This window comes from Saccharopolyspora tripterygii (genome assembly GCF_054778355.1).
On sequence record NZ_BAAGZP010000016.1, the window covers coordinates 1 to 57,671 of the forward strand.

Below are 57,671 nucleotides of genomic sequence, written 5' to 3' on the forward strand. Positions count from 1 at the left end.
CGGCGTAGTCGGCCATCGCTGAGTCGAAGCGGTCGGCGTTGGCGGACTCCTGCGCATCGCTTCCGCTGCTCCCGCCTCCGAAGCCGCCGCCGGCGAGGGCGTTCGCGGCCTGAATTGCCGGGTTGCCGGAGCCGTAGGAGGACACCCCGACGCCGGAGAGGGCGTCGCGGAACGTCGAACCGGCGTCGGCGTTCGGGTCGACGAACGCGAACAGCCGGAACAGCACAAACGGGATCAGCAGGGAGATGATCAGGACGCCGACTCCCGCCAGAAGCCCGGACAGGCCCTTCGAGCCGCCGGAGATGGCCACGCCCAGCACCAGCGTCATCGCCAGGACGGGCTTCATGGCGATGCACGCCAAGATCCAGCGGATCGCCTTCCAGAACCACGCCTTGGTGACGTTGGCCAGCAGTCCCGCGGCGGTGATCGGGATCGTGGCCACGAGCACGTAGATCGCGGCCTCGCGGAACAGCATTTCCAGCACGTAGCCGATGCCCGCTGGGATGACCCCGATGAACGCGCAGATCCCGAGCGCGACCGCCTTCACGCCGTCCTGGGCGGCGTCGGCGAACGTGGTGTGCTGGAGCGCGTCCTGGAAGTTGGTCGACTGGAGGCCGTACTGGAGGATGCCGTGGGTGAGTCCGTCGGCCGCGGTGAGGAACCCCGACACCATGCCGACGGTGATCGCCAGGGCGATCCCGTACTGGACCGGTCCGCCGACCAGGCGCATGAACCCGCGCCCGCCTCGGAGCGAGGTCGTGGTCATCTGCCAGAAGAACAGCCCGAGCGCCAGCGCGCCGGAGATCCACAGCATCATGGGCCAGAGCACGGAGATCGGGCCCTCGCGTGTGTCCACTGTGAACACCGAGAACTGGTCGGCGAGCCGGAACGCCTCCCGCAGGATCCACAGGCTGGCGTCCCACAACGCCTGCATCGCCGTCTCGAACGCCGAGCTGACCAGCTCTTTGAGCTTGCCGCCGATCGCGCTACCGATGTCGTCGAAGGGCCACATCTCAGCCACCCCTCTTCAGATCCCGGTAACCGGCATGGACCGCGTCCGCGCTGCCCGGCCACGCGCTCGGGGCGGGTGCGGGTAGCGGGCCGGGCGAGATCCGCCAGCCGCCACCGACGTGGCGCAGGGCTTGGCAGTCCCCGACACCGGCGGTGAGGGTCTGGCCCTGGTAGTCGACCGAGAACTGGCCGAGCACACAGGCCACGACGTAGCGGCCGCCATCGGTGACGCCTTTGATCTGGCCGTGCGTGACCTGGTAGTTCGCGGTCAGGTCCGGTACCGGGCCGGTGGGCGGGAGCCCGGCGCTGCTGCGCATCGAGCGCAGCAGCGAGTACAGCCCCGACGTTTCCGGCTGCGGGGCGCCGGGCAACGCCAGCTCGCGGAACCCGCGTGCGTAGGTGGCCGGATCCCCGCCGCGCATCGCGGCCTCATCCAGGGCCGTGAGGTGCCCCAGCGCACCCTCCGGGGTGGCGGGGAACCCACCGGAGATCCAGCGCCCGGCGGTCTGCGTGGGCGCGGGAACAGTGATGGGCTCGCCAGCCCGCTCGGTGGTCATCGGCTGCGGCTGCGCCGATTGCGCTGGCAGTGCCGCCATCGGAGCGGTCGCCAGCGCGTGCTCGGCCGCCAGGTCCCAGCCGCCCGCATCCGGGTCCGGCCTCGACGGGGGCGGGGCGGGAGCCGGTGCGGGCCGGTCGGTGACGTAGTGCGAGACCACCAGCGCGCCAGCCATCGCAACGACGGCCAGGACCACCACGGCGAGGGCCGCCAGTCCCAGACGGGCTCGGCGCCTGCGCTGCTGCTGGTTCGTGTCGGGAGGGGCCATGACTCAGGCCCCCGCCGCGAAGTGCGAGATCAGCTGGTAGCCGACCCCGTACAAGATGCCGCCGCCGAGGGCGCACAGCATCATGATCACGCCGATCTTGCCCGCGCGGTGGTGGTCGACCCACCGGCCACCGGCCCACACCAGCAGGCCGATGAAGAAGCCGACCATCAACGCCACACCGGCGCCCCACTTGACATTGCCGACGGCCTCGATGACCTTTTCGGAGCCGGGCGGGGCCACTGGTCCTGGGTTGGGGATCTGAGCCAGGACGGGCAGGGCCGTGTCTGCGAGCTGCTGAATCATCATGATGTGGCTCCCTTCGAGCGGCGGGACAGGCCAGGCAGCAGCCCGGCCGACGACGCCGTCTGGGGCAGCAGCTCCCAGCGGCGCAGCAATGGGGTGATGGCGGCGCGCAGCCGCGTCGGGGTGACCTCGGCGCTGATCCCGGAGGTGGCGATGTCCGGGTCGTGCGGCAGGAACAGCGCGTCGTCGAACAGGGCGGACACGCGGCGTCCGGCGCTGCCGCGCACGCCGGTGGGCCAGCGCTTCGCGGCGACGACCACCAGCTGGGTCGGCGGGGTCGTGGCACCGGCGCGGTTCCAGGCATCCAGGCGGGCCAGGACCTGTTCGGCGTGCAGAAGCGAGGGGCGGGTGGCCCGGCAGACCAGCACCGGTTTCGGCATCGGAGTCCCGGCGCGCAGCCAGGCCCCGGCCCCTGCCAGTGGATGCGCGGCCACGCGCCAGGCGTCGTGACCGAGGTCGACTACGGTGGCCTGCACCGACCGGTGCTTCGGTTTGAAGAAGCGTGGGGGCGGCACCATGCCCGGGGTGATCACCGGGAGCTCGGTCTCCACCCGTGCCAGTAGCGCTTGGGCGCGCCAGGAGAACCGGATGCGCACCGAGGGATGCGGGCCGTCCAGGGCCGGGCCTTCCGAGCGGGCCGCGGCGGCCAGGCCGGAGCGCGCGGGATCGGCGGTATCGACCATGAGCACGCGTTGCTCGGCGAGCTGCAACGCGTCGGCGAGCACGGTGGCGACCAGGGACGCTCCGGCGCCGGGTGAGGCGGCCAGCACCGGAATGAGCTCGCCGAATCCGGCCCAGTCCGCGTGGGTGTCGCTGATCGGCGGAAGGCCCTGTCGCTGCACGGCGGCCGCCGCCTGACCGGTCTGTGCGGCCGTGCGCAGGCCCGTCTCGTCGCCAGCACCGGCCGTGGCCCACTGTCCGGCCTCGACCGCGCCGACGATGTCTGCTGTGGGCAGCTCCGGCCACGCCTGGCCCGCGGCTCGGGCGAGGCGGCTGTCGCAGACCTCGAGACCGCCCGGTTCGGCCGGTTTCGGACTGGGCTGGTCAGCGAGGCCGGGCTGGGTCTGCTCGGTATCGGCCGGGGAGGGAGCGCACGGCCACTGGGTGGCGGTGGCCGTGCGCTCCGGCTCCGGCAGCGACGGCGGTGTGGTGCCCGCCGCCGGTGGTTCCGAAGGCTCGCCCTGCTCGGTGCGGGCCAGTGAGGCGGTCGCGGCGTTGCGGAAACCGTTGTGCCCCAGCGAGTTCTGCCCGGAAGCAACCATGATTTCGTCTCCTTTCTCGGCCGGTGTGCGCAGGGCCGGGCGGTGATGAAGGCGCGTTGGTCCACGGCCTCGGGGTGCGTGCACCGGTCCGAGGCGCGATGTGGCGCGCGATCAGCGGCAGGGCAGGCCGGGCGATTCGAGGACGCGTTGTCCCTCACTCAGCACACAAGGGCTGCTGAGCTGCACAAATCACGACAGTGATCACTCCGGCGGGTTCGCCGGAAAAGGGATGCGTCACGGTGTGGCGGAATCACCAAAACCGCTTCCACCGCGGTCTGCCCGTATGGGACTTGTGTGGGTAGCGCTCGTTGAAGAGGGCGGTTCCAGCGCCGCCAGGAGCGCTACGTCAGGCGCAGATGCCCGAGTGGTTATTCATGCGGTACCTCCCGCGAAAGAGCTGGATCGGCTCCCACGCTGTTCGGCCGGCCGCAGCCAGCGCACTCCCCTTTTGGCGAAGGGCGGCCCCCACAGCCGTCCTTCACGCGACGGGCTCGTGTCCCGTCACTGCTCCGTCCGGGGCGATCAACTCTCCCCCGAGTGACCGATGCTCCGGCGGACACTGTCAGGTATCCTGGACAAGGTACTTCGAACGTAAGGTGACCCGGATTAGCTGTCAACTTTTCCGGACAGTTGACTTTGAAGTCCGCGATACAAGACACCATGTGGGTGAGAAGGTGGACACAGTGGCCGAGGCAGAGCGAGGCGAGGACTTCGCGGTCAAGCTCAGCCGGCTGTTTGAGAGCGTGAAACGCGAAGACGGCTCGAATTACAAGAAGCCGGAGGTCGCTGAGGCTGTCGGGGTGTCCCGCGGTTACCTCTACGACCTGATCAACGGCAAGAACAAGCCCAGCCACGAGGTGGTCGTGGCTCTCGCAGAGTTCTTCCAAGTACCGATCGAATACTTCTCCAACACCGAGCGAGGGCGCGAACTCAACCGCCAGTACGAGCTCCTGGCCCGCCTCGGTGAGCAGAACGTCCGGCAGCTGGCCACCCGCGCCAGCGAGCTCTCGCCGGACAAGCTGCGCAGCGTGATGGAGTTCATCGACTTCCAGGCGGGGCGGGACGACAACCCGTCCGAGTGAAGTGCACATCACCACCAGCTGGTTCTGCTCTGCATAAAGCTTTCGCGCCCGCGAGGCGAGGTGCGCAAAAGAGCGACAGAACGTAAACGTGAAGGTGGACCAGACCTGCCGGGGGTGGGATGTGCACGTAGATCAGGGGACGGTGACGACCGAAGGGGCCGAGCTCTACTACGAAACGTGTGGAGAAGGCCCCCCGGTCTTGCTCATCCAAGGTGGACTCAGCGAAGCCGGTGCGACCCAGCAGCTGGCGACAGCACTGGCGCAGCAGCACCAGGTCATCAGCTACGACCGGCGCGGCTTGTCCCGCAGCACGGTCACCCGCGACCCGCAGCCGCTGACGATGGCCACCCATGCCGACGACGCGGCCGCGTTGCTGGCCGCGCTGACCTCCGAACCTGCTCGCGTGGTCGGTCCCAGCATCGGCGCCGTGATCGGCCTGCACCTCACCGCCCGCCATTCCGACCAGGTGGCGCTCCTGGTCGCCCACGAACCGCCGATGGCCTCGCTGGTGCGCGATCCCGACCAGGAAGCCGGGCTCGATGAAGTCGCCGAGCTCGCGCGCGAGGACGTCGGCGCCGCGATTCGCCGCTTCGTCGCTCTCGGCGGCCACCGCGAAGGAACACAGGAACCGGGAGCCGGTCCGGCCCCGCCGGTCGGGAACGGCGAGGCGAACTTGCGGCGCTTTTTCACCTACGACTTTCCCGCCGTGCGCACCGCCGCGCTCGATCTCGACCAGCTCGCGGGGCCAGCGCGGCCGCCGGTGATCGTGACCGGCGGCGAGGAATCGCGCGGCCAGTGGGAATACCGCTGCGCCCAGCAGCTCGCCGCCGAGCTCGACTGCAAGCTCGTCGAGATGCCGGGAGGCCACAACGGACTGGTCAGCCACCCGTGGGCGACAGCGGACGTGCTTCGCCGCCTGTTCACGGAGTCGATCGGATGAAGAACGACTCCCGAGGCTGGCGCAACGACCTGCAACTACGCCGAGGCGTGAAGAGCCTCTTGCGGGAACTCGAGCTCGACGCACCGCTGGATGTGCGCGAGCTGTGCGACCGCTTGGGGCAACGCCGCGGCCGCCCGATCAAGCTCCGCGCCTACCCGCTGCCCGCGCCGGGCGTGTTCGGGCTCTGGATCGGCACAGCGGACGCCGACTACATCCTGTACCAGCGCGACACCACCGTCGCGCACCAAGAACACATCATCCTGCACGAAATCGGCCACATCATCAGCGGCCACGGCAGCGATGAGAACGACGACGACATCTGGCAGCAGATTTTTCCGAACATTCCCCCGGAAATCGTGCTGCGCGCGCTGCGCCGGGATGGCTATGGACCGGCGATCGAGCGCGAGGCCGAGATGGTGGCCACGGTCATCAAGGAGTGGGCGACCCTGCTGGAGCGCTTGCAGTTCCCTCCCGATCGGAAAACCGATGCCGCCCGCCGACTGCGGGGGGCCTTCGACGACCACCAGGGATGGCTGTGATGGCGCTACCCAACCTGTTGATGTGGGCCGCGGCAACCATAGCGGCGATCTGGAAACTCTCCCAGCTGATCCGGGCACCACACGACAGGGGGCTCCGGGTCGTGACCATGTGCACCGTCCTGGTGCTCGTCGCGCTCTCCGCCCAGCTGGCCGTCAGCATTCCGCCGGTGGCCGAGTTCTTCCCGAGCCAGTCACCGAAGCTGATCCAGAACGTCATCCTCACCTTCTTCTTCGCGCTGCTGCTGGTGCTGTTGCACTCCAGCGTCGCCCCCTCAGCGGTCGGCTCGCGCGGCTGGCTTGAAGTCATGTTCGCCCTGGTCGCCAGCGGTGGCCTGGTGGCGGCTTTCGCTGCGGCGGCCCCGGACAACCGGGGCGCCAGCTACGAGCACGCCGGCGACTCACCGGCGGTGCTGGCCTTCTACCTGATCGGCAACCTCTACATGAGCTACGCGACCGCACGCGGCGCGTACCTCGCCTGGACCACGGCCGACCACACCCGGTCGCGCGCCCGCCTGAGCCTGCGTGTGGCGGCCGCCGGCCTGGCCGTAAACTGCCTCGGAACCCACACGCCCCGAGTCCTGTCCACCGCGGGACGGCTGGTCTCCGGCAAAGACCCCATCCCCGGCACCGCAACGTGGACAACACCGATCTTGGCCATCGGGATCGTGGCGTTCTTCCTGGGAATCGGCTATCCCGGAGTCCGCACGGGCCTGGTCAAAGCCCGCATGTGGATCGAAGTGCGCCGCCACTACCGCCAACTGCGTCCGCTATGGGCAGCGCTGTGCGCGCAGTTCGACAACATCGCACTGTTCCCGCAGGTCTCTCCGCTGCGCGAAGCGCTCCAGCTCCGCCAGATGCGGCTGCGGTACTACCGGCGCGTCATCGAATGCCGGGACGGGCTGGTGTGTCTGAGCCCGTTCGTCGCCGAACCCGTTGACTCGAGCAAGACTCCCGAACAACAGGCCGAGATCGTGCGCGACGCGCTCGCGCGCGCCGCCGCCGGTGAGCAAGTGTCGGTGACCTCAGTGCTCGCGGCACCGGAAGCAGCAGGCATGGACGCCGATTCCCAACAGCTGCTCGCCCTGTCCCGCGCGTTCGGCCGCCTGGACAGCACCGATGCGCGACCGGTGTCCGGGACGACCAGCCCCACTAACTGAAACCCCGCCGGGATCAGCGCCCGGGTCAGGCAGCCGGTCACGCACGTCCCACTCCAGCAACTCTGCCGGACTCCCGGTCGAACTCCTGCTTGGCGCTTCTGCTGGCTCCGCGGGCCCCGCCGATCAACGGGCGCAGGGAGAGCACCGTCTGACTGCGACGGAAATCGCACCATCCCGACTACCCTTCCCATATATACCCGAGGTTTGAGCGGGACTTCGGTGGGCTTTCCAAACACACTCAGAGCACGGAACAGGGGGAGGCGACGGAGATGGACTGGATCGACCGCTTTGACCGGGACGAACAAACTGGGCCGACAGGATGGACGGAATCCATCGTCGCTGCCGTGATCCCCGATCGTAAGATTGACGCCGGGCTAGAGGTTCCTCCGCTTCCCGTTCCCGAGCTGGGACCGGTGGCCGACGGCTCGTCAGCATTCAGCATGGGACGCATCGATCGTTCTGGGCGGATCGCCGCACGCAGCGTTCTCGACCGACTCGGCTGGTCACCCCACGATCGGCTCTCGCTCACCACGGTCGCCGGTATCGTCTTGATCCGCCGGGACCCAGCAGACGGCACCGTCACACTGCCAGGGCGCGGCTGCCTCGGGATTCCATCCAGAGTCAGGGGACGTTGTGGCATTGAGCCCGGCCGCAGCGTCCTGCTCACGGCCATGCCCAGCCACGATCTCGTCCTCCTATACCCAGAGGCCATGGTCGAACAGATGCTTCTCCTCTTCCACACCCAGGTCATCGCTCAGGACTGACATGCGCGCTGAAACTGACGAGGGAGACACTGAGGGAATTCGCGAGGAACTTGAGGCACTCCGCGTCCTCCTGACGCGACTCAACCTGGCCCCCACCGGTCTCACCACCACAGATCCGCCGACGCCGACATTCGAGCAGTACGTACCCCAGGTAGCGGCCTCGGTCAGCGTCGGCACCAGACGGACATATGGTCCCTACTGGCGACAACTCGTCGAACACTGGCCGGAACGTCGACTCACCGAGCCCACCAGTACCGAGATCCGGCTCCTCGCCGAACACGTCCAGGCGCAGGCGCTCATCCGGCGCAACAGTCGCGGTGGTCGCAGCGCCGCCGAGCACTTCATCGCAGCGCTCCGCCGGCTCTACGACCAAGCCGAAGCAGACGGCTTGCTCTCGGGAACCGCCAACCCGGCCAGTCGCGTACCGAAACCAACCAGGCTGCCCAGTACCCGGCACGCCCTCTCCAATCGCCACCTCACCGCGATCAACCACATCGCCGCGACCACCGGCAACGACCCCGCTCTCGATTCACTCCTCCTCCGTTTCCACACCGAAACCGCATGCCGCCGCGCCGGCGCACTCACCCTCCGACCACGCGACCTCGACCCCGCACTCTGCGTTGTCCAACTGACCGAAAAGGGCGGCACACGACGAACACAACCCGTCTCCCCCAGCCTCATACACCACCTACAGGCACACATTCACCACCGCCACAGCACGGACCCGAACACGACTATCTTCCGCTACCGCGACGGTCGGCCCATCACCCGCCGCCGCTATGACCACCTCTGGAGCCGCATCGGAGACCATCTCCCCTGGGTAGCCGCACAGCAGATCAGCGCCCACTGGATCCGGCACACCACGCTCACCTGGGTCGAACGCCACTTCGGCTACGCCGTCGCCCGTGCATACGCCGGCCACCAACCCCGCGGCCATGAACCCACCGCCACGGCCACCTACATCCGTGCCGACATCGAAGAAGTCGCCACCGCCCTCGCCGCACTCACCGACGAGGCGCACCCCCTCGCTCCGGAAAAGCAAGGCCCGTCCGTGCGGTAATTCGGTACTGTACATAACGTTTCAATACCCACTGAAACAATCAGGCAAATAAACCGGCGATCCGCCGTCGAAGCCCACGCGAGCAGCGTGCCGCGCTCGTCACGGTGCGGCAGGTCGGCACCCCACGATCCCGGCACCAAGTGGCTCTTGTCGAACACACCCGCCCGGGGACTTCACGCATGTTCAGTCACATCGCGGCGTCCGCCCGCTCGCCCGGTTCCGCGTTGGCCGCAGTACCGATCAGCATCTCCCCCTTCTCCACGAGCATCGCCAACAGTTGGCGGAACTCCGCAAGAGCCAGTTCGCGTTCGGGGCCTGCGCTCGGAATTGGGGTGCCAATCCGCGTCGTCTGGCCGGCCAGGCGGACTCCTTCGCGCCAGCTGAGCAGCTCCGGATCATCCGCCCAGCGGAGTTCGTTGCGGAACCAGATTACCGAAGTCGTGATCAGGTCCCGCTCATCGTAAGGATGCGGAACGGGGGCGGTCAGTCGGTTCTTCATCTCGTCGTCGCCCGGCCTGGCCTCGATGTGCGCGATCAGCGACGCACTGTAAACCTGCTGGCACCCCACCACGGCTTGGAGCCGGATCAGGCCGGGGGCAAAGACCGGGGCGCCTTCGATGCGGCTAAGGCCATCGGCGGTGCAGTTGATGTAAAGAACCTCTCCGTCGTACTCCCGGGATCCGTTCTCGAGAATCAGGCCCGACTGGTTGATCTCGCGAACCCGGCCCAGCCGAACGACGTCGTCGATCCGTCGCAGGTCCTCCACTTCGGACTTCGTTACCGTCGCGCAACGGAAGGCGGTCGGGCGCACGTCGTCGGAGAGCCGGAAGAAGTACTCCGCGTCCACGAGCCGGTCGTACAACTCGTCCAGCGTCTCCGATTCCAGCCAGGCACCGTAGAAGAGTTCGTTGAACGAGTCGCAGACCGGCGCGAACTCGGGGCCAGGCTGGAAAACAGCTCGGTTATAAAGCCATGCTTCTCTCGGGACGACCCAGCTGACGGCCTCGGGCGCGGTCCCGCGTTCGAGAAGCCACAGCACCGTGTCGATCGCCGTCTTCCCCGCCCCGAGGACGACGTACTTGTCGTAGCGGTTCCGGATGCGGACCAAGCCGTTGGGCGGGATCGGCTGCACTCCGTCGCGCACCTGGAATCGGGGCGGCGTAGCGGCCGGGACCTCGACGTTCATGAACGTGCCGTCCACGACTCGGCGGCGGGGTGTAATCTCGAGGAGCTCTCCGGAGAGGATGCGCGAAACCTTGCCATCGCCGAGGTATTCGGAGTTCGGAAGGTAACGCACTCGCCCGCTGGCCAAGAACTTATCGTTCATGACCTTCTCGAAATAGTCGCGGAGTTCATCGGCGGAAGCGAGTTCGAGGAGCCCGGCATTGTGGCCGCGCGTCTCCACGACGCCCGAGCCGAGCGGGCGCGAGTTGACGCCGTAGAAGTCCGACGGCTGATGGAGCCTGACGAAGTCGTAGGCGACCCGCCAGTGGCCGCCCGGTTTGTCGTACCGGTCCACTACGACGACGTCGGCGTCGGTCTCGTCGAGGATCGTGTCGATGAAGGCCAGGGACATGGCTCCGGCGCCCACGACGAGGTAGTCGGTCTCGATCTTCATGGCCATTTTCCCTTACCCCCCGAACACGATCACGCCGCGGATATTCTTCCCGTCGACCAGGTCCTGGTAGCCCTCGTTAACCTGGTCAAGCCTGTACCGGCGGGTGATCAGCTCGTCGAGCTTCAGGCGTCCCTGATCGTAAAGGCCGAGCAGCTTCTTGATGTCGTGCTGCGGATTACACTCGCCGAACAAGGAGCCCTTGATCGTCTTCTGCCAGAAGGTCAGCTCTTCGCCCGGCACATGGACGGTCAGCTCCCCTGAGGGCGATACGCCCGTTACCACGACCGTGCCGCCCTTCCCGACGGCGGCGAACGCCGCTTGCACGACCGTCTCGTCGACCTTTCCCACGGTCACGACCGCCTGGTCGGCGCCCTGACCCCGGGTCAGCTCGACGACCGCCTCGTGCGCCGCGCCGGCGTCGGCGAAGACGTGGGTGGCGCCAAACGTCGGCGCCGCGTCTCGCTTGAACTCCTGGGGTTCCACGACCACGACATTCTTGGCGCCGGCCAGCGCCGCGCCCTGCACAGCGTTCATGCCGATCCCGCCTGCGCCGTAGACCACGGTCGTGTCGCCCGCTCGGACGTTGCCGGTGTAAACCGCGGAGCCCCAGCCCGTCGGCACGCCGCAGCTGACCAACGCCGCTGTCTCGAGCGGCAGCCAATCGTCGATCTTAACGACGGAGTGCTCCGACAGGGTTGAATACTCCGCGAACGTCCCGACGGAGCACATCCCGCCGACATCCTCGCCCTCGTGGTGGAACCGGAACGTCCCGTCGAGTAACTGGCCGTCGAGCAGGTTGGCACCGAGGTCGCACAGATTCTGCCGTCCGGTCGAGCAGTATCGGCATACACCGCAGCTGGGAATGAAGCTGCACACAATGTGGTCGCCCGGCTTCACCTTCGTCACTCCCGGGCCGACCTCCTCGACGATCCCAGCGCCCTCGTGACCGCCGACCATCGGGAGCCGGGAGGGCATGTCGCCGGTCAGCAGGTGAAGATCGGAGTGGCAGAGCCCGGCCGCGACCATGCGGATGAGGACCTCCCCCCGCTTCGGGGCGGCCAGGTGTAGTTCGATCACCTCGAACGGCTTGCCTGCGGCAAGCAGAACAGCGGCGCGTGTCCTCATGCGTGTTCTCCTCACGACGTCGAGCTGAGACGCCGAGGTTAGAGGCCGAGGGCGGGCAATTACCTTTTCGTCCTCCGGTCGCGCCCGGACGGGGGATCTTCCGGCGTCTTGCCGTTGAATCCCCCGGATGGACTGTCGATGGCCCGCCAGCGGACAGTTCACGGGGCGAGGGGTGAACTATGGCAATACCGAGCGATTCCGAATCAAAGGCAGATGCAGACAGGAGAGTTTGGTGAGCAACTCGATTCGCGCTGGTGAAGTGAAGGCAGGCGGCCTGACGTTCTCGATACTTGAAGCAGGCACTGGCCCCCTCGCCCTCTGCCTTCACGGCTTTCCGGACACAGCTCACACCTGGCGGCACCTGCTGCCTGCGTTGGCGGACGCCGGATTCCGCGCGGTCGCCCCTTTCATGCGCGGATACGCGCCGACACAAGTCCCGGAAGACGGCTGCTACAGTCCGGGGGCGCTGGTTTCGGACATCGACGCGCTCCACGAGGCTCTGAACGGTGACGGCACTGCGGTGCTGCTCGGTCACGACTGGGGCGCTGTCGCCGCATATGGCGCCGCGGCATTCGCTCCGGACCGCTGGCGACGCTTGGTCACGCTGTCCATTCCGCCGCCAGCTCTCGACGACGTCGTCCTTCAAGACTTCAACCAGTTGAAACGCTCGTTCTACGCCTATCTATTCCTGGCCCCATACGCCGAAGACCTGGCCTCAGCAGACGACATGGCGCTCGTCGCTCGTCTCTGGAAAGAGTGGTCGCCGGGCTACGATCACGACGTCGACATGGCCTTCGTGCGGAAGTCACTCGGTGCGCGGGACAACCTGTCGGCGGCTCTGGGTTACTACCGCGCTTCCGCCGGATTCGGGCCCGTGTCGGAGAAGCACGACGACCACGCGCTGGCATTCGAACGGCCTGCCCCGCAACCGACGCTGTACCTCCACGGCGCACAGGACGGCTGTGTATCGAGCCGGTGGACCGAAACCTCTCTCGCGCACCTCGCCCCCGGCTCGCGGACGTCCGTCGTCGACGAAGCGGGCCATTTCCTTCACCTTGAGAAACCTGCCAAGGTGAACGGAGCGATCGTTCAATGGCTAGTGCAGAACCGATAGTACCGGGTCGTCGGCGCCCGGGAACTCGCGCGCCGACGACCCGGGCCTTAGCTCATGCCGGAAGGTCGACGAGCGCGGAAAGCCGAGCACGGTGGGCGCCGGATGCACCAAGTGCGATCTGGTCCGCCTTGGCTCGCTTGAGGTAGAGATGCGCGGGATGTTCCCAGGTCATTCCGATGCCGCCGTGCAACTGGATGGCCTCCTCTGCGGCCACCACGGCGATATCGCCGCAATAGGACTGCGCGACAGCGATCGCGACCGGCACGTCCGCATCACCGGTCGCGAGGGCGGCCGCGGCGTACTGCGCTGCCGCGGCCGCGGATTCCACCTGCGTGAACAGGTCAGCCAAGCGGTGTTTGAGGGCTTGGAAGCCGCCCACGATGCGGCCGAACTGCCTGCGCATTTTGAGGTACTCGACAGTAGTCTCCAGACACCAGCGAGACACGCCGACCTGTTCCGCAGCGAGCAAGCCCGCGCCGTACTCCAGTGCGCGCCGCACGGACAGCGAGCAGTCGGCGGCGGCGACGACGCGACCGGGCGCGGCATCGAGGCGCACGTCGGCAAGCTGGCGAGACATGTCGAGGGAGACGACCGGTAGAACCGAAGCATCAGCGACAGCTACCTCGTACAGCGCGGGCTCGCCATCGGCCTCGACGATCGACAGCAGCGTGTCTGCCTCGAGTACCCCGGCAACGCTTGTGACAGTGCCGGAGATCCGGCCCCCATCCAAGCGCAGCACCGGCAGATCCGCGTCGGGCGCGGTCGACCACGGCACCATAAGAGCAGCGGTACGAGTGCCTTCCGCCAGACGGCCGAGCAGCTCTGCGCCGCTGTCGGCGAGCGCGGTGGTGGCGATCACCGAGCTGGTCAGGAACGGGACCGGTGCGGCAAAGCGGCCCAGCTCTTCCAACACCACCGCCGCCTCGCGGGCCGATGCCCCGTGGCCGCCGTGCTTCTCGCTAATCAGCAGTCCAGCCAGGCCGAGGTCTCCAGCCAGTGCCTTCCACAGGCCGGCGACGAGCGAACGGTCGCCGTCGTACAGGGCGGTCACCGCTTCCGGTGAGCACCGGTCCTTCATCAGGTTCCGCACGGTCGCCCGTAAGTCCTGTTCCAGTTCGTTCGGGATCAGGTCCAGTTCGTTCATCGGGAAATATCCTTCCACGGCACGTTTTTGTCGGACCGGGGCTCGGCAGGCAGGCCAAGGACGCGTTCGGCAACGATGTTTCGCAGGATCTCCGAAGTGCCGCCTTCGATCGAGTTCCCCTTGGCGCGCAGGTAGCGGTATCCGGCGTCGCGGCCGATGAAGGACACCGATTCGGGCCGCACCATCGTCCAGTCGGAGTAGCGCAGGCCGTCTTCGCCGAGGATTTCAAGTTCTAGGCCAGACAGCTGCTGGCTCAGTCGCGCGAAGGTCAGCTTCATCGTCGAGCCTTCCGGACCAGGCTGGCCCTGGACGAGTTTCTGCTGCAGCCGAGTACCAGTCAGGCGGGCGACCTCCGCTTCGACCCACAGACGCAGCAAGCGTTCGTGCAGTTCCGGTGTGCGGCGTTCCGGATGATCGCGCCAGGTTCGCGCCACGACGCCGATCACGCCAGTCTCCCGCTCGGCTGACCTACCGATGGAGACCCGTTCGTTATTCAGCGTTCCGTTGGCGACCTTCCAGCCTTCGCCGATCGCGCCCAGCCGCTGGCTGTCCGGGATCCGTACGTCGGTGAGGAACACCTCGTTGAATTCCGCCTCGCCGGTGAGCTGGCGCAGTGGCCGAACTTCCACGCCGGGATCGGTCATGTCGCAGAGGAAGTAGGTGAGGCCAGCGTGCTTGGGCAAGTCTGGATCGGTGCGCGCGACAAGGATCGCGAACTGTGCCCGATGGGCGACCGACGTCCACACTTTCTGGCCGTTGACCACCCAGTCTGTGCCGTCGCGGACGGCGCGGGTAGCCACATTCGCAAGGTCAGAGCCAGCGCCGGGTTCGCTGAACAGCTGGCACCAGATCTCTTCTCCGGTCCACAACGGACGCAGGAACCGGGTTTTCTGTTCGTCGGTGCCGAATGCGGCGATCGTCGGCGCGGCCATTCCGAGGCCGATTCCGTTGGCTTCAGGGCGGTTGTTCGGCGCGCCCGCTTCGGCGAACAGCCGGTCCACCTCCGCCTGCAGCGATTGCGGGAGCCCAAGTCCGCCGCAGCCTTCGGGGTAGGAGACCCAGGCCAGGCCGGCGTCGAAGCGGGCACGGAGGTACTTTAGCCGATCCGTGGAGCCGGGGTCGTGGGACGCCAGGAACTGACCGACCCGTTCGCGAAGTTGGTCGGGGGTCATCGCACTCCTCTCCTTTCAGTTCGCCGGCGGATTTCTGTCGCGACGCGGCTGACTGCGACGGTCTCCGACGCTTCGTCGGTCACGTCAACGGCAACGGCGAGGGCGCGCCCGCCCTCGGCTGTCACCTGTTCGACAACCTTGGCGCACGCGGTTTCATCGCGATCCATTACTGCGACAGCGAAACCGCCGGCTGCGAGCCGTTTCGCTATGCCTCTGCCGATACCACCCGCCGCGCCCGTTACGATGGCGGTGCGCGGTGCCTCGGTTGAAGTCATGGGAGATCACTCCGGTACGTAGGGGTCATTCGACGCTTGACGTGAGGGTCCCGCCGCCGTCGAGGACAACCGTCTGGCCGGTCATCCAGGCCGCGTCGGCGGAGAGCAGGAATGCGACGACACCGCCGACGTCATCCGGCACGCCCAGCCTATTGAGCGGGTACATCTGGCTGGTTTCCTCTTCGCGGCCTTCGTACAAAGCTGCCGCGAAACGCGTCTTGACGACCGCCGGGGCGACACCGTTGACCCGTATGCCGGGGCCGAGCTCGAGGGCGAGCAGATCGGTGATCGAGTTCAGCATCGCTTTGGTGGCACCATAGAAGCCGATATTGCGGGCGGGCCGGATGCTCGAAACCGACGACACGTTGACGATCGCACCTCCGTGCGTGCTCATCCAGGCCGCGCATGCCTTCTGGATCCAGGACACCGCGGCGATGCAGTTCACCTCGACGATCTTGCGCGCGGCGGCGACGTCGAGTTCGAGCATCGGCCCATAGGTAGGGTTGATTCCGGTGTTGTTCACCAAGAAGTCGATGCTGCCGAACGTATCGAGCGCCTGTCGGACAACGTCGTCCTGGTGCTGTGCGTCGTCGGCCCGCCCAGCCACGCCCAGTGCATGCTCCGCGCCGCCCAGCTGCTCGACCGCTGCGTCGAGAGCGTCCTGCTTGCGGGCGGTGATCACAACGCGCGCGCCATCCGCGACAAGCCGTTCGGCGATAGCGAGACCAATCCCCCGGCTGGCCCCAGTGACGATCGCGGTCCGGCCGACAAAACGCCCGGTCACGAGAGCCGCTCCAGCACCATCGCCATGCCCTGGCCTCCGCCGACGCACATGGTTTCCAACCCGAATTGCTTATCGTGCCATTGCAGGGAATTGATGAGCGTGCTGGTGATCCGGGCACCAGTCATGCCGAACGGATGCCCCACCGCGATCGCCCCGCCATTGACGTTGAGCTTGTCCTCGTCGACTCCCAGGTCGCGGGCCGAGGGAATCACCTGTGCCGCGAACGCCTCGTTGATCTCCACCAAGTCGATGTCGCTCATAGACAAACCAGCGAGCGCCAAGGCCTTGCGTGACGCCTCCACCGGGCCGAGTCCCATGATTTCCGGCGACAGTCCGGAAACGCCAGTGCTGACGATCCGCGCCAGCGGCGCCAGTCCGAGCTGCTTCGCCTTCTCATCAGACATGACCACCAAAGCGGCGGCTCCGTCGTTGAGCGGACAGCAGTTGCCCGCGGTGACCGTCCCGCCCGGACGGAACACCGCCTTCAGCCCGGCGACGTCGTCCAGCGTCACCCCGGCGCGCGGTCCGTCGTCCGCGCTCACGACTGTGCCGTCAGCGAGAGTGACCGGGGTGATGTCGCGAGCCCAGAATCCGTTCGCGATCGCCTTCTCGGCGAGGTTCTGACTGCGGACGCCGAATGCGTCTTGATCCGCTCGCGTGACATTCTTCAGCTGAGCCACGTTCTCCGCAGTCTGTCCCATGGCAATGTAGACGTCCGGCAGGCCGCCTTCCTCGCGGGGGTCGGTCCAGGCCTCCCCGCCTTCGGCGAACTTCTTGGTGCGCGCCAGTGCATCCGCGAACAGCGGGTTCTGGCCCTCCGGGGTGTCCGCCACGCCGTGGCTGTAGCGGCTCACGGTCTCGACACCAGCTGAGACGAACACGCCGCCCTCGCCAGCCCGGATCGCGTGCAGCGCCATCCTGGTGGTCTGCAGACTGCTGGAGCAGTACCGGTTCACCGTGACGCCCGGAAGGTGGTCCATTCCGGCCAGCACCGCCACCGCACGGCCCAGGTTGTTGCCCGATTCCCCGGCGGGCTGCCCGCAGCCGAGCATCAGGTCGTCGATGTCCCGCGGGTCAAGTTCGGGGACCTTCGCCAGCGCCGCCCGCACCATCGTCGCGGCCAGGTCGTCGGGGCGCAGGTCTTTGAGCGATCCCTTGCCTGCCCGGCCAATCGGCGAACGGGCCGTGGCGACGATGACGGCTTCACGCATCGAATCTCCAGTTTACTAAGCGCTTGCTTATTACGGACGCCCGTCACGCTTACAGAAGCCTGGAGTTAACGGCCCTGACGACGGCGATAATGTGCCCATCAGGGGGATGTCGCCCCGCCCGGATAGGTTCGGCTCCCGGCCGACGGCTTGCATCCAGTGCAGGAGCGCGCCGCAGGTCTGCGCCGGATCGAGGAAATGGTCCGCCCAGCCGTCGTGGTCGGCGGACTCCCCGATGATCGCCGCACCACCGGAAAAGCCAGCGCCTTACACGGCCGATTGCCGCCGTCTCGAATGAAACGTGGTGCAGCCCACTGCCCGACCGGGACAGATATCGCGTGATAGGGCTCTCGATCCGATGTCGCGGCGCGAACACTTCGAAGCGGAGATCGGAGCCTGCGAGGATCAACGTTCCCTGGATGTCCAGTTCCTCGTCCCCATCCTCTTCCTCGACGACGCCGAGGCAATCGACGATCGTGGCTGCTACGTATGGTGCAGAGAAACGGCTCTGGCCAGAGAACTGCCAGGCCTCTGTCCACGGAAGTCGACATGCGTTCTCCTTCAGGAATGGCCAGGGAGCACCCGATCGCGTCGGACTCGATCCCCAGTTCCTTCCCCCGCAGGAAGTGCGCCCAGCCGGGCGGGTTGCCGCCCCGCTCCCCCGCTCGGGCTGTCCTTTGCCGCGGAACGTGCCCAGGCCGGCCATTCGGCGGCAAAATCAACGAAGCCTCAATGGAGAAGGGTCGCTCGATGACACTGAAAATCGTCGCGGACACCTCCGCGTGCAAGGGAACCGCCTGTTGTCTGATGGAATCGCCAGGCCTCTGCGACGTCGACGAGACGACCGGGAAGGTCGTCGTGCTGGTCAACGAGATCGACGAAGCACGACGCGACGAGGCGGAGACCGCGGTCCGCGCGTGCCCGACGAAGGCACTAGAACTCCGGGAATGCTGACCATGGATCGGATCGTGGTCGTGGGCGCTTCGGTCGCTGGGGTCAATGCGGTCGAAACCCTGCGCAAGAATGGTTTCAACGGTGATGTCACGCTGGTCGGAGCGGAACCGCAGCTGCCCTACGACCGGCCGCCGCTTTCCAAGGAAGCGCTGAAGACCGGCACCGCCGACGTCGCGCTCCAGCCGCCCGAATGGTACGAAGACCACGGCGTCTCGCTCCGGCTTGGCCAGCCCGCGACAGGTCTGTCCCCGACCGAGCGGGAAGTCGTGCTCGCTGACGGAAGCTGCCTGAGCTACGACGGCCTCGTCCTCGCCACCGGCTCCGCCGTGCGGCCATTGGAGCAGTCCGAGCAGACCGGGCCGGTCCGCGTGCTGCGAACGCTCTCCGACTCCGCCGCCCTGCACGCCGAACTCCGCCCCGGACGCCACCTCGCGATCATCGGCGCCGGGTTCATCGGCCTGGAGACCGCCGCCACCGCACGGGAGCTGGGCCTCGACGTCTCCGTGATCGAGATCGAAGCCACCCCGCTCGCCCGGGTGCTCGGAGCGGAGACTGGGCGGTGGTTCGCCGTTCTGCACACCGCCAACGGAGTGTCGATGCACTGCGGCAGTCGGATCGAGCGGATCGAGCGTTCCGGAGACCAGGTCAAGATCGAACTCTCCGACGGCACGGGTCTTACCGCCGACGTCGTAGTCGCCGGTGTCGGGGTCACTCCCGCCACGGCGTGGCTGACTGGCAGCAACATTTCGATCGATGACGGCATCGTCTGCGACGCACGGCTGCGCACCACTCTGCCCGGAGTGGTCGCCGCCGGGGACATCGCCCGCTGGCACAACCCGTTGTTCGGCCACGACATGCGCGTCGAACACTGGCTCAACGCGGTCGAACAGGGCCAGCATTCCGCGCTGAGTTTGCTCGGTTCGGACGAGCCCTACACGCGTGTTCCATACTTCTGGTCCGAGCAATTCGACGCGAAGATCCACAGCGTCGGGATCACCGCCGACGCCGATGTGTCGACCGTCCGCCGACTCGACACGAACAGTATCTCGATCGTTTTCGGGCGCAACGGCGTCGTGTGTGGCGCGCTGTGCGTCAACGCGCCCCGCGACGTAGCCCGCTATCGGCAGGCCGTCCAGAACCGAACGCCATGGAACGACCTCGTCTCCGCTTGAGCCTAGGAGCCCGCTATGGCCTTTGTGATCACCCAAGGATGCTGCAATGACGGCTCCTGCGTCCCGACCTGCCCCGTGCAATGCATCCGGCCCCGCCCTGGAGACCCCGACTTCACCCACACCGAGCAGCTGTACATCGACCCGAAAGCGTGCATCGACTGCGGTGCCTGCATGGACGCCTGCCCGGTGGAAGCGATCTACCCGGACTACGAGGTCCCGGACGGCTACCGCGACTACGCTGACCTCAACGCGGAGTATTTCGACACACATCCGCTGACCGCGGAAGACATGCCCAGCTACACCCGCCGCGTCCTCGCAGACGGGCACGACAGCCTCCGGGTAGCGATCGTCGGCTCGGGTCCGGCAGGCATGTACGCGACCGGCTTACTGAGCGAGATTCCCGGAGTCACTGTGTCGGTGTTCGACCGCCTTCCGACACCGTTCGGTCTGATCCGCTCCGGCGTCGCGCCCGACCACGTCCATACCAAGTCGATCGCCGACCGGTTCGGTGACTATCTCCGTCGCGCGAACGTCTCTTGCTACTTCCACGTCGAAGTCGGCCAGGACATCACGCTGCCGGAACTGCTCGACCACCATCACGCGGTTCTCTGGGCGGGAGGAGCCGACGCGGACCGCGAACTCGCGGTGCCGGGCGAGCACCTCGACGGCGTTTGGTCCGCTCGGGACTTCGTAGCCTGGTACAACGGTCACCCGGCCTTAGCGGACCGCTCGTTCGCCGCCGACGGGAACCGGGCGGTCGTGGTGGGCAACGGCAACGTGGCCCTCGACGTGGCCCGGACACTGCTGCTCGGCCCAGAGGTGCTCGAGCAGACCGACATCTCCGATACCGCGCTGGACGCCCTCTCCAGGTCCGGCATCCGAGAAGTCGACATTGTCGCGCGGCGGGGCCCCGAGCACGCGGCGTACTCGCTCGGCGAACTGCTAGCCCTATCGAAACTCGAGGGAATTTCCCTGGTCGCCGAACCCAGCGAAGTCGTCGCTGCACCGGATCACGGCCGTCGTCACGAAATCCTGCTCCGCGCGGCACGCGATGCCGAGGGAGGGCACGATCGCGTGATCCGCATGCGCTTCGGCCTGGAACCGGTCTCGATCGAAGGCAGCGATCGCGTCGAGTCGATCACCTTCCGGCGCAGCGACGAGAAGCTCGAGACAATCCCGGCAGCGGCCGTCTTCCGCGCGATCGGCTACCGCGGGCGGGAAGTCGACGGCCTGCCGTTCGACCCCATCACCGCTACGGTCCCGCACGACGCGGGCCGCGTCGTGAACCCAGCCTCCGACGAGGACATCCCCGGACTGTACTGCTCGGGCTGGATCAAGCGGGGTCCACGCGGCATGATCGGCACCAACAAGACCGACGCGACCGAGACAGTCGACAGCATTCTGCAAGACCTCGCCGACGATCGGCTCACCGCACCGAAGCACGATCCCTCGGCGTTGGCCGAACTGCTCGCGGCCCGAGGCCTCAACGTTGTCGATAAGGCCGGGTGGCAACGGATCGACAAAGCCGAGAAGGCCCGCGGCGCCGGCCAGGGCAGGTCGCGCAAGAAGTTCATTGCGCTGAGCGAGATGCTGCGCGCCTCGCGCGGCGAAGCGTGACCTCCTGCCGACCTGCCCGAACAGGCAGGTCGGACTTCGTATCGGTCCACAGTCGGACGGTCTACGGCACAGGAGCAAGCGAACGCCGCAACAACACCTGGTCAGCGACGCGGTCGCCCGAGCGCAGTGCACCGTCCATGGCTCTCGTCCAACATGTGCTCGACCACGAAATGGATTGCGTCCCTGCTCACGCACGAGCGAGCAACGCTGGCAGCCCCGGGAAGTCCGCAGCGGGCACGACGACACAACTCCCCCGGCGTACACCTCCTCGTCCAGTCCTGGAGGACGCCAGCGAGCCGCTCCGGCTGGCTACCGATCGCGGCCCGTTCGAGATCGTCGAGATCCGTGTGATCTCCTGCAAAGTGCATGCGATTGTGCGGTACGGAGAACTGTGCGGCAGCACTAGCCAACTCGGTGGCGAGACGTTCGTCGGTATGCAGTTCGATCTCGGCTCCATCGAGGAGCTGACGTACCGTGTGCACTGCCGAACTCACCCGCAAGTCGAGCCCCTTGGCAAGGGGTTCGTACACGGACTGCGATCCGCCGGCCATCCACCGCGCGGTGAAACAACCCATCTCGTCGAACTGGCGCGTCTCGAAGTGGCTCGGAGCGGGAGATCGCGGCGAGCACCGCCTCGACGTCCGGCGAAAAGCCCAATCGGCCGATCCATTGGCTGACCATCTCGTGAGGCGAAGGAGCCCCTTCTTTCCCCGCCGCTCGGTTCTCGAAGTCGACGGCGGCGAGCCACTTACCGCGAAAGGGTACCCCACCGACTATGAGGTGGCCTTCGTTGCGCATGCAGTGCACGAACAACTACTCGTCCGGTTCGGTGTCCTCGAACCCAACAAGGGCTTTGATAGGTCGACGCAGAGCTCAGCGACGGCTCAGCAATCCCGCCGATAGGAGTTCTCCGCCAAGCTCGTAGTGTTGTCCGGCGGCGAAACCGGTACGGTCGGTATAGGCACGCCGACGCAGTCGCGCGCTTTCGAGGACGACGACCGGTACTCCGGCGACTTAAAGCCGTCGTGCGGCAGCCAACCAGGCTACGCCCACGCCGATCACCGCAACCAGTCGCGTGCCGTCGCCCGTCGCTTCCATGGACACGTCCGCTCCCCAGGTCGAAACGAGCGCCTTTCCGCCTCCCAGCAGATCGTTCCTCTGACAGGGAGCGAGGAGTCGCGCTTGAAGTACGCCAGTCTGCGCTGCCGACGCGCCTCCCTAAGACCCTCCCCCGTGAGGGTGTTCAATGTCGTCCGGGAGGCCGATCACGTCCGGCAATGTGCTTTGAATGGCACAGCGCCGGACGAGCTGAAAAGCGAGGGACCAGATGAGCAAGTACAGCGTGACCGACCCGAGCACCGGTGAGACAGTCGCGACGTTCGCGACCCATTCCGACGACGAGGTGCGAACCCGAATCGATCGCGCGGACGCCACCTATCGGAAATGGGCGAGGTCTTCACCGGTCGCCGAACGATCCGCGCTGCTGGGCCGGGTCGCCGGGCTTTACCGGGAACGACGCGAAAATCTCGCCGAGATCGTGGTGCGCGAGGTCGGCAAGCCGATCACCTCCGCGCTCGGCGAGGTCGACCTCTCCGCCGACATCTTCCAGTACTACGCGGACAAGGCAGAGGAGTTCCTCGCCGACGAACAGCTCGAGCTGCGGGACACCCCTGGTAAAGCGATCATCCGGCGCGGTCCGATCGGGACAGTTCTCGGGATCATGCCATGGAACTACCCCTACTACCAGGTCGCTCGGTTCGCCGCGCCGAATTTGCTGCTCGGCAACACGATCCTGCTCAAGCACGCCTCGCAGTGTCCCGCCTCCGCCGCGGCGATTGCCCAGATTTTTCTCGACGCCGACTTTCCCGTAGGCGCCTACGAGATGCTTTACGCCACCAGCGCGCAGATCGCGGACGTCATCGCCGATCCGCGGGTGCAAGGGGTTTCGGTCACTGGGTCCGAGCTTGCCGGCGCGGCGGTCGCTCGGGTCGCCGGGCAGCACTTGAAGAAGGTCGTTCTCGAACTCGGCGGGTCGGATCCGTTCATCGTGATGAGTAGCAACGACCTCGACGCGACGGTCGAATACGCGCTATGGGCGCGGTTCTACGAAAACGCCGGGCAAGTGTGCTGCGGCGCCAAGCGATTCATCCTCGCCGATGAGATCTACGAACCATTCATGGAGAAGTTCCTGGCCGCCCTGAGGGAATTGAGGCCGTCCGACCCCGCGAAGCCCGATACCTTGCTGGGCCCGGTTTCGTCCGCGGGAGCCGCCGAGACTCTGGCTGATCAGCTGAACAGGGCGGCCGAAGGCGGAGCGCGAGTCGCGCTCGGCGGTGGACAGGAGGGCGCGTTCGTCGAGCCGACCGTACTCGTGGACATCGCTCCCGGGAACGAAGCTGCCCGCGAAGAATTCTTCGGGCCATTCGCGCACATTTACCGGGTCTCGTCGGAGGACGAAGCGATCGCGGCAGCCAACGACACGCCGTTCGGCCTCGGTGCCTACGTGTTCAGCGCGGACCAAGAGCAGGCGCTGCGGATGGCCGACCGAATCGAGGCCGGCATGGTCTGGGTCAACACCCTCGGCGGCGAAGGCCCTGAGGTGCCCTTCGGCGGAATCAAGCGTTCCGGCTTCGGACGAGAGCTGGGCCGTTTCGGCGTGGACGAATTCGCAAACCGCAAGCTCATCCGAACCAACGCGTGAAAGGAGAGCCCGATGGGATTCGAAGGGCGTAAGACGCGCGCCGCGGTAATGTACGGCGTCAACGAGCCGCTGACCGTCGAAGAGATCGAGGTCGCCGAACCAGGTCCGGGCGAGGTCATGGTCAAGCTGGCCGCGAGCAGCGTCTGCCACAGCGATCTCCACGCCCTTGACGGCAGCTGGCCCCCGCAGGTGCCGATCGTCCTCGGGCACGAGGGCGCGGGCACGATCGAGGCGGTCGGTCCGGGCGTGACCCGGCACGCGGTGGGCGATCCCGTGTCGCTGTCCTGGACGCCGGGATGCGATCGGTGCCGGTTCTGCCTGGCCGGCTGTCCGAATCTGTGCGAACGGATGATGGCGACGACGGGCGCGAACGTGATGGTCGACGGCACGACCCGGCTGCGCACGGGTGCCCAGGAGATCTACACCTACATGGGGACCGGCTCGTTCAGCGAGTACACGGTCGTGCCGGAAACCGGTGCCGTCCCAATTCCGGCCGGCTCGCCGATGGACGTCGCCGCGGTCGTCGGATGCGCTGTCACGACGGGGTTCGGAGCCGCGACCAAGACCGCGCGGATCAGTGCCGGCGACACCGCCGTCGTGATCGGGCTCGGCGGAGTGGGGCTGTCGGTGGTCCAGGGCTGCGTCGCCCAATCGGCCGGCATGGTGATCGCGGTCGACGTCCATGAAAACAAGCTGGCGATGGCCAAGCGATTCGGCGCCACTCATGTCGTCAACGCGCGGGAGACCGACCCCGTCGCAGCCGTCGCCGAAATGACGGTTGGGCGCGGGGCGAATTTCACGTTCGAGGCGATCGGGTTTAAGGCGACGATCGAACAAGCGATCGGGATGCTCGGGCCGAGGGGCACCGCGGTGCTCGTGGGCATGCCGCCCTCGGGCGTTGTCTTCGAAGCCGATCCGACGGTTGTCGCGGCGTTGGAGCTGAGCATCGTGGGTTCCAACTACGGGTCGGCGAACCCGCCGATCGATTTCCCGAGGATCCTCGGCCTGGCCCAGTTGGGCCGGCTCGATCTCGCGGCCCTGATCACCCGGCGCATCGCACTCGACGACATCAACGAAGCGTTCGAGCATATGAAGCGAGGCGAAGGAATCCGCACCGTCGTTCATCATCGCTGACTTCAGCCAACCGCAGACGCTTTTCTCTGATGTGAATCGAAGTGTTGAGTCGTGAACAGCGGGGTCCGATCACGTGAGGTGTCGGACCCCGCTGCTGGTTGCTGGGCGACGTCCTACTGGACCGTCACGCCGCCGTCGACTACCAGAACCTGCGCCGTGATGTAGTCGGACGCCGTCGAGGCCAGGAAGACCGCCGGCCCGACGAACTCTTCGGGCTGAGCCCAGCGCCCCATGGGCACCTGCCGCCGGATGAACGTCGCGATATCCTCGTTCGACAGGTCCGGCAGCATCGACGTCTCGACGTAACCCGGTGCGATCGCGTTGACCTGGACGCCCTTGCGCGCCCACTCCAGACCGATCGCGCGGGTCACCCCGACCAGCCCGTGCTTCGCTGCGATGTAGGCACTGTCGTTGCGCATCGCGACCAGTCCGAGCACCGAAGCGATATTGATGACCTTCCCGCCGCCGTCCTTTAGGAACGGCGACGCGGCCTTGGTGAGCAGCCAGCACGACTGCAGGTTCAATTCGAGGATGCGCTGCCACACCGACAAGTCCGTCTTCTCGATGGACGAATCGTGGTCGTCACCTGCGTTGTTGACCAAGATGTCGAGGCCGCCGAGCGTCTGCGCAGCGTTCTCGACGCATGCGTCGATCGCCTCCGGCGAGCGCAGGTCGACCGGGTAGGGAGCGAAGCTACCGGGCGCGTCCGCGGCGAGTTCGGCAGTCTCTTTCAGGCCGTCTTCCGAACGGGCCGCGCCGATCACGTGCGCGCCCTGCTGCGCGAACCCCACAGCGATCGCCTGTCCGATGCCGCGGCTGGCGCCGGTCACCAGAGCGCGGCGGCCGGTGAGGTCGAAATCCGGGAGGTAGGGAGAATCCGCTGCGTTAGTCATGCCCGCACGATGGCAGCCGAAGCACCGGCGTCCCCGGCACCGAGTGCGAAAACAGCCCGGTCGGGGGTCAGTGCGATCAGATCGCGTCTTTGTGCTGCTGCGCGATCCAGTTCGCGATCTGGGTTCGCGACGTGAAGCCCAGTTTCGTCAGCGCCTTCTCGACATGACCGTCGACCGTTCGCGGGGAGAGGACCAGCCGCTCCGCGATGTCCCGGTTCGTCAGGCCTTCCGCCACCAGCGCGGCGACCTCCCGCTCGCGCTTCGTCAGCACGGTCGCCTGTTTCCTCGTCGTAGCGGACGCTGCGGACTGTTCGCCCATCGCCATAGCGAAGGCGGCATCGGAGGGCAACGCTCGCCCCCGATCGAACGCGGCCTGGAACTTGACCTCCCCCAACTGCTGTCGAGCCATCCGCTCGAAACGCTCGTGGTGCTCGATCAAGTGCACCGATCCGGCCATGGGCGAACCCAGGGCGCCCCACAAGGCAGCGGAGCCGCCGAACAACGCGGCCGCCCTGTCGCCGTTCTGTTCGGCCGCCATCGCCCACGCCAGGAGTTCGAGCGCGAAGGCGAGGCCGAGTGTGTCGTGGAACAAGCGCTTGATTCGGATCGCCGCGGTCAGGTCGGCTTCGGCCTGCCCCGGCTTCCCGGCGAGCACATTCAGCAAGCCGCGCACCCACAACGCGTACGACCGCTGCCATCGCTCCCCGGCCTCTTCGCAGTGGTCGAAAAGTTCCTCGAGCACCTGTGCACCGCCAGCGAGATTTCCAGACAGGACGAGCGCGCACGCCATCTCCGCGCGCAGCAGGTCCGGGTACTGCGCCTCGACGTCAGCTTCTTCGTACTGATCGAGAGCTTCGGCGAACAGCACGATCGCCTCCGACAGGTCGGAACGGAAGTAGTGGCTCACCGCGAGGGCGTGCTTGGCGTAAGCCTGCGCGCCGGGATCTTCGAAGCGCGCGGCGAGATCGGCCGCTTCCCGCACGAACGCGGTCGCCTCGCGCTCGGCTCCTTGGACACCGGCCAGGTAGGAGGCGGTCGCCAGGCCCCAGGCCCGTTCCCGAGTCGACTCCGGGCACAACGGCAACGCCCGTTCTAGCCAAAGCCGCCCCTCGGTGGTGTGGTCCATAGCCAGCCAGAACCACACCATTCCGGCCATGCGCAGGCCTCGGACCGCCTCCCCTGGTTCGGACAAGCAGTACTCGAAGGCACGGCGCAGGTTGGCGTGCTCGCTGCGAAGCCGGCTCGCCCACTCCAACTGCCGGGGACCAGGCCATTCCGCAGCTGCTTGGTCCATCAGCCTGGCGTAGTAGTCGCGATGCCGTTGGTGCACCACGCATTCGTTCCCGGCTTCGGCGAGCCGAGCCTGGCCGTACTCGCGAAGGGTCTCGAGCATGCGGAAGCGGGCGTGTCCGTCCCGTTCTTCCCGAATGATGACCGACTTGTCGAGCAGTCCGGCCACCGTGTCGAGGACCGCGTGAGCAGGAAGCGCCTCGTCGGTACAGACCGCCTCTATCGCCTCGGTGTCGAACCCACCGACGAATACCGACGCCCGGGCCCAGAGCACCCGCTCGCTTGGTGTGCACAGCTCGTGACTCCAGTCGACGAGCGCCTGCAGCGTCTTGTGCCGCTCCGGGTCGTCGCGGTTGCCCTCACGCAGCAACTGGAACCGGTCGTCGAGATGGCGCTCGAGATCATAGACAGTCAGCACCCGCAGCCGCACCGCCGCCAATTCGATCGCCAGCGGGATTCCCTCGAGTCGGCGGCACAGCCGCACGACCGCCTGCTCGTTGGCGGGAGTCAGCTCGAATCCGGGCACCGCTGCAGCCGACCGGTCAGCGAAAAGCGCGACCGCGGGAAACCGGGTCGCTGTACCCGGTTCCAGTGGTTCGCCCGGCTCCGGGACCGGCAACGGCGGTACGGGGAAAACGTGTTCGCCGGCGAGCCGCAGGGACTGCCTGCTGGTGGCGAGCACTCGGACATGCGGAGCAGCCCGCAGCACTTGGCCGGCCAGCGCCGCCGCGGCCCCGATCAGGTGCTCGCAGTTGTCGAGGACCAGGAGCAGGCGACGCTCCCGCAGGTGGTCGCACACGACGTCGAGCTGCGAGCGAGTCGACTGTTCTCTGATCCCCAGCGAGTCCGCGACCGTGTGCGGGAGCAATGCGGGGTCTTTCACTGATGCCAGCTCGATCAAGCAGGTCCCGTCCGGGAACGCCCGGCGAACCTCCGCGGCGACGTTCGCGGCGAGCCGCGTCTTCCCCACGCCGCCGATGCCGGTCAACGTCACCAGTCTGGCGGTGGTCAGCAGCTGCCGGACCGCGGCGACGTCCTGCCGCCGTCCAACGAAACTCGTGAGGTCGGCGGGCACGCTGTTCGGCTTCGTTGCCATGTGATCCCTACGTGCTCGGATGGGGTGCGCTCGGGCGATCGTACGTCCGCTTGTGCTGCCTGGGCCAGACGGCGGAAACCGTATACAGGCACCTGTGCGGGTAATTTCCCGCGTGCCCGGCGCCGCCGCCCGCAGCGAGTCTGTACCCGGTTTCGAACTGCGGAGGTGTTGTCATGGCCTTGGTCACCGTCGATCGGGTCGGCGAGGACGCCGAACTGGCATCTGAGGACCACTGTCAAGTCCAGCAGATCCTGGTAGTGGATGAGAACGAACTGGTGCTGGCAGGGCTGCGTGCGGTGCTATCAGCCGAGCGCTGGGTGGGCACCTGCCTGACGGCCGACTCGGCGGACACGGCGTGGCAGGTCGCGCGGCGGCAGAACCCGCAGGTCGTGCTGGTCAGCACGGCGCTCGGTGGGCGCTCCGCGTTGGAGCTGTGCCGTACCTTCAAAGAGCGGATGCCGCACGTCCGGATCGTCCTGATGTCCGGAGAAGGTCGATTGTCGGCCGCCTCCGCCAAACTGCACGGTGCCGTCGCAACCTTCCCGAAGCACATGCCGGCCGCCGCGATCGTGACGACGATCCGCCGCGTCGCCGACGGTGCGCGAGTCTTCGCCAAAGAACCGGAGTCGCCGCTGCCGGAGCAGTTGTCGCAGCGGGAGCTGTCTGTCCTGCAACACCTCGCAGCGGGGTTGAGCAACGTTGAGGTCGCGGAGGCACTGAATCTGTCCCGCTGGACGGTGAAACAGCACACCAGTGCCGTTTACCGCAAATTGGGCGTGCGCAACCGCGCCGGCGCCGCCAGCCGCGCACAGCATCTGGGCCTGCTGCCCTGACCTCTCTTAGCCCGGCCGGGTGCCGTCCCGACCGGGATCCGCATTTTCTCCCGACGAAAGGCAAAGGTGCCCGCATGCCGCACGAGAAGATCAATCCCGACGCCCTCGCCCGCCCGCACGGGTTCGCCCACGTCGTCGTAGCCACCGGCAGCCGAACGGTAGTGACCTCCGGCCAGGTGGGCGTGGACGCCGACGGCAAGCTCGTCGGCACCGACTACCGGTCACAGGCGCGGCGCGCCGCCGAATGCATCTACGCGGCCGTCGCCGCCGCGGGCGGTACGCCTACCGACATCGTGCGGCTGATGCTCTACGTCGTCGACCCGACCGAGTCGAACCTAAATGATCTCTACCAGGGCTTGGGCGAAGCCGCACGCGAGGCCGGCGCAGGCCGGACCGTGATGACCTTGATCGGCGTCACGGCGCTGTCGGAACCCGGCTGGCTGGTGGAGATGGACGCCACCGCGATCCTCGACTAGCTTTCCGGCCCGCTCCCGGCAGAGTCGAGCGACACCGGTAGACGTGCAGCGCCGCACCGAGGAGGATGGGCTTGGCGCCCGACCCGGCAAAACCGGAACCCCGCCTTCCCCGCCGAAGTCTCCGGCTTTTTCGGCAGGCGAAGCGAGCTGATGTCGATTCGGCAGCTGTTCTCGTCCGCGCGACTAGGAGCTGTTTAGGAAGTGATCTTGGCGAGGTCGTGTAGCCAGATGTCGATGGTGGCGATCTGCACGGTGGATCCCGCATTCCACAGCGTGGCGCTGTCGATAGGCCTCGGAGTCGAAGGCGGGTGGCCGACCTCCGGCCGAACCGCGGGCGCGGCGGTGGGCGGCTTGATCTCTCGGGACCGGGATGGTCGCCATGATCCCGTGCCTACGGGTAGAAACGGTTCGCGAGAGGGATACGCCTTGCCGACCAGCACCCGTTTCGGGCGAGTGCTCGGGCGCCCGCGTCCGGGACGTGCCACCCGGATCGCGTCGAGTACGGCGGTCATCTGAGGACTGTCGGCGCGTTGACCGGGGGTGATGACTAGCGATAACGGCTTGCGGCCTTCCTCGCAGGCCAGATGGATCTTCGTCGTGAAGTCACCCCGGGGCCGCCCCAGACCATGATCGGCCGGTTCGTCACCGGGAGGTTCGACCTGCTCATCGGGCCGACGGGCGAGCTCCGGCGGCGTGCGGGTGAGCCCGGTTGATCGTGGAATCCACCGACACCTGCCAGTCGATCAGCCCTGTCTGATCCGCCCACGTCCGCAATGCCGAGAGGATCCAAGGCCACACGACTCACGCTGCCAGCGGCGAAACAGCTGGTAGATCCACTGCCAATGCCCATAGCGTTCGGGCACGCCCCGCCACGGAGCACCGACCCGCACCGGCCACCGGATCCCATTGAACAACGGCCGCCGTGTCCATTTCGGACGCCGCCCTACCACGGGTCGAGGCGGCAACACACGTAGCAACGCCACCCATTGCCGGTCCGTCAGATCCTTACGCGCGCCAACCGATACGCTTCCCACCGAGGTCTCCGGATAGATGTTGATCTTCTTGTGGTCGGTGATCCATCTACCGGAGACCTCTCTTCTTCCCGACAGCACCCCCACGTTCCTAAACAGCTCCTAGTGACACTCACCGGCATCGGCGGAGTAGGAAAAACCCGGCTGGAGCTGCAGGCCGCCGACGAGATGCGGCGGGCGTTCCCCGGGGGCGTCTACCTGGTCGAGCTGGCCTCGCTCGCCGAGCCGGATCTGCTCACCCAGGCCGTGCTCGACGCGCTGCTAATCCGGGAACGGCCCAAAGTGGACGCCGCGGTCGCACTCGAGCCATACCTGAGCGACCGCCAGATGCTTCTGGTGCTCGACAACTGCGAGCCCTCGTCGACGCCGCAGCCGCGCTCTTCGCCCGTCTCCTGCGGTCGGCACCCGACTTGAAGATCCTCGTGACCAGCCGGCACGCGCTGCGCATCTCCGGCGAGCATCTCTGCCCGATCGCGCCGCTGAGCGTGCCCGATGCCGAGGCCCTGTTCGCATCCGGCACAGCGCCGGACTATCCGGCCGTCGGGCTTTTCCAGGACCGATCGAGCGCGGTCGTGCCCGGGTTCGCGATCACCGAGGACAACGAAGCCGCAGCGGTCCGTTGTGCCGACGACTCGAAGGCATCCCGCTGGGGATCGAACTCGACGCCGTCCAGTTGCGGTTCCTGCCCCTGCGGGAACTGGCCGACCGGCTCGACGGCCGCTTTCAAGTGCTCCGCGAGGGTGCCCGCGATCTACCGGAGCGGCATCGGACGCTCAGCGTGCTCATCGGCTGGAGCCACGATCTCTGCACCCCCGCCGAACAGCTCCTCTCGGCGCGCGCTTCGGTGTTCGCGGGGGCGGGTTCGCGACCGACGCGCTCGAAGCGGTGCGCACACGACCGCGCCCTGCCTGCGTCGATCCTGCTGGATACTCTGGCGGGGCTCGTCGACGAGTCCGTCCTTGCCCGGGAGGAGCACCGCGGGCAGGTACGGTTCCGGATGCTGGAGACGATCAGCGAGTACGGCCAGGGCCGGCTCGCGGACTCGAGCCGAAGGGTCGTGCCTGGCCCGGCGACACCGCGACTGGTTCGCGGATCCCGTGGACACCGACCCGAGAGCGGGCGGGGCCACGCCAGCTGGAGCTGCGCATCGATCACGCCGACATCCGGCTGGCCCTCAACCCCTCGATGGCGCGTCCCGACAACGTGCCCACCGGGCTCCGGATCGCGGCCCAGCCGTGGTTCTGGTCGGCGACAGATCACCTGAACGAAGCGCGGCTGTGGCTCGACCGAGACTTGGCCCAACTGTCCGAGCCTCTGTTACGAAGCCGTGCGCGAACGCGGGAGCGCGCTCAGCGTCGACGAAGTGTTGCGTTACGCGCTGCCCGGGAGCACGGACGACACCGCTCCGGCGCGCGCAGCGAACCGCCTGACCCGACGGGAAAGGCAGGTGGCGGACCTGGTCGCCGAAGGGATTTCCAGCAGGCAAATCGCCGACAAGCTGGTGATCGCGGTCCGCACCGCTGAAGGGCACGCGAAGAAGATCCTGACCAAACAGGTATTCACGAGCCGCATCCAGATCGCGAGCTGGTTCGCCCGGCAGCGGGCCGGTGACGCGTAGCCGCTTCGCCTGGCCCGCACGCGTGAACGCGGGCCAGGCGAAGCGATCGCGATCAGCTCAGCCGCACCGGCATGGCCGTGTACTGGTTGAGCGAATACGACGAAGCCATCGCCGTCTCCCCGGCGAGCCGGATATCCGGATACCTCTTGACCGTTCCTTCGATCATCAGCCGCAACTCGAGCCGGGCCAGCGCGGCACCGAGGCAGAAGTGCCTGCCTCCTGCCCCGAACGCCTGGTGCTGCGGGTTGCGGCGGACGTCGAACACGTCCGGGTTCTCGTACACGCTCTCGTCCCGATTGCTCGACGAGTACCACATGGCGACTTTGTCGTTCTCCCGCACTAGTTTCCCGCCGAGCTCGACATCGCGCGTCGCTGTGCGGCAGAAGTTCGTGAACGGCGGGAACATCCGCAGCGCTTCCTCAACCGCGCCGGGGATCAGCGACGGGTCCTCGACCAGCAACCGCAACTGGTCGCGGTTCTCCATCAGCGCCTTCATCGCGCTTACATAGGTCGACTTCGTGCTGTCGTTGCCCGCGGAGAGCACCAGCAGGATGGTCATCGCGATCTCTTCGTCGGTCAACGGCGCACCTTCGACTTCCCCGTTGACCATCACGCTGATCAGGTCCTCGGTCCCCGCCACCGGGCCGGCGTCCGCGCGGCGGCGGGGTTCGATCAGCTTCGTCGCCTCCCGGACCAGGAACGGGACGAACTCGTTGACGTACTCGTCCAGCCCGCCCGGGTTGTACCCAGGGTCCTCGCGGGCCATGTAGCGGTTCATGTAGGCGCTCCACTTGGCGTCTTCTTCCTCCGGGATCCCGCACATCCCGTGGATGACCCGGGAGACGATCGGCTGCGCGACCTCGTCGACCAGATCGACCGTCTCCCGCCCCTCCACGCGGCCGAGGACGGTGCCCACGATCCCTCGGATCCACGGCTCGTCGGCGGCGATCCGCGACGGCGTGAACCGTTCAAGGAACAGGGTTTTAAACCGGTCGTGCCGCGGCGGGTCCATCGCGATGAACGTCTTGTTGTCCAACGCGGTGATCACTTTGTTGTCGAGGTTGTCGATCCCGGTGCGCTGCGAAGAATAGGTCTTCCAGTCCCGGTTGACCGCCTCGATGTCCTTGGCCTTCGTCACCGACCAGAAGCCCGGCATGTCCGGCGGTCCCGGCGGGCCGGACCAGTGCACTGGGCACTCCGCACGCATCCGCGCGAAGAGCTCGAGCGGCGGACCGTCCTTCCAGAACTCGGGGTCGCCGACATTGACCTGCTCAACAGGCTGTTCGCTTGCGGCCATCAGGCCCTCCAGACGTCGATCGCGTGCCGCCTTGGGCGGCCGAAGTTCTTGCTCTACTCATACCGATCCCACCTGGCCCGCAACGGAATCGAAGGCAGACGGCGCCCATTCAGGGGACCGGTGCGGCTACTAGTCCCCGGGCGGGATATTGTGATTGCGGTGGAACACATTGTGCGGGTCGTACTGGGCCTTGACCGCCCGCAGCCGTGCCCACGCCTCGGCGCCGTGCGCCTTGCGGTGCCGCTCGGCATCCGGGACCTGCTGGACATTGCCGTACACGATTCCGGTGGTGGTACCGGTCGCCCGCACGGCCGCGATGGTTTCGTCCGACCAAGACGAATGAGACTCGTCGCCCGACTCGTCTTCCCAGAACGCGGCAGTGCCGACACTCCAGGCGCCACGGCGGCCGCGCGGGAAACAGCCTGGGTCGTCGGGCACCTCAGCCACCGCACCGCGGTAGGGGTACGCAATGAGGTAGCCGGACAGCCCGCGTTCGGCGAGCAAGCGCGCCCGCGCGACAACGGTGTCGATCACCTTGTCTGTCAGCTCCCCGACCTGTTCCTCGTCGAACCACTGCCGGATGGCCGGATAGTCGCCGTCCATCGAAGCCATGAACTCGAGCAACTCCCGCTCCCCAAGCTCGCCGACGACCGGGGCGAACGCGTCCAGCAGCGGCTGGACTTCTTTTCGCGCCTGATCCAGGTCGTCGCCGACATGGACGATCGTGACGGACAGGACGAGCTTGCCGTGCAGGTGCTCCGGAATCCACTCCTCCGGCGGGGCCGGGAGGAAATCGAGCATGAGAGAGAAATCGCCGGATGCACTGAGGCTGAACTCGCGCAGGAATCGCAGGATCTCTTCGGCCTGCGCGCCGTCGTAGATCAGCCCGCCCGCCAGCATCGGCCCGATCGGGTGCAGCTTCATTTTGATCCAAGTGACGACTCCGAAGTTGGCGGCTTCGCCGCGCAGAGCCCAAAAAAGCTCCGGATGTTCGTCCGGGGCGGAGCGGAGGACGGCGCCGTCTGCCGTAACGACCTCAGCCTCGAGGATGGTGTCCACTCCCCATCCGAGCTTCGGCGACATCCAACCGATTCCGCCGTGCAACACGACGCCGCCGACCCCGGTCGACGTCGCCCCGCCCACAACCGCGCCCAGTCCGTGGACGAGCGTCGCCGCTTCAAGGTCGGCGCCGTTCGCACCGGTCTGCACCCAGGCGGTCTGTTCCTTCGGATCAACCTTGACCGACCGCATCGGCGCCAGGTCGATGACAACTCCTCCGTCAACCGAGGCGAAACCGGCCATGTGCCGTCCCTGTGACTTGACCGCGATATCGAAGCCCTGCGCGGTGGCGTACCTTACGGCGGCTACAACGTCCGCAGTTCCCGCGCAGCGCGCGATCAACGCCGGGCGCTGGTCATGATAAGCGTTGAAGAGCTTGCGCTGCTCGTCGTATGCCGCGTCGTCCGGTTCGATCAGCTCGCCTAGAAACCTAGCGCGAACGGATTCCAATGCGGATTCGATGGTCGTGTCGTCTGGCTTCATCAGGCGCTGCCTTCGCTTTCGTCTATTGCCAGATTCAGTGGGCCCGAGCCTGCGCTCGGGTCAGGGAGACCGTAATCACACCGCCGGACGACCAGCACGTCCATGCCGATTGGATGCCCATACGGGGGAGGGCACAGCCAGTCAAATGCGAAAGCATGGGATTTCACCGGCACTCCCGGACCGCAGTCGAAAGGAATGAACCATGACTGAGCCCGCAGCGCGCAAACTGGAGTTCGACCCGGCCCACCACGACAGCATTGGGCCGATCCGCATCGACCGGCGCACCGTTGGCTCGGGACTGATCGACCTCTCCGCCGGATTCGCCGAATTCGTCGACGAAACGCCGGCGGACGAATGGGTCCAACCCTACGAGGAAGCCTTGTACGTCCTCGAAGGCGAATTGACGATCCGTGCGAACGGCGACAAGGTCGTCGGCAAGGCGGGCGATGTCATCGCCGTCCGGAAGGGTGCAAAAGTATCCTCGTCCGCAACTGCCGGAACACGAGTATACTTCGCCGTCGTGCCAGCGAACTGGCGCGAATCCGTGCGCAGGTAACGCGCTGATACGGAGGCCGGCTCGCCCACACGGGACGAGCCGGCCTCCGCTTATCCATACCGTCCGATCAGGCGCGTTCAGCGCCGTCCGAGCGCGACGTTCGCGTCCCAGGCTGCCGCCGTGATCCCGCGTTCGCGCACCTTCCTTTTCTCGATCCGTTCCGAGGGCGTCTTAGGCAAGCTCTCCACGAACTCGACAAAACGCGGCACGGCGAATCGCGGAAGACCCTTGTCCAGGAACTCGACGAGAGCCGCCGGCGCGAGGTCCGCGCCCGGTGCCGTGACGACCAGGACGGCGACGTCCTCCTCCCCGACCTCCGAAGGCACCCCGATCGCCGCGACTTCCAGCACGCCGGGGTGCGCCGCCACCGCCTGCTCCACCTCCCATGCTGAAACGTTCTCGCCACGCCGCCGAATCGAATCCTTCTTCCGGCCGATGTACTCGATCCAACCTTCTTCGTCCTGCCGCACGAGATCCCCGGTATGGAACCAGAGATTGCGCCACGCCTCGACCGTTTCCTCCGGCTTGTGCCAGTATCCCTGCATCATCGAGAAGTGGTCACGTGGCCGGTAAACCAGCTCTCCGGCCTCTCCAGGTCCGACCGGCGCATCATAGTCATCCACCACTCGGGCTTCGATCTCGGCGATCGGCATCCCGATGCTGCCCAGCCGCGTGCGGTCCGGAGGAACCGCAGCGATCAAGAGGCATTCGGTCATACCGTAACTCTCAACGATCTTGATTCCGAACCGCTTCTCGAAGTCCAGCATGATTTCGCGCGGGGTGGACGAGCAAACCGCGATCCGCGCCGGGAGATCGGCGTCTTCTGGACGCGGGTCCTGCTTGTACAGCAGCCACAGCATCGTGCCGATCGTGCTGAAGACCGTCGCACCGTGCTCTCGCACCTCGTTCCAGAAGTCACGGACGCTGAAGCGCGTGCCGAGCGCGACCACGCCGCCCAGACACAAGCACGCCGACACGTAGGAGCGCGCGTCGATGTGGAACAGCGGCTGCACCAGATAGTAAACCTCCTCCGGACCGAACCCAAAGAGGTTGTCGGCGTGGCCCGCCTGCGCCGGGTAATACCGTTGCGGCAGCATCACGCCCTTGGACGGACCGGTCGTCCCCGACGTGTACATGATGGTGGCGATCTCCTGCGGACTGGGCAATTCCAGTTCGCCGCCCGCCGCCCGCCCGATTTCGAGAAGCTCGTCGAACGGAACCTCCCGGGAGCGCTGGCTGTAAGCCGTCGGCGAGGATTCACCGACCGACACCACGATCTCAGGATCGTACGCACTCGCTTCCGCCACGGCGTCGAGATAGTCCGGCGTACCGATCAACACTCGTGGGGCAGCGTCAGTGACGAGGTAGTCCAGCAACCGGCCACGCACTTCGGCGTTGAAGGGCACGTCGATCGTCCGCGCCGCGTTGGCGCCCAGCCATGCCCACACCGCCTCCGGGCAGTTGCCGGCCATGACCCCGACCCGGTCCCCTGGTTCGACGCCCAGCGCACGAAAGCCGCGTGCCGTCGCCTCGACCCGTTCCAGGGCCTCCGCGTAGGTGAACACCTCTCCCGACACCCGCAAGAATTCCGTGTCGGGCGTTTCGTACGCGGATCGCCGTAACGCCGCGAAGAGACTGTCGGGAATCGCCATCGGACCATAACTCCAGTTCGGGCAGTGCGGACGGGACTGGGGACGACTCTGCCTGACGTTGTCCCCGCGACCGGGCGCAAACGATCGTTGTGTGCCCGTCCGGGGGAGCCGCGTCCAATCGGCGCGCGCCCCCCTCTGGCCATCTCAGGACCCACGTCGAGCGCACCCGGCACTTGCCTTGGACGATGCGCAGTTGAAGAGCAGGCCCCTCATGACGTATGTGTCGTCGGTTGTGAATTCGCGGGCACGGCGCTGGTCCGAGCGCTCGTCCCCGACGAGTTGCTCGTGTGCGCCAGTAATCGGATCTTCGCACGGCGCGGAAGCGTTGGCCGTAGCGAATGCCCCTGCGGCCCGCCACGTCGCCGCCTTCACGGAGCTCGTCCTCGCATGTGCCGTGAATTACGGAACGTCAACGGTTCAACATTCTTCAATCACCGCGTGCCCGAACACTCCAGTAGCACACCCCCTATTTGCCCGGCTCTCCAGTGCTGTAATCAGCCTGATACAAGGTGGGCCACGCTCCACAATTCGGTGATCGGCTTCTTCATAAAACCGACTGCACACTTCCGCCCGAGCGGAGTCCACGGAAGGAAGTGCTAGCCGAAGCGTCCCCGATCCGGGCCGGCGTACACGCGACAGGTCCGCTGGAGATCTTCGCGGAAGGCGCGGACCACGCGTATCGCCGCCCGGCAATCCTTGGCCGCCGCGCAGGCGGCGGGTTTGGCCACCTGGGATTTCCGTGCGGGCACAGACCTTGTGGCGCTCAGTGCTCCCCCGGACGGGCAGAACGCAGCTGCGTAAGACGTCCGCCAGATCGCGGCGCCTCCACAATGCACGCATGATAGGTGCGCCTGGAGGTCCTATGCCCGCAAACGGTTCCTCGTGACCGGCGGAGCCGGCGAGATGGCCAGGTACGCCTGCCGTGTGCTCGCGCAGACAGAGGAGGTCATGGCCACCGTGAACTCCAACCGCGATGTCGAACGCACCGCCGGACTAACCGCACGACTCGGCGCGAATGCGCAAGCGACCGGACTTGACAATTCGCGGATGCTGCCGCGCTCCGCGCCGTTCTACAGGTGGTCGGCATCGTGCTCAACTGCGCGGACCCATCATACCGGTTCGGCCACGAAGTATTGGTCCCAACAATCCCGACGGACACCCATTTACCTCGAAATCTGCGACGCCCGGGAGCCGCCTGCAGAGATGTTCCGAGTCGACAGGACTACGCGGGCTGCCGGAGCCACCGGGGGCCTCGGCATGGGTGCGAGGACCGGCACCCTGCTGGCGATGTTCTGCATGAACGCTCACGACGTGGTCGAGCGGGCCTACATCGCGAAGCTCATTGTCGGGCCCGATCCGCCGTACCCTTGCGAGGAGGGAGAGCCAAACGCAGCGAGCGAACGCCTGATCCACTACTGCGCCGAGCCGGACAAGATCCGCCGCGGCGGGGAACTCGCCGATTCCCGCGCCCTCGATGAGATCGAGCTCAGCTACCACCGTATCAGCGACGATTCGGCATGGCTCCGCGGCCGGTCTGGCGAACTCGACGTTCTCAGTTTCGCTGAGTCGATCACGCCTAAACCCAGCGTCAACTGTCCCGCGGCCAGCGCCGCGACGATCCACGGGGATCTTGTCTCGGTAGCCGAACGCGCCGAGGACGCTTGCATACCCGTGTCGGTAACGTCGACGCTGATCAGGCCATCTGCGAAAACGGGCGAGGTCGGGCGATACCTCGTCGAAGTCGCCGCCTTGATGCTGTGGCAGCGCCAGCTCAGCTCGCTCGGCATGCACGGCCAACGTAGTCGACCACGACATCTATTTTGACCAGCTCTCGCAATTCGCCGATAACCGACCGTCCGACCCGGTCGTGCAAGTCGTCGCCGAACAGATGTGAACGGAGTTTGCCCGGTGAACATGACCTACTTGTCCGGTAGCGGCTGGGCCGACCGGCCGGCAACACTCGAACCTTCGCTGCGAGGCGACCTATCGTGCGAAATCGCCGTGCTCGGAGGAGGACTCGGTGGAATGGCGGCCGCACTGCGGCTCGCGGAACTAGGACACGACGTCGCCCTCGTGGAGGCGGACCTCTGCGGATGGGGCGCCAGTGCACGCAATGCCGGTTACGTCACCGGAACAATCGGCAGCGATCCGCGGATCCTCGCGCGCTTCTACCCCGACCGTGCGACCGGCCTGTTCCGGTTCGCCAGAAATGCCGTGACGCACACCGAGAAGCTCATCGGCGAGCAAAGCCTCGACTGCGGTTACCGGCAGACCGGCGTATTCTCCGCCGCCACCACGGCGGCTGGGTTCCGCCGCGTCCTCGCGACCACGAAGTCGGGCAAGCGGTCGACAGTCGCGGACGCCGCTCAAGCAGGGATTCCACCGGCCTTCCACGGTGGAATCCATCTGCGCGTCGGCGGCGTCCTCAACCCCGCCGAGTTCGCTCTCGGCGTCAGGGAACTCGTTCGCAGCTCAAGCGTCCGAGTCTTCGAACAGACGCCGGTTCGGATGGTCGCCGATAACGGCGATTCAGTCACTGTCACGGTGCCGGGCGGGCGAATCCGCGCCGAACGGGCAATCCTAACGACCAACGCCTTCATGAACCAGCTGGAGATCGCGCCCCGCCATCTCAGCACTCCGGTGTGGGTGACCGCAGTCGAAACCGAACCTGTGCCGCCGGAACTCCTCGACGCCGCGGGGTGGACCAGCCGGGTCCCGATCATCACCACCCATCTCATCATGCAGAGCTTCCGGACGACCGACCGGAACACAATCGTGTTCAGCACTCGGAACCTGCAGATGTCCCGGCGTCCGCGGCCTGACCGACTGCCAGAAAAGTCCATCGTGGAGGATCTGATCCGAGGTTTCCGCGACCGGTTCCCGACTTTGGGCAACATCGCTCCGGCACGGGCCTGGGGCGGGTGGATCGGGATGACGCCCGCGAACCTGGCCGTCGCCGGGCAAGCGACCCCGCGGGTCTCCTATTCCATGGCCTGTAACGGACACGGACTGCCGCAAGCGCCTTACCTCGGAACCCTTCTCGCAGATTTCCTCGGCGGCGAAGGCATGCACGACGATCTGCGCACCGTGTGGCGGGAACTTCCACGGTTCGCCCCCGGGGTTGTCAACCCAGCGACCATCCGCCTGGGCTGGATCGCCGACCGGCTGACCGACCGCCTCGGCCGGTAACCTACTCCGCCAGGCTTGGCACTTCCCAAGGCCGCCGGTCGTCTCCGGGCCTGCCGAGTGTCGTCGGCGCTCGGCAGGCCCGGAGCGCTCGGCGATTTCGCCGCGCAGTCCGGCTCCCGCGGCCATGTCGCAAATCCGACACATACGATGTCTAGTGACCCGGATTGCATGCGCGGGCGAAAAACGCATTGACAGAGCCAACGCCGATGCACAGCGCAGCTGACCCGACCGTGCGGCGAAAGACCGGCATCTTCCTCAGCAAAGTTCTCGCGTCGCAAGGTCACACAGAGCTGCTGCCTGTCGTTTGGCGACGGAGCCAGCGGGGACGACTTGGGCGGAATCCGACATGACACAAGCGTCACTGTCGCGCGGTCGTCCCATATGAACAAAGGTGCCTGTTTTCCTACTCACCTAGAATGCGGAGTGGATGTCGTTGACGCGGTCCTTGGCGTCGCCGAAGAGCATCGCCGAGTTCTCGCGGAAGAACAGCGGGTTCTGCACGCCCGCGTAGCCCGAAGCCATTGACCGCTTGAATACCACGACATTCGCTGCCTCCCACACGGTCAGCACCGGCATGCCCGCGATCGGGCTGTCTGGGTCCTCGGCAGCAGCCGGATTCACGGTGTCGTTAGCGCCGATCACCAGCACCACGTCAGTGTCGGAGAAGTCGTCGTTGATCTCGTCCAGTTCCAGCACGATGTCGTACGGGACCTTCGCCTCGGCCAGCAGCACGTTCATGTGCCCGGGCAGGCGTCCGGCCACCGGATGGATGCCGAAGCGGACCTCGATGCCCTTGTCGCGCAGTTTCCGGGTCAGCTCCGCCACCCCGTACTGCGCCTGCGCGACCGCCATCCCGTACCCCGGCGTGATGATCACCCGTGAGGCCGCGGTGAGCAGTTCCGCCGCACCCTCTGCGGTGATTTCCCGGTGCTCGCCGTATTCCTTGTCCCCCGACGGGCCCGCTTCGATGCCGAATCCGCCTGCGATCACGGAAAGGAACGACCGGTTCATCGCCTTGCACATGATGTAGGACAGGTACGCACCGGACGAGCCCACCAGAGAGCCGGTGATGATCAGCAGGTCGTTTTCCAGCAGGAACCCGGACGCCACCGCGGCCCAGCCCGAATAGCTGTTCAGCATCGAGACGACCACTGGCATGTCCCCGCCGCCGATCGAGGCGACCAGATGCCAACCGAGCGCGAGAGCCATGATGGTGACGACGGTCAGCAGCAACGGCGCCGGACTGGCGATGAACCACGCGGTGAACGCCACAAACAACGCCAGCGCGCCGAGGTTCAGGACGTTCTTGCCGGGCAACGTCAACGGAGCGGGCTTGATCTTCGCCGACAGCTTCAGGTTCGCCACAATCGACCCGGTGAACGTCACTGCCCCGATGAAGACGCCGATGGACACCTCGGCGCTGTGAATCCCCAACATGCCGAAGCTGTCGAGATGCGTGGCTTCGCCCCCGGACGGATCCGATTCCACCTGCAGATACCCGTTCCAGCTCACCAAAACGGCAGCAAACCCGACGAACGAATGCAGCAGGGCGATCAGCTCGGGCATCCCGGTCATCTCGACCAGCGCCGCCCGACGCAACCCGATCCCCGCGCCGATCACCAACGCCACGATCACCAACGCGATCGACGTGCCGGTGATCTCCCCGGACACTGCCTGCGCGATGGTCGCGATCACCGCGACGATCATCCCGGCTATGCCGAAATGGTTGCCGACTCGCGCAGTTTCGTGCCGGGATAGCCCAGCCAGCGCTAGAATGAACAACAGCCCTGCCACGATGTAGGCGGCCTGGCTCGCAGTTTGCACAGTCATCTGAGGAACGCCTCTCGGGTCAGCTGCGGGAGAACATGGCGAGCATCCGGCGCGTCACCGCGAACCCGCCGACAATGTTGATCGTCGCCAGCAAGGTCGCCACCGCCGCCAACACCATGACCAACGTGTTGCCGCTGACCAGATTCAGCAGAGCGCCCACGACGATGATCCCGGAAATCGCGTTGGTCACCGACATCAACGGCGTGTGCAGCGCGTGGTGCACGTGCCCGATCACGTAATAGCCGATCACGATTGACAGCGCGAACACCGTCAAATGCGGCAGCAACGCCGCCGGAGCCAACGCCGCTAGCAAAAAGACCACCGCCGCGATCCCCAGCACGATCCCGAGCCTGCGGCCCGAGGACATCGGCTCCTTCTTCGGTTCCTCCTTCACCGGCGCCGCTGCGGCCGCATAGGGTGCCGCGGAGACTTGCACCGGCGGTGGCGGCCATGTCAGCTCGCCGCCCTTCACCACCGTGATCGACCGGACCACCACGTCCTCGAAGTCCACTACTAGCCGGCCGTCCCTCTCCGGCGTCATCAGCTTCATCAAGTTCACCAAGTTGGTGCCGTACAACTGCGACGCCTGCGCCGGAAGCCTCCCCGCGAGATCCGTGTACCCGAGGACCGTCACCCCATTGTCCGTGACAATGCTTTCCCCCGCGACCGAACCCTCTACGTTGCCGCCGTTCGCCGCGGCCATGTCCACGATCACCGAACCCTGCTTCATCGACGCCACCATCTCGCCGGTGATGATCCGTGGCGCCGGACGACCCGGAATCAACGCCGTCGTGACAACAATGTCGACGTCCTTGCACTGGGCCGCGTACAGCTCCGCCTCCCGCGCCTTGAAATCCTCGCCCATCTCCTTCGCGTAACCCGTCGCGGAAATCTCCGCCTCCGGATCCTCGATGGACAGATACTCCCCGCCCAGGCTCCTCACCTGATCAGCCACCTCCGGCCGGGGGTCCGTCGCCCGCACAACCGCCCCCAGCGACCCGGCCACACCGATCGCCGCCAAACCCGCGACACCCGCGCCGACCACCAGCACCTTGGCCGGGTTGACCTTCCCCGCCGCCGTCACCTGCCCGTTGAAGAACCGCCCGAACCTATGCGCCGCCTCCACTACCGCCCGGTACCCGGCGATGTTCGCCATCGAGCTGAGCACGTCCAGCGACTGCGCCCGCGAGATCCGCGGCACGGCATCCATCGCTAACGCCGTGATCGGCCGCCTCGCCAAGTCCTCCACCAACTCCGGTTTCGACGCAGGAGCCAGCAGGCCCACCACCGCCGCCCCCGGCTTCACCGCATCCAACTGCTCCGAAGACGGCGCGTTCACCCCGAACAAGATGTCCGCGTCCGCGATCGACCCGACCGCCGCGCCCGCCTCCGCGTACGCCTCGTCGACGAACCCCGACGCCAGCCCGGCGCCCGGCTCCACCACCACGTCGTAACCCAGCCCGCGCAGCTTGCCCACCGATTCCGGAGTCGCCGCGACCCGCGTCTCCCCCGGCCGGTCCTCCTTGAACACCCCGATCAGCATGCTGTTTCCTCGCTGTTATGGCAGCCCTGTCGCGGACCGGCCGCGAGTCCCGTCCGCCGGCTTCCGCCGTTCCCCGTCCAGTGCGCGAACTGCCCGCTCCGATCAGGCATCGGCACCTCCCTGGTAGTACGAAACACACTGTTCAACCCAAACTAAGCGCTTGCTTAGCGCAGCACGCTATCCGCTTTTCGTGTCTGGCCCTTCCCCCGCTCGGGCACAATTCTGACGCCGGTCGCGGGATCCCCCGCCCGCTACCGGCAGCCTGCGGTCTATGACCGAACCGACGGTTCTCGTCGAACGAACCGATGACGTCGTCACCATCACACTCAACCGCCCACACCGATTGAACGCGCTCACCCCCGAACTCTTGGGAGCGTTCGATGACGCTTTCCGCGAAGCTGAAGACGATCTGGTCGCAGTGGTCATCCAGGGTGCCGGCCGCGCGTTCTCCAGCGGTCACGACTTGAAATGGTCGGCCGAGCACAGTCGGAGCACCCGGATGAGCAAAGAGGAACTGGCCGAGACTACCGACGCTCTGCACGAGATCACTCGCCGAATCCAGGCGTGTCCGGTGCCCGTAGTGTCCCGCGTCCACGGATATGCGATCGGCGGTGGAGCCGAGATCGCATTGAGCGCGGACCTGATCGTCGCCGGGGAGTCAGCCGTTTTCCGCTTTACTGAGACATCCGTCGGCCTAGTCGTAACCAACGGATTCACCGCGCGGTTGCCCCGGACTGCCGGCATGGCGATCGCGAAAGAGATCATCATGTTGGGTGAACCGTTCAACGCCGGGCAAGCGCACACCTGGGGCCTGGTCAATCGCGTCGTCCCGGACGACGGCCTGGACGACGAAGTCGACCGCCTGGTATTAGCATTGCGAGACAAGTCTCCGACGGCGTTGCGGCTAGCCAAAAAACTGCTTGACCAAGGCTGGGAAGGCGCTCCCGAGCAGGTGATGAGCCGCGAGACCGCCGCGAGTGTCGAGGCAGCGCTCAGCTCCGACGCGCGTGAGGCAGCAGCCGCATTCACCCAGGGAAGGCAGCCGCGTTTCCGGTCCTGATCGCAAACGTCCGCCTCTCCACTCACCCGGCTGCTGGCACGCCAGCACCCATCCGCACCGGGCGGATGCTCAACATCCACTCGAGACAGTCAGCACCGGACAGCCGTAGGCATCCCGTGCATGGGCACAGTTCGAACGTGCCCCAGCGAGGCCGCACCATCGCGGCGCAAGCTGTCTTTTCCGCGATCAAAGGGCCAGCTACTCATGAGCACGCCCACGCGCTGGCAGGAGATGCCGAGCACGATTGCCCGAGCGCTCCGAAACCCTGTCGCAGTGTTCCGAGCGGTCCTGCTCGTTCAGGAGCGAGGCGGCTACGACGCTGGCCACACTCCTCGGGATCGAGGGCAACTTGGCCGACCAACCCCTAGCTCTTCAGATCTCGCACTTCATCGCCCAGGCCGGTCAACTGCGACCACACTGCCGCTCCTGACGACAGCCCTGACCTAATCCCGATCGCACACCCGCGCGCCATTTACTGATCATCATCTCGAAGGGGCCTCCAGGTACGAAAGCGGAATATGCCGAATCAACTTAAGCATCCATAAATCGGACTGACGTTCCTTGGGTGCGACCGCTAGCTCCTTTCGCCGCGTCAACCACAACAGACCCCCCGTCTGGGCGCGTTCCCCTCAACACAGGCAGAAGTACTGGTTAGCCCGCTGTACGCTGCGCGGCCTCGGCCGGGCTCCGGCACCAAACCATTGGAGACGAAAATGGCAGAGAACGTCCATTCCGTCCGATCCGACCGATCCACCGCAGCTCCACCAAGCGGTGCCTCAAGACGAGGCGCCCTGATCGGAGTCGCCCTTCTACTTTCTGTCGTCACCAATGCGGTATCCGTCATGTTGCCGCCATTGCTGCCATTGATGCAGACGCAGTTCGGAATCGGGCTTTCCGCGTCCGCGTGGATTTTCACCGCGCTGACTTTAGGAGGAGGAGCGGGGTTCGTGCTCTTGCCACGCATCGCGGACGTGCTCGGCGATCGCCGCATCACCGTGGTGTCCGGTATCGTTCTGACCTCCGGGGCGCTGGTGGCAGCTGTTGGGCAGTCGTACCTGGCCATGCTCGTAGGGTGCGCGCTGCTCGGTTTCGGGAGTTCAGCGATGCTGCTGACGCTCGGATTCCTGCGTCGGCACCTGCCTGGCACCGCTGTCTCGACAGCGGTGAGCGTTCTGGTGATGTCCTCGGGCGCAGGAATTGTCGGCGGGATGGTCGGCGGGGGGCTGACGGTCAAGTTTCTGTCACTTGACGCTTTTTTCTACATCCTGGCTTCGGTGTTCGCACTGACCACAGTCGCGCTGGCCGTCGTTATCCCGTCGTCTGAGCCGGCGTCGTCGAGCCGGGTAGGTGTGCTCGGCACGCTGTGGATGATCGGGTGGGTCACCCTGGTGCTGCTCGCCCTGACGGAAGGCGTTACCTGGGGGTGGGGCGCGGTCGCGCTCCTCCTGGCAGGCATTACCGCTGGCGTGATGTGGGCGGTGGTGGAACGACGTTCTCCGGAAGCGGTCTTCGACGTCAAGCTGTTGAAGAGGCCGTACGTCACAACAGCATGTGTCTCCGCTGGACTCTTCGGCGCTATCGACGCCGGATTCCTGCTCGCGGTGACGTACTACACCCAGACTCCCCCGGAAGCCGGGTACGGGCTCGGTCTCGACGCACTGGGTACCGGGCTGGTCGTTGTGCCGTTCGCGCTGATGATGTGGGTCGGCGGCAAGGCCGCGGAGAAGGTCATCCAGAGCGGGCGTCCGGGGACGGTCCTCGTCGTCGGCGCGGTCGTCTGCGTGGTCGGTCTCGGCTTGCTCGCGATCGCCCACCAGCACCTGTGGCAGTACCTCGTCGGTTCCGCCTTGATCGGGCTGGGCAGCCGGGCGGGTTACAGCGGAGCCTTCGCAGTGCCGCAGCTGGTCGTGTCAGAAGGCGAGGCAGGGATGGCCGGCGGGATGGCGGGCACGTGTATGGCCATCGGCTACTCATTCGGCGCGGCAGTGCTCACCGGGCTGCTGACGGCACAGCCGGATCCCATCACCGGGCTTCCTGCAGAGCACTTGTACACCGTGGGCTTCGCGGTCACCGCCGGGTTCGCGCTGCTGGTGGTGGTCGCAGCCGCGATCTCGCGGCTCCGGCACCGCGACGCGCTCCGGGAACGATTCCGGGACGCCTAACAGCTCGTGAAGCCCTTGCTGCCACCACGTCCGCCACGTCGCCGGTCGCCGTCAGCGTCCCGGGAGATTGCCGATCGACGATCGAGCAGCGCTGGCCGGAATCGTGTTGGTGCTCAGCACCCGGATCACGTGGCGGGTTGCCGCACAAGGTCGCCGGGTGTTCGGGCGTGATCTGCCTGGCGGAGGTTGCGGGACCTGACAGATGCCGGGGCTTTCGAGGCGGTGCACGAGCCGTTGCTGGTCCATCTGCGGACTTGGACCGACTCGACCTAGATACGGGCGTGGTGGATGGTTCGCATGTACGGGTGCTGAAAGGAGGGCAGTGACGGGCTCCTCGCTCGTCGATCGGGCCCGCCCCGACTCGGCTCGAAACACCATGTGATCAACGAAGGCGGCGGCATCCCGTAGATCGGGACATCGTCCCACGCCTTGCCCGCAAGAACACGGATCACAGCTCCGGTCTCGGGATCGTCCGGTGGGTCGTGGAACGCCCTTTCGCCTGGCTGCACGAGTTCAAACGACTCCGTATCCGCTACGAACGACGAGCCGAAATCCACCTCGGACTCCTCCAGCTCGGATGCGTCCTCATCTACTACCGCCAACTACCAACATCATTCTGGAACGAGCTACAAGACACATCACCGGCCGCCGCGTGGCACCGGATCGGACTGAACACCATTCAGGCCGCCGGACGCGCGGCGGTTCGCGTTTCGCCTGCGCGAACCGGGAAACGATGAAGCTTCTTCGCCGTGGTCCGCTCCCCCGTCTGGGCAGAAAGGCGGGCGGGCGAGAACATTTCGCCACTGTGCGCCTGCACAATCGGGGACATGAAGACGAGTTCCACGATCTCCGCAGGTACGAAGCGCATCCTCGTGACCGGCGGTGCCGGCGAGATGGGAGCCTACGCTTGCAGGGCACTCGCCAAGGCCGATGAGGTCGACGTCGTGTACGTCGCAGACCGGGACCAGGCGCGGGCTGAATCCCTCGCCGCCGAGCTCGGTTCGAAGGCTTCCCCGTTGACACTCGACATTTCCGAACCCGATGCGCTCGCCCGCGCGCTCGGCGGAGTGGACATCGTGCTCAACACCGCTGGCCCCTTCTACCGCTTCGGGCGGGAGGTACTCAGCGCCGCCATCGCCGCCGGCACCAACTACATCGACATCTGCGACGACTGGGAGCCCACACTCGAGATGCTCGAGCTGGACGCCCCGGCCCGCGCCGCCGGGGTGACCGCAGTGCTGGGCATGGGTGCGAGTCCCGGCACCAGCAACCTCCTGGCGTTGCTCGCAATGAACAAGTGTGACGAGGTCGACCGGGCCTACACCGTGTGGCGGGCTTCAGGGGTTCCCACGCTCCCCCCGGACGCCCCGGACCCAGTGCCCAGCGCCGCCACCCTGCACTGGGTGCACAATTGCACCGAAGCCATCAAAACCTGGCGACAGGGCGTGCTCACGGACGACCATGCGCTGGAGGAGATCTCCCTATCCTACCCCGGCCGGGGCGAGGACGCGGCATGGGTGTGCGGCCATCCGGAGCCACTGACCCTGCCGCGCACCCGCCCCGAGGTCAAGGAATCGCTCAACCTGATGGTGTCACGGCGCGGGCTTATGGAAGCGCTTCAGCGCATCGCTACCCGCGTCCGAGCCGGTGAGCTGGACGTGTATTCTGCCTCGGTTCAGCTGCTCCGCGAACCGAATCTCGTCGGCAAGGCTGCCGGTCCGGCCCCCAAGCTGCCCAATCTCTTCGCCGTCGCCGAAGGCCGCAAGAACGGCGCACCGATCCGGGCAGGGGCGCAGCCCCTGATCCTACCCAACGCCAACATGGGCGAAATGACCGGCTATCCGCTGGCGATCGCAGCGCTGATGATGGCTCGCGGTGAGGTCGACCGACCAGGAGTGCACGCCCCGGAAGGAGCGGTCGACCCGGACACCTACTTCCGAGAACTCGCCGCCCTGGTGGAAAACCGCCCCGACGGCCCGGAGGTCGAGGTCGTCACTGAGCCGATGTGATGACGTACCGGGATCAGCGGTGCGGGCCGAGCCCGCGCCCTTCCCGCCAGCTCGGCCGGCACGGCACGCAGGACTCCGTGGTCTCCCGAAAGGGCCCAGCAAGCAAGCGAGCACGCAACCCGTGGAGCGGACCGTTCCGTGGGTTGGGGCCACGATCTCTCTGCCATGCGCCAGTTGTAGCAGTCCACCGCCGGGGCCCCTCACCGGCATGGGTGGCGTCGCCAAAACCCGCCAGGCCTGGTCGTGTCAAAGCGGACCTGGCGCGAGAAGAGAACACGCTCAGCGCTCGGCGACAGCCGGGTTCGAACGCTTCTGGTCCGAGCGCATCGAGAAGACGAACAGAAGCGGAAAATCCGGTTCTATATCCACTTTTCACGCGAGCAAACCTGTCGCGTCCACCGCCGTTGCAAGGAGTAACCAGTCATGACCACCGCGCACGAAGTCAGGGCAGAAGCAAGCACCGCCGGGCCGGACGCCGCGGAGATCCAGCTGCGCCGCGAGCTGGCCGCTGTCTACCGGCTCGTCCACCACTTCAAGATGACCGACCTGATCTTCACCCATATCTCCGCCCGGCTCCCCGGTCCCGGAGACCGCTTCCTCATCAGCCGGTACGGTCTGTCCTTCGAGGAAATCACCGCCTCGAACCTCGTTGTAGTGGATCTCGGCGGCAACGTGGTCGGGCCCGAGCGTGACGCCGTCGTCAACCCAGCAGGCTTCGTCATCCACTCGGCGATCCACCGGAGCCGGCCCGACGCCCAGTGCGTGCTGCACACCCATTCCCGCGCGGGATGCGCGGTTGCCGCCCAGTCGAACGGGCTGCTGCCGCTGAACCAGATGTCGATGTCCTTCTACAACCGCGTCGGCTACCACGACTACGAGGGGGTCGCGCTCAACTTCGACGAGCAGGCCCGCATGGTCGCGAACCTCGGCCCGCACCGCGCCCTCATCCTGCGCAATCACGGCTTGCTCACCCTCGGCGAGTCGCCGGCCGAGGCGTTCCTGCGCATGTTCTACCTCGACCGCAGCTGCCAGATCCAGATCGACGCTCTGTCCGGCGGCGCAAGTCCCGTCATCCCCTCGCCCGAGATCTGCGAGCACACGGCCCGGCAGTCGGAGGGCCAGGAGACCGGCGACGACTTCCAGGACGAGATCGGCTCCCAGCTCGCCTGGGAATCTCTGGTTCGCCTTGTCGAGCGTATTTATCCCGACTACGCCGACTGAGCCGCCCCATCCCGCTCGAAAACCGCTGACGGAGGACTAGTGGAGAAGGCGAGCTTCACCCGGATTGACGAAAGCACGAGGGCTGACTGGGAGATCGTCGAGCGCTGCGGAGCAGCGAGCCTGGCGACCCTGGCCGAACGCGTTCTGGAACAACTGACCCGCTTGGGGTCGCCCGGAACCGACCAGCCGTTCCAGATCACCCGCCTACAGCACTCCTTGCAAGCTGCGACGCGAGCCGAACGCGACGGTGCCGAGGAGGAGCTGGTGGTCGCAACGCTGTTGCACGATATCGGTGACGATCTCGCTCCGTACGCTCATGCCGATTTCGCGGCTACGATCCTGAAACCGTATGTGAGCGAACGAACGCACTGGATCATAGAGCAGCACGACGTGTTCCAGGGAAAGTACTACTGGGACAAGATCGGTATGGATCCGAACGCCCGCGAGAAATTCCGCAGCCGCCCCTGGTTCGATGCTTGCGAGGCGTTCTGCCGCGACTGGGACTGCCCCTCGTTCGATCCTGAGTACGACACCCTTCCCCTCGAGCATTTCGTTCCGGCCGTGCGCCGAATCTTTGCCCGGACTCCCTACTCCGCCCGCGGAACCGACAACTGACTCGCTGACCGAAGACATTTCGGCCGTGGCGACCAGCTCAACCGAAGCAGAGCCGGCCCGATCCCACCGCGGAGCTTCTCCCCGCCGATACCCGTCGTGGGACCGGCACCGGCGACCGCAGCCACAGGCCGTAGCTCAGGGTTTCGACGAGGACGTTTCCGCAAACGGCGCCACACTGCACCCACGCCGTCTCCCCGGCGCGGTCGACTTTCACCCCACACATGCGCAAGAAATCGACAACGAGCTCGCCGTCCGTCGAGGCGTACCCTGCCATGCGCCCTCCGCCGCACTGCACGGCGATCTCCAGCTGATTCGCTCTCGCACGGCGGACCGCAGCGACGACGTCGGCTGTTCCCTCGCACTACGCGATCACCACTGAGCACCGTCGCGAATCGCGTTGGCCAAGCTACACTCGACGAGCTCAACCGACCACGGGTCCACCGAGGCGTTCACAGCTACCAGACAACCCGGTTGAACCATGACCTGCTCGGCCATGCCGCCGTCCAAGTATCGCCGTGAAACCGGAACGTCCAGCACGCGGGCCCCGGCGGTGCGGTCGACGGTGCGCATGCCCTTGGCTTCCTTCATCAAGCGGTCATCTTTCGACGGCTGCGGAGTCGACTTCCGTCAGTCCGAGGTTAGCTCCCGGTCGGATCGTTCTTTGTAGCACGCCGCGGGACGGCACCTTCCCGGGGGATGCCCGCTCACTTCCGCAAAGGGTCCAGGACCGCTCGCTTCGCTGATGCACGACCCAGCTGGGCGATCTGAGCACACGCGGTTACCCCTGCCTGATGTGGATCTTCGGTGTTACAGGTTCGCTGGAGCGCATCAATTGGATAAGCCGCGACTGGAAAGACGGGCGGTTCAACCGGCCGCCGCGGAAGTGTCAGTTTGGCCGGCGGCGGTGGCCGCTGGCGTGGCGATGGGGCTCGCATTGAGTCCTGGCCGAGAAATGTCCGTGGGGTGCCGGACGTAGCAAGTCCCGCGGCAGGACCGCCGGTTTTCCCGATCTACCCGGTGTCGCCAACTTCCTCGGAAAAGACTCGCAGTGTCGTTACCGTTCGCTGCGCAAAGAGTTCGAAGACGCCGAGAACGAACCTGTGCTGGCGACTCCTGCTACGGCGAGATGGAGGCCTGCCGGCACGCCTCGTCCACCCCCGCACGGGACCGGGGCCTGGGAACTGCGAAAGGTGTCGTGGTCTGCTTCGTGGATTGCACGCTTCAATACCGGGCTGCTTTAGGTCTCGGAGGTCAGTTGCACTTCCTCTGTCGGGTCGTGCTCGAACAGCGTTCGCCACCTGCCCAACTCCGTCGCTTACGCCGGAGCCACTCGCTTCGCAGACCGGGACCGTATCTCGCTCTTGGCTAGGGCGTTCTTGTGGACCTCGTCGGGACCGTCTGCGATCCGCAGCGTGCGGATACCGGCGTACATATTGGCCAGTGGGAGGTCCTGAGAAAGGCCGCCGGCGCCGTGGACCTGGATCGCGCGGTCGAGGATTCCTTGGACGACCTTCGGCGTGGCGATCTTGATCGCTTGGATCTCGGTACGTGCTCCCTTGTTGCCGAAGGTGTCCATCAGCCATGCGGTCTTGAGCACCAGCAGTCGCAACTGTTCCAGCTCGACTCGGGATTCTGCGATCCAGCTCCTGATCACGCCCTGGTCGGCCAGCGGTCGGCCGAACGCGATCCTCGACTCGGCCCGCTCGCACATCATCTCGATGGCCCTTTCCGCGATGCCGATGGAACGCATGCAGTGATGGATCCGACCGGGACCAAGCCGGGCCTGCGCGATCGCGAACCCGGCTCCCGGCTCGCCGAGCACGTTGGCGACCGGGATCCGTACGTCGGTGAAGCGCAGCTCCGCGTGCCCGCCGTGTTCGTGGTCGTCGTACCCGTAGACCTCCATGCCGCGTACGACGTCGAGGCCGGGGGTGTCGCGCGGAACGAGCACCATCGATTGTTGGCGGTGCCGCGCCGCAGTCGGGTCGGTCTTTCCCATGACGATCAAGATCGTGCAGTTGGGATTCATCGCACCGGTGATCCACCACTTGCGGCCGTTGAGGACGTACTCGTCACCGTCCCGAGCGATGCTGAGTTCGATGTTGGTCGCATCGGAGGAGGCGACGCCTGGCTCGGTCATCGCAAACGCCGATCGGGTCTCGCCGTTTAGAAGCGGTCGCAGCCAGCGCTCTTTCTGCTCGGCAGTGCCGAACATGTGGAGCACCTCAATGTTCCCTGTGTCCGGAGCCGCGCAGTTCATCACCGCTGGTGCGAGATGGCCACTACGGCCGGAGATTTCGGCCAGGGGAGCGTACTGAAGGTTGGTCAGCCCCGCGCCCTGCTCGCCTGGGAGAAAGAGGTTCCATAGACCGCGGGCGCGTGCCGCCTTCCGCAGCTCCTTCAGGATCGGGACTGAGTCCCACGCCCATCGGTCCGCGAGGGAGGCCAGCTGCTTGTGGAAGGTCTGCTCGGCGGGATGGATGTGGCTGTCCATGAAGTCGACGAGATTCTGTCTCAGACTCTCCGTGCGCGCGTCGTGCTGGAAGTCCATCAGTTGTTCCCCTTCAGTGCGTCGAGGCCCGCATCCAGCAGCGGGTGGATCGCCTCACCAATCCGGTCGAAGCCGGCGCCGACGGTATGGCCGTTGAGGTGCCGGTAGTGGATGCCCTCGAGGATCGCGGCGAGTTTGAAGGCCGCGAGTCCGATGTAGAAACCGAATTCGGGCAGGTCACGATCGCTACCACGCGAGTACCGCTGGATCACTTCGCGCTCGTTGAGGAAGCCGGGCGCGGCTGATACGTCGCTCACTGTGTCGGTACCGTCACCCGTCAGCGCGCCGAGCCGGTTGTAGACGAGCATCAGCGCCAGGTCGGTCAGCGGGTCGCCGAGCGTGGCCATCTCCCAGTCGAGGACCGCGGTCACTTGGCCGGTGCCGTCGACGAGCACGTTGTCGAGCCGGAAGTCACCATGCACGATGCCAGCGGCGGACTCGACCGGCACCGACCTCGCGAGCCGCCGGTGGAGTTCGTGGGCGGCTGGCAGCTCGCGGGAGTACGACGCGTCGAACTGCTTCTTCCAGCGTGCGACTTGCCGGCCCAGGAAGCCCTCTGGACGACCGAAGTCACCGAGCCCGACCGTGGCTGGTTCGACCGAGTGGAGTGCGGCCAGGGTATCCACGAGTCGCTCGGAGATCGCGCGGGTGCGCTCAGGACCGAGAAGCTGGAGTTCGGCCGCGCAGCGGTACGGTCTACCGACGCACCGTTGCATGACGTAGAAGGTGGCCCCCAGCACCGCCGGATCGGTGCACATGGCGAAAGTCCGCGGGACCGGCACCCGGGTGTCTTGGAGCGCCGACAGCACTCGGTATTCGCGGGCCATGTCATGAGCAGTCGCGAGCACGTGGCCGAGTGGCGGCCGCCGTACGATCCACTCGTGCACCCCGTCGGTCACGGCGTAGGTCAAGTTGGATTTCCCGCCGGCGATGAGCATCGCCCGCAACTCGTCACCGGCGCCAGGGACTTCCTTCGCGAGCCAGTCACCGAGAGCATCGAGATCAAGACCTGGGGGTGTTTCGGCTGTCGTCATCACAGCATCACGCCCGAAAGCGTCTTGGTGGTCTGCCGGCTGCTTGAGCAGCGACGGTTGACGGTGACACCAGGCAGGTGATCCATCCCGCTCAACACGGCGACCACGCGGCCCAAGTTGTTGCCAGACTCGCCTGCCGGCTGGCCCGCACCCAGTACCAGGTCGAACACTCGGCCGGGTCAAGCTCGGGCACCTTTGCCAACGCGGCCTGCACCATCTCAACGGCGAGGTCGTCGGGGCGCATGTCCTTCAGCGAGCCCTTGACGGCGCGGCCTATCGGCGAACGGGACGTGGAGACGATCACAGTTTCGGACATGACACGCAGCCTCCCAAGTGACTAAGCGCTTGCTTAGTCATAGACTCAGGTACGACGCCGCCGTTCGTCAATGAGGCAGGTGGGCAGGGCACTGTGAGGAGCGCCACTGCCTACCCTGGTTTCGAATGCAGCCCGACCGAGCGAGACAATGGACCCGCCATGACCGAGCAGACCGACTTCTCCCGCGCCGACGCGACGCGTGCCCGACTGCTCCAAGCCGCGGTCATTGCCTTCGCCGAGAAGGGTTTTCACGGCACAACAACGCGAGACATCGCCTCGGCGGCCGGCATGAGCCCCGCAGCGCTGTACGTGCACCACAGATCGAAGGAAGAGCTGCTCTACTTGATAGCCAAGGACGGCCACGATGTCGTCCTCCACCTCATCCGCGAGGCCATCGCATCCAGCGAAAGCCCTGCCAGGGCGCTCCGCAACGTGGTCCACAACTTCTCTGCTCACCATGCGCGTGACCACTTGAAGGCCCGAGTCGTGAACTACGAGCTTGCCGCCCTCGCACCCCGGCACCTCGCGGAGATCCGTGGCCTCCGGCAAGCCATCGAGGACGAGATCCGCCGCCTGGTCATGCGCGGGCTTGAAGCCGGGGACTTCGATACCGACGATCCACGGATTGCCACGGCGGCCTTGCTTTCGCTGGGCATTGATCTCGCGCGTTGGTTCCGCCCTGACCGAGGATGGAGCCCTGACGACATCGGGGCGCGTTACGCCGCGATGGCTCTGCGCATCGTAGGAGCCTGATCGCCCTCGATCGATCGCGTAATACGTTCGAGTCGCGTTGGCGAGCAAGATACTTGAAGGGCGGTGGGCACGTGCCTTCTGCCATCTACACCAGTTGCAGCAGCGTGGCTGTGCCCAGCACTGAGCAACCCCTGCACCGCCGCGCCTTCGGGATCCGTTGCCACAACTTCTCGATCACGTGGCGAACTTTTACCCGCACGGGATTTCAGTCAACCCGTTGTTGAGCGACCCAACTCGCGATCTGCGCGCGTGAGGTGAACCCGAGTTTGCTAAGAATATTCTCGACGTGCCCTTCCGCTGTGCGCAGCGATATGACCAACCTGGCGGCAATGTCCTTGTTCGCCAGTCCCTCATGCACCAAATCCGCAACCTCACGTTCGCGCCGCGTCAGCGCCGGCGTAAAAATCGGGGCTTCCGGAACCGATGGCATTTCCTCGCGCAGGGCGAAGGCGAGCAACTCCTCAACTGTAAACGCACCGCCGCGCTCAAAGGCTGCGTCGAACTGGGCGTTCCCAATGGCGTCTCGTGCCAACTTTTCCTTCTCGCTTCGTTGCGCGATCAGGTGCATCGAACCCATGAGCAGGGAACCAAGGGTTTTCCAGAACGTGTTCGCGCCGCCGAGCAGCGTGGCGGCCCGGTCTGCGTTGCCTTGCGTGGCAGTGGTCCAGCCGAGAAGCTCGAGGGAGAGCGCCAGACCGAGTGTGTCGTGAAAGGCCCGCTTGATCTTGATGGCCTCGCACAGGTCCGCTTCCGCTTGGCCGAACTCGCCGTCGGTCAGTTTCAGGAAGCCTCGCCCCCAGAGGGCGTACGACAACTCCCAACGCTCTCCCGTTGCCCTGCAGCGCTCCAGTATTTCGTCGATCATTTCTGCTGCCATCGCTGCCTCGCCGAGGAGGACATAAGCGGTCGCCAAGTCCATCCGAACGAGGTCCGAGTACTGGGCGGCCACGGCTGTGTCCGAGTACTGCCGGAGCGCCTCGGTGAACAGCGGGATGGCGCCCGCAAGGTCTGTGTCCTGGAAACGGCACACCCCTCGAACGTATGTTGTATAGGCGAGTGCGGCGGGGTCCTCGAGTCGCACGGCGAGCGCGCGGGCTTCTTCCACAAGAGCTGTCGCGGCCGTCGCATCTCCCTGCACGGCCGCGAGGCAAGCGTCCGTCGCCAGCGCCCAGGCGCGCTCTCGGGTTGGCTCCGCGTCAAGCGCCAGCACCCGGTCCAGCCAGAGCTTGCCCTCGGCGAGGTGTCCCATCGCCAGCCAGAACCACGGCACCCCAGCCAGGCGCATACCCGCTCTCGCTTCACTGGGTTCAGCCAGGCAATAGTCGAGTGCTCGGCGAAGGTTCGGCCGTTCCAACTGAAGCCTGTTCGCCCACTCCTCCTGCCGCGGACCAGCCCACTCGGAGTCGGCGGTCTCAACCATCTGCAGCACCCAGTCCCGGTGCAGCAGCCGCAGCGCCGGTTCCCGCCCCGATTCGGCAAGGCGCGCTTGACCGTAAGCTCGGATGGTCTCCAGCATGCCGAACCGGGAATACTTGTCCTGTCCCTCACGAACGAAGATCGACTTGTCGAGCAATCCGGCAACCGTGTCGAGAATGGCTTGGCTAGGCAAGGTCTCGTCAGTGCACACCACTTCGAGCGCATCGATGTCGAATCCACCGGCGAACACAGACGCCCGTTCCCACAGCGTCTGCTCCTCCGGCGTGCACAGGTCATAACTCCAGTCGATGAGCGCCTGGAGGGTTTGATGCCGTTCGGGAAGGTTGCGGCTCCCCTCACGGAGGAGCTGGAACCGGTGATCCAAGCGATTCGCCAGCTCATTGACCGTGAGCACACGAAGACGCACCGACGCCAGCTCGATGGCCAACGGGATTCCCTCCAGCCGGTGACAGAGACGGACCACCGCTGCCTCGTTCTCCGACGTGAAAGCAAATCCGGGGACAACCGACTCTGAACGCTCGACGAACAGCGCAATCGATGGATACCTCGTGGCCGTGCCAGGCTCGATTGGCTCGTCTGGGTCGGGCACGGGCAGCCGCGGCACCTGATAGACATACTCTCCGGCAATCCGCAGCGCCTGCCTGCTGGTGACCAGGATTCGAACCTCAGGCGCAGCACGCAGCACTCGATCCACGAAATCCGCAGCG

Annotated in this window: 49 protein-coding genes and 4 pseudogenes (1 of these 53 running past the window's edge); 26 read left to right on the forward strand and 27 right to left on the reverse strand. The window is 66.2% G+C overall.

Annotated features, from left to right (window positions below):
- The 4 genes and pseudogenes from ACYVF3_RS12780 to ACYVF3_RS12795 all read right to left on the reverse strand — a co-directional run.
- A pseudogene (locus ACYVF3_RS12780) lies at positions 1-1,012 on the reverse strand (hypothetical protein); the annotation flags it as partial.
- Position 1,013: 1 nt separating this feature from the next.
- Entirely contained in the window at positions 1,014-1,835 is an 822-nt protein-coding gene (locus tag ACYVF3_RS12785) for a hypothetical protein (protein WP_461154460.1), read from the reverse strand.
- Positions 1,836-1,838: 3 nt separating this feature from the next.
- Entirely contained in the window at positions 1,839-2,141 is a 303-nt protein-coding gene (locus ACYVF3_RS12790) for a hypothetical protein (RefSeq protein ID WP_363795070.1), read from the reverse strand.
- Complete coding sequence (locus ACYVF3_RS12795; protein ID WP_461154461.1) at positions 2,138-3,400, reverse strand: hypothetical protein; 1,263 nt, start codon at positions 3,398-3,400, stop codon at positions 2,138-2,140. The genes ACYVF3_RS12790 and ACYVF3_RS12795 overlap by 4 nt, the downstream gene beginning before the upstream one ends.
- Before the next feature lie 683 nt (positions 3,401-4,083).
- Between ACYVF3_RS12795 and ACYVF3_RS12800 the strand changes: the two genes are divergently transcribed.
- From ACYVF3_RS12800 to ACYVF3_RS12825, 6 genes are all read left to right on the forward strand, one after another.
- Positions 4,084-4,482 carry a helix-turn-helix domain-containing protein gene (locus tag ACYVF3_RS12800; protein ID WP_461154462.1) on the forward strand — a complete coding sequence of 133 codons (399 nt, stop codon included), beginning with the start codon at positions 4,084-4,086 and terminating at the stop codon, positions 4,480-4,482.
- Between the two features lie 142 nt (positions 4,483-4,624).
- Entirely contained in the window at positions 4,625-5,422 is a 798-nt protein-coding gene (locus tag ACYVF3_RS12805; protein ID WP_461154463.1) for an alpha/beta fold hydrolase, read from the forward strand.
- The gene (locus ACYVF3_RS12810; RefSeq protein WP_461154464.1) at positions 5,419-5,961 is read left to right on the forward strand and encodes a hypothetical protein; all 543 of its coding nucleotides are present in this window, start codon (positions 5,419-5,421) and stop codon (positions 5,959-5,961) included. Before ACYVF3_RS12805 ends, ACYVF3_RS12810 begins: the two co-directional genes overlap by 4 nt.
- Entirely contained in the window at positions 5,961-7,118 is a 1,158-nt protein-coding gene (locus ACYVF3_RS12815; protein WP_461154465.1) for an MAB_1171c family putative transporter, read from the forward strand. The genes ACYVF3_RS12810 and ACYVF3_RS12815 overlap by 1 nt, the downstream gene beginning before the upstream one ends.
- Positions 7,119-7,387: 269 nt before the next feature.
- Entirely contained in the window at positions 7,388-7,882 is a 495-nt protein-coding gene (locus tag ACYVF3_RS12820) for a hypothetical protein (protein ID WP_461154466.1), read from the forward strand.
- A 1-nt stretch (position 7,883) separates the two neighbouring features.
- Complete coding sequence (locus ACYVF3_RS12825) at positions 7,884-8,942, forward strand: tyrosine-type recombinase/integrase (RefSeq protein WP_461154467.1); 1,059 nt, start codon at positions 7,884-7,886, stop codon at positions 8,940-8,942.
- A gap of 187 nt (positions 8,943-9,129) precedes the next feature.
- Here the strand turns inward: ACYVF3_RS12825 and ACYVF3_RS12830 are convergent, their stop codons facing one another.
- Entirely contained in the window at positions 9,130-10,560 is a 1,431-nt protein-coding gene (locus tag ACYVF3_RS12830) for an NAD(P)/FAD-dependent oxidoreductase (RefSeq protein WP_461154468.1), read from the reverse strand.
- A 12-nt stretch (positions 10,561-10,572) separates the two neighbouring features.
- Complete coding sequence (locus ACYVF3_RS12835; protein WP_461154469.1) at positions 10,573-11,685, reverse strand: NDMA-dependent alcohol dehydrogenase; 1,113 nt, start codon at positions 11,683-11,685, stop codon at positions 10,573-10,575.
- A 232-nt stretch (positions 11,686-11,917) separates the two neighbouring features.
- Here ACYVF3_RS12835 and ACYVF3_RS12840 point away from each other — a divergent pair, with 232 nt between their 5' ends.
- Positions 11,918-12,799, forward strand: a complete 882-nt coding sequence (locus tag ACYVF3_RS12840) for an alpha/beta fold hydrolase (RefSeq protein ID WP_461154470.1) — start codon at positions 11,918-11,920, stop codon at positions 12,797-12,799.
- Between the two features lie 52 nt (positions 12,800-12,851).
- Here the strand turns inward: ACYVF3_RS12840 and ACYVF3_RS12845 are convergent, their stop codons facing one another.
- From ACYVF3_RS12845 to ACYVF3_RS12865, 5 genes are read right to left on the reverse strand one after another with little or no spacing between them, the layout of a single operon-like run.
- Positions 12,852-13,943, reverse strand: coding sequence for an acyl-CoA dehydrogenase family protein (locus tag ACYVF3_RS12845; RefSeq protein WP_461154471.1), 1,092 nt, complete (start codon positions 13,941-13,943; stop codon positions 12,852-12,854).
- Positions 13,940-15,115: an acyl-CoA dehydrogenase family protein gene (locus tag ACYVF3_RS12850; protein ID WP_461154472.1), complete on the reverse strand. Its 1,176-nt coding sequence runs from the start codon at positions 15,113-15,115 to the stop codon at positions 13,940-13,942. Before ACYVF3_RS12850 ends, ACYVF3_RS12845 begins: the two co-directional genes overlap by 4 nt.
- The gene (locus ACYVF3_RS12855; protein ID WP_461154473.1) at positions 15,112-15,390 is read right to left on the reverse strand and encodes an SDR family NAD(P)-dependent oxidoreductase; all 279 of its coding nucleotides are present in this window, start codon (positions 15,388-15,390) and stop codon (positions 15,112-15,114) included. Before ACYVF3_RS12855 ends, ACYVF3_RS12850 begins: the two co-directional genes overlap by 4 nt.
- 25 nt (positions 15,391-15,415) lie before the next feature.
- The gene (locus ACYVF3_RS12860; protein ID WP_461154474.1) at positions 15,416-16,174 is read right to left on the reverse strand and encodes an SDR family oxidoreductase; all 759 of its coding nucleotides are present in this window, start codon (positions 16,172-16,174) and stop codon (positions 15,416-15,418) included.
- Complete coding sequence (locus ACYVF3_RS12865) at positions 16,171-17,385, reverse strand: acetyl-CoA C-acetyltransferase (protein WP_461154475.1); 1,215 nt, start codon at positions 17,383-17,385, stop codon at positions 16,171-16,173. The genes ACYVF3_RS12860 and ACYVF3_RS12865 overlap by 4 nt, the downstream gene beginning before the upstream one ends.
- 804 nt (positions 17,386-18,189) lie before the next feature.
- Here ACYVF3_RS12865 and ACYVF3_RS12870 point away from each other — a divergent pair.
- From ACYVF3_RS12870 to ACYVF3_RS12890, 5 genes are all read left to right on the forward strand, one after another.
- Complete coding sequence (locus tag ACYVF3_RS12870) at positions 18,190-18,336, forward strand: ferredoxin (RefSeq protein ID WP_461154476.1); 147 nt, start codon at positions 18,190-18,192, stop codon at positions 18,334-18,336.
- Positions 18,300-19,508: an NAD(P)/FAD-dependent oxidoreductase gene (locus ACYVF3_RS12875; protein ID WP_461154477.1), complete on the forward strand. Its 1,209-nt coding sequence runs from the start codon at positions 18,300-18,302 to the stop codon at positions 19,506-19,508. Before ACYVF3_RS12870 ends, ACYVF3_RS12875 begins: the two co-directional genes overlap by 37 nt.
- Before the next feature lie 15 nt (positions 19,509-19,523).
- Positions 19,524-21,125, forward strand: coding sequence for a 4Fe-4S binding protein (locus ACYVF3_RS12880; RefSeq protein ID WP_461154478.1), 1,602 nt, complete (start codon positions 19,524-19,526; stop codon positions 21,123-21,125).
- 1,327 nt (positions 21,126-22,452) lie between these two features.
- Positions 22,453-23,826 carry an NAD-dependent succinate-semialdehyde dehydrogenase gene (locus tag ACYVF3_RS12885; protein ID WP_461154479.1) on the forward strand — a complete coding sequence of 458 codons (1,374 nt, stop codon included), beginning with the start codon at positions 22,453-22,455 and terminating at the stop codon, positions 23,824-23,826.
- Positions 23,827-23,874: 48 nt separating this feature from the next.
- Positions 23,875-24,960, forward strand: a complete 1,086-nt coding sequence (locus ACYVF3_RS12890; protein WP_461154638.1) for a zinc-binding dehydrogenase — start codon at positions 23,875-23,877, stop codon at positions 24,958-24,960.
- A 113-nt stretch (positions 24,961-25,073) separates the two neighbouring features.
- Here the strand turns inward: ACYVF3_RS12890 and ACYVF3_RS12895 are convergent, their stop codons facing one another.
- Together ACYVF3_RS12895 and ACYVF3_RS12900 are read right to left on the reverse strand one after the other, a co-directional pair.
- Positions 25,074-25,853: an SDR family NAD(P)-dependent oxidoreductase gene (locus ACYVF3_RS12895; protein ID WP_461154480.1), complete on the reverse strand. Its 780-nt coding sequence runs from the start codon at positions 25,851-25,853 to the stop codon at positions 25,074-25,076.
- 76 nt (positions 25,854-25,929) lie between these two features.
- Positions 25,930-28,218, reverse strand: a complete 2,289-nt coding sequence (locus ACYVF3_RS12900) for an ATP-binding protein (protein ID WP_461154481.1) — start codon at positions 28,216-28,218, stop codon at positions 25,930-25,932.
- Positions 28,219-28,412: 194 nt separating this feature from the next.
- Between ACYVF3_RS12900 and ACYVF3_RS12905 the strand changes: the two genes are divergently transcribed.
- Together ACYVF3_RS12905 and ACYVF3_RS12910 are read left to right on the forward strand one after the other, a co-directional pair.
- The gene (locus tag ACYVF3_RS12905) at positions 28,413-29,072 is read left to right on the forward strand and encodes a LuxR C-terminal-related transcriptional regulator (protein ID WP_461154482.1); all 660 of its coding nucleotides are present in this window, start codon (positions 28,413-28,415) and stop codon (positions 29,070-29,072) included.
- Between the two features lie 74 nt (positions 29,073-29,146).
- Positions 29,147-29,548, forward strand: a complete 402-nt coding sequence (locus ACYVF3_RS12910; protein WP_461154483.1) for a RidA family protein — start codon at positions 29,147-29,149, stop codon at positions 29,546-29,548.
- Positions 29,549-29,742: 194 nt separating this feature from the next.
- On the opposite strand, the gene ACYVF3_RS12915 is transcribed toward ACYVF3_RS12910, so the two are convergent.
- Together ACYVF3_RS12915 and ACYVF3_RS12920 are read right to left on the reverse strand one after the other, a co-directional pair.
- Positions 29,743-30,270, reverse strand: coding sequence for a transposase (locus ACYVF3_RS12915; RefSeq protein ID WP_461154639.1), 528 nt, complete (start codon positions 30,268-30,270; stop codon positions 29,743-29,745).
- 21 nt (positions 30,271-30,291) lie between these two features.
- On the reverse strand, positions 30,292-30,666 hold the full coding sequence (locus ACYVF3_RS12920) for a transposase (protein ID WP_461154484.1): 375 nt from the start codon (positions 30,664-30,666) through the stop codon (positions 30,292-30,294).
- An 18-nt stretch (positions 30,667-30,684) separates the two neighbouring features.
- Here ACYVF3_RS12920 and ACYVF3_RS12925 point away from each other — a divergent pair, with 18 nt between their 5' ends.
- Positions 30,685-30,993, forward strand: coding sequence for an NB-ARC domain-containing protein (locus tag ACYVF3_RS12925; RefSeq protein ID WP_461154485.1), 309 nt, complete (start codon positions 30,685-30,687; stop codon positions 30,991-30,993).
- 115 nt (positions 30,994-31,108) lie between these two features.
- On the opposite strand, the gene ACYVF3_RS12930 is transcribed toward ACYVF3_RS12925, so the two are convergent.
- On the reverse strand, positions 31,109-31,306 hold the full coding sequence (locus ACYVF3_RS12930; RefSeq protein ID WP_461154486.1) for a hypothetical protein: 198 nt from the start codon (positions 31,304-31,306) through the stop codon (positions 31,109-31,111).
- Between the two features lie 600 nt (positions 31,307-31,906).
- On the opposite strand from ACYVF3_RS12930, the gene ACYVF3_RS12935 reads away from it, so the two are divergent.
- Positions 31,907-32,197: a response regulator transcription factor gene (locus ACYVF3_RS12935; RefSeq protein ID WP_461154487.1), complete on the forward strand. Its 291-nt coding sequence runs from the start codon at positions 31,907-31,909 to the stop codon at positions 32,195-32,197.
- Positions 32,198-32,249: 52 nt separating this feature from the next.
- Here ACYVF3_RS12935 and ACYVF3_RS12940 read toward each other — a convergent pair whose 3' ends face one another.
- Together ACYVF3_RS12940 and ACYVF3_RS12945 are read right to left on the reverse strand one after the other, a co-directional pair.
- Positions 32,250-33,494: a cytochrome P450 gene (locus ACYVF3_RS12940; RefSeq protein WP_461154488.1), complete on the reverse strand. Its 1,245-nt coding sequence runs from the start codon at positions 33,492-33,494 to the stop codon at positions 32,250-32,252.
- A 129-nt stretch (positions 33,495-33,623) separates the two neighbouring features.
- The gene (locus ACYVF3_RS12945; RefSeq protein ID WP_461154489.1) at positions 33,624-35,036 is read right to left on the reverse strand and encodes an FAD-binding oxidoreductase; all 1,413 of its coding nucleotides are present in this window, start codon (positions 35,034-35,036) and stop codon (positions 33,624-33,626) included.
- Positions 35,037-35,238: 202 nt separating this feature from the next.
- On the opposite strand from ACYVF3_RS12945, the gene ACYVF3_RS12950 reads away from it, so the two are divergent.
- Complete coding sequence (locus ACYVF3_RS12950; RefSeq protein ID WP_461154490.1) at positions 35,239-35,592, forward strand: cupin domain-containing protein; 354 nt, start codon at positions 35,239-35,241, stop codon at positions 35,590-35,592.
- Between the two features lie 77 nt (positions 35,593-35,669).
- Here the strand turns inward: ACYVF3_RS12950 and ACYVF3_RS12955 are convergent, their stop codons facing one another.
- Positions 35,670-37,244, reverse strand: a complete 1,575-nt coding sequence (locus tag ACYVF3_RS12955; RefSeq protein WP_461154491.1) for an AMP-binding protein — start codon at positions 37,242-37,244, stop codon at positions 35,670-35,672.
- 948 nt (positions 37,245-38,192) lie between these two features.
- Here ACYVF3_RS12955 and ACYVF3_RS12960 point away from each other — a divergent pair.
- Positions 38,193-39,068, forward strand: a complete 876-nt coding sequence (locus tag ACYVF3_RS12960; RefSeq protein WP_461154492.1) for a hypothetical protein — start codon at positions 38,193-38,195, stop codon at positions 39,066-39,068.
- 90 nt (positions 39,069-39,158) lie between these two features.
- Positions 39,159-40,433: an NAD(P)/FAD-dependent oxidoreductase gene (locus tag ACYVF3_RS12965; protein WP_461154640.1), complete on the forward strand. Its 1,275-nt coding sequence runs from the start codon at positions 39,159-39,161 to the stop codon at positions 40,431-40,433.
- Between the two features lie 411 nt (positions 40,434-40,844).
- Here the strand turns inward: ACYVF3_RS12965 and pntB are convergent, their stop codons facing one another.
- Both pntB and ACYVF3_RS12975 read right to left on the reverse strand, forming a co-directional pair.
- Complete coding sequence (gene pntB, locus ACYVF3_RS12970; RefSeq protein ID WP_461154493.1) at positions 40,845-42,263, reverse strand: Re/Si-specific NAD(P)(+) transhydrogenase subunit beta; 1,419 nt, start codon at positions 42,261-42,263, stop codon at positions 40,845-40,847.
- A gap of 19 nt (positions 42,264-42,282) precedes the next feature.
- On the reverse strand, positions 42,283-43,806 hold the full coding sequence (locus ACYVF3_RS12975) for a Re/Si-specific NAD(P)(+) transhydrogenase subunit alpha (protein WP_461154494.1): 1,524 nt from the start codon (positions 43,804-43,806) through the stop codon (positions 42,283-42,285).
- Positions 43,807-44,077: 271 nt separating this feature from the next.
- On the opposite strand from ACYVF3_RS12975, the gene ACYVF3_RS12980 reads away from it, so the two are divergent.
- The 6 genes and pseudogenes from ACYVF3_RS12980 to ACYVF3_RS13005 all read left to right on the forward strand — a co-directional run bounded on the left by ACYVF3_RS12980 (position 44,078) and on the right by ACYVF3_RS13005 (position 50,873).
- Positions 44,078-44,866 carry an enoyl-CoA hydratase/isomerase family protein gene (locus ACYVF3_RS12980; protein WP_461154495.1) on the forward strand — a complete coding sequence of 263 codons (789 nt, stop codon included), beginning with the start codon at positions 44,078-44,080 and terminating at the stop codon, positions 44,864-44,866.
- A 713-nt stretch (positions 44,867-45,579) separates the two neighbouring features.
- Complete coding sequence (locus ACYVF3_RS12985; protein WP_461154496.1) at positions 45,580-47,028, forward strand: MFS transporter; 1,449 nt, start codon at positions 45,580-45,582, stop codon at positions 47,026-47,028.
- Between the two features lie 6 nt (positions 47,029-47,034).
- Positions 47,035-47,642, forward strand: a pseudogene (locus ACYVF3_RS12990) (transposase); the annotation flags it as partial.
- Between the two features lie 213 nt (positions 47,643-47,855).
- Entirely contained in the window at positions 47,856-49,037 is a 1,182-nt protein-coding gene (locus tag ACYVF3_RS12995; protein ID WP_461154641.1) for a saccharopine dehydrogenase family protein, read from the forward strand.
- Between the two features lie 423 nt (positions 49,038-49,460).
- On the forward strand, positions 49,461-50,258 hold the full coding sequence (locus ACYVF3_RS13000) for a class II aldolase/adducin family protein (protein WP_461154497.1): 798 nt from the start codon (positions 49,461-49,463) through the stop codon (positions 50,256-50,258).
- 39 nt (positions 50,259-50,297) lie between these two features.
- A complete protein-coding gene (locus tag ACYVF3_RS13005; RefSeq protein WP_461154498.1) occupies positions 50,298-50,873 on the forward strand; it encodes an HD domain-containing protein in 576 nt (191 codons plus the stop codon).
- A 37-nt stretch (positions 50,874-50,910) separates the two neighbouring features.
- Here the strand turns inward: ACYVF3_RS13005 and ACYVF3_RS13010 are convergent.
- The 5 genes and pseudogenes from ACYVF3_RS13010 to ACYVF3_RS13030 form a co-directional block, all read right to left on the reverse strand.
- A pseudogene (locus ACYVF3_RS13010) lies at positions 50,911-51,216 on the reverse strand (FAD-binding protein); the annotation flags it as partial.
- A 26-nt stretch (positions 51,217-51,242) separates the two neighbouring features.
- The gene (locus tag ACYVF3_RS13015; RefSeq protein WP_461154499.1) at positions 51,243-51,443 is read right to left on the reverse strand and encodes a hypothetical protein; all 201 of its coding nucleotides are present in this window, start codon (positions 51,441-51,443) and stop codon (positions 51,243-51,245) included.
- Between the two features lie 745 nt (positions 51,444-52,188).
- Complete coding sequence (locus ACYVF3_RS13020) at positions 52,189-53,424, reverse strand: acyl-CoA dehydrogenase family protein (protein WP_461154500.1); 1,236 nt, start codon at positions 53,422-53,424, stop codon at positions 52,189-52,191.
- Complete coding sequence (locus tag ACYVF3_RS13025; RefSeq protein ID WP_461154501.1) at positions 53,424-54,458, reverse strand: phosphotransferase family protein; 1,035 nt, start codon at positions 54,456-54,458, stop codon at positions 53,424-53,426. The genes ACYVF3_RS13020 and ACYVF3_RS13025 overlap by 1 nt, the downstream gene beginning before the upstream one ends.
- A 23-nt stretch (positions 54,459-54,481) precedes the next feature.
- Positions 54,482-54,774 (reverse strand): annotated as a pseudogene (locus ACYVF3_RS13030) (thiolase family protein); the annotation flags it as partial.
- A gap of 159 nt (positions 54,775-54,933) precedes the next feature.
- Between ACYVF3_RS13030 and ACYVF3_RS13035 the strand changes: the two are divergent.
- The gene (locus ACYVF3_RS13035) at positions 54,934-55,527 is read left to right on the forward strand and encodes a TetR/AcrR family transcriptional regulator (protein WP_461154502.1); all 594 of its coding nucleotides are present in this window, start codon (positions 54,934-54,936) and stop codon (positions 55,525-55,527) included.
- A 205-nt stretch (positions 55,528-55,732) separates the two neighbouring features.
- Here the strand turns inward: ACYVF3_RS13035 and ACYVF3_RS13040 are convergent, their stop codons facing one another.
- Positions 55,733-57,671: the 3' portion of an ATP-binding protein gene (locus ACYVF3_RS13040; protein WP_461154503.1), read on the reverse strand. The gene runs 344 nt beyond the window's last position; only the last 1,939 of its 2,283 coding nucleotides appear in the window; the start codon falls outside the window, past its right edge; the stop codon is at positions 55,733-55,735.

Coding starts and splice junctions, on each gene's coding strand:
- ACYVF3_RS12890 (WP_461154638.1), top strand. CDS start 23,875: ATGTACGGCGTCAACGAGCCGCTGACCGTCGAAGAGATCGAGGTCGCC.
- ACYVF3_RS12995 (WP_461154641.1), top strand. CDS start 47,856: ATGAAGACGAGTTCCACGATCTCCGCAGGTACGAAGCGCATCCTCGTG.
- ACYVF3_RS12965 (WP_461154640.1), top strand. CDS start 39,159: ATGACCTACTTGTCCGGTAGCGGCTGGGCCGACCGGCCGGCAACACTC.
- ACYVF3_RS13035 (WP_461154502.1), top strand. CDS start 54,934: ATGACCGAGCAGACCGACTTCTCCCGCGCCGACGCGACGCGTGCCCGA.
- ACYVF3_RS12820 (WP_461154466.1), top strand. CDS start 7,388: ATGGACTGGATCGACCGCTTTGACCGGGACGAACAAACTGGGCCGACA.
- ACYVF3_RS12790 (WP_363795070.1), bottom strand. CDS start 2,141: ATGATGATTCAGCAGCTCGCAGACACGGCCCTGCCCGTCCTGGCTCAG.
- ACYVF3_RS12870 (WP_461154476.1), top strand. CDS start 18,190: ATGGAATCGCCAGGCCTCTGCGACGTCGACGAGACGACCGGGAAGGTC.
- ACYVF3_RS12785 (WP_461154460.1), bottom strand. CDS start 1,835: ATGGCCCCTCCCGACACGAACCAGCAGCAGCGCAGGCGCCGAGCCCGT.
- ACYVF3_RS12910 (WP_461154483.1), top strand. CDS start 29,147: ATGCCGCACGAGAAGATCAATCCCGACGCCCTCGCCCGCCCGCACGGG.
- ACYVF3_RS13015 (WP_461154499.1), bottom strand. CDS start 51,443: ATGCGCACCGTCGACCGCACCGCCGGGGCCCGCGTGCTGGACGTTCCG.
- ACYVF3_RS12940 (WP_461154488.1), bottom strand. CDS start 33,494: ATGGCCGCAAGCGAACAGCCTGTTGAGCAGGTCAATGTCGGCGACCCC.
- ACYVF3_RS12975 (WP_461154494.1), bottom strand. CDS start 43,806: ATGCTGATCGGGGTGTTCAAGGAGGACCGGCCGGGGGAGACGCGGGTC.
- ACYVF3_RS13000 (WP_461154497.1), top strand. CDS start 49,461: ATGACCACCGCGCACGAAGTCAGGGCAGAAGCAAGCACCGCCGGGCCG.
- ACYVF3_RS12815 (WP_461154465.1), top strand. CDS start 5,961: ATGGCGCTACCCAACCTGTTGATGTGGGCCGCGGCAACCATAGCGGCG.
- ACYVF3_RS12945 (WP_461154489.1), bottom strand. CDS start 35,036: ATGAAGCCAGACGACACGACCATCGAATCCGCATTGGAATCCGTTCGC.
- ACYVF3_RS12835 (WP_461154469.1), bottom strand. CDS start 11,685: ATGAGGACACGCGCCGCTGTTCTGCTTGCCGCAGGCAAGCCGTTCGAG.
- ACYVF3_RS12955 (WP_461154491.1), bottom strand. CDS start 37,244: ATGGCGATTCCCGACAGTCTCTTCGCGGCGTTACGGCGATCCGCGTAC.
- ACYVF3_RS12985 (WP_461154496.1), top strand. CDS start 45,580: ATGGCAGAGAACGTCCATTCCGTCCGATCCGACCGATCCACCGCAGCT.
- pntB (WP_461154493.1), bottom strand. CDS start 42,263: ATGACTGTGCAAACTGCGAGCCAGGCCGCCTACATCGTGGCAGGGCTG.
- ACYVF3_RS12825 (WP_461154467.1), top strand. CDS start 7,884: ATGCGCGCTGAAACTGACGAGGGAGACACTGAGGGAATTCGCGAGGAA.
- ACYVF3_RS12865 (WP_461154475.1), bottom strand. CDS start 17,385: ATGCGTGAAGCCGTCATCGTCGCCACGGCCCGTTCGCCGATTGGCCGG.
- ACYVF3_RS12895 (WP_461154480.1), bottom strand. CDS start 25,853: ATGACTAACGCAGCGGATTCTCCCTACCTCCCGGATTTCGACCTCACC.
- ACYVF3_RS12880 (WP_461154478.1), top strand. CDS start 19,524: ATGGCCTTTGTGATCACCCAAGGATGCTGCAATGACGGCTCCTGCGTC.
- ACYVF3_RS12795 (WP_461154461.1), bottom strand. CDS start 3,400: ATGGTTGCTTCCGGGCAGAACTCGCTGGGGCACAACGGTTTCCGCAAC.
- ACYVF3_RS12960 (WP_461154492.1), top strand. CDS start 38,193: ATGGCCACCGTGAACTCCAACCGCGATGTCGAACGCACCGCCGGACTA.
- ACYVF3_RS12850 (WP_461154472.1), bottom strand. CDS start 15,115: ATGACCCCCGACCAACTTCGCGAACGGGTCGGTCAGTTCCTGGCGTCC.
- ACYVF3_RS12885 (WP_461154479.1), top strand. CDS start 22,453: ATGAGCAAGTACAGCGTGACCGACCCGAGCACCGGTGAGACAGTCGCG.
- ACYVF3_RS13025 (WP_461154501.1), bottom strand. CDS start 54,458: ATGACGACAGCCGAAACACCCCCAGGTCTTGATCTCGATGCTCTCGGT.
- ACYVF3_RS13020 (WP_461154500.1), bottom strand. CDS start 53,424: ATGGACTTCCAGCACGACGCGCGCACGGAGAGTCTGAGACAGAATCTC.
- ACYVF3_RS12980 (WP_461154495.1), top strand. CDS start 44,078: ATGACCGAACCGACGGTTCTCGTCGAACGAACCGATGACGTCGTCACC.
- ACYVF3_RS12830 (WP_461154468.1), bottom strand. CDS start 10,560: ATGAAGATCGAGACCGACTACCTCGTCGTGGGCGCCGGAGCCATGTCC.
- ACYVF3_RS12845 (WP_461154471.1), bottom strand. CDS start 13,943: ATGAACGAACTGGACCTGATCCCGAACGAACTGGAACAGGACTTACGG.
- ACYVF3_RS12905 (WP_461154482.1), top strand. CDS start 28,413: ATGGCCTTGGTCACCGTCGATCGGGTCGGCGAGGACGCCGAACTGGCA.
- ACYVF3_RS12810 (WP_461154464.1), top strand. CDS start 5,419: ATGAAGAACGACTCCCGAGGCTGGCGCAACGACCTGCAACTACGCCGA.
- ACYVF3_RS12855 (WP_461154473.1), bottom strand. CDS start 15,390: ATGACTTCAACCGAGGCACCGCGCACCGCCATCGTAACGGGCGCGGCG.
- ACYVF3_RS12950 (WP_461154490.1), top strand. CDS start 35,239: ATGACTGAGCCCGCAGCGCGCAAACTGGAGTTCGACCCGGCCCACCAC.